The organism is Chryseobacterium sp. L12, from assembly GCF_056133985.1.
This window is the reverse complement of the sequence record NZ_JBVYOF010000034.1, coordinates 1-57671: the sequence shown is the minus strand read 5'-3', so window position 1 is coordinate 57671 and position 57671 is coordinate 1. Positions and strand designations below refer to the sequence as shown.

The window sequence follows — 57671 nt, the reverse complement described above, 5'->3', positions numbered from 1 at the left end:
ATCAGAAAAAATGGCAGCAGGTTATTGATCACTGTGATCAGGTAACAGGATATTCATTAACTCCTAATTTTCAGGATATTTATAAAGTTTCAGGAGAAAACAATGCAGAATCTATTTTTGAAATTCAAGGAAAAGGAGGTCCGGGTCAGCCGGGTATTCAGCAATATTCACAGGTCCAAGGTGCAAGAGGTGCCGGTGGATGGGGATGGGGTTTCAATACTCCTTCTCAAAGTCTTATGGATGCGTTTAATGCTGAAGGTGATACCGAAAGAAGAGATGCTACAATTATTGCAAAGCCTACAACGCTTTATGATGGAAGAGTAGTTCCTGCAACTGTAGAAAATAATTATTACAATTATAAAGCATATTCTTCTGCTTTTACTGGGGACGCTGATACTGATGCAAACATTCGATATTTGAGATATTCAGAGGTTTTGTTGATGAAGGCTGAAGCTTTGAATGAGCTTGGACAGACTGCAACAGCAGCAGGTTTTTTAAATCAAGTAAGAAACAGAGCTGGATTAGCAAATACAACTGCAGTGTCACAATTAGATATGAGAATGGCAATCTATAAAGAAAGAAGATTGGAATTGGCTATGGAACATGATAGATGGTTTGATTTAGTAAGAACTGGTCAGGCTCAGTCTGCAATGGCAGCAAATGGTAAAACATTTAAAGTGGGTACTCATGAGGTATTCCCAATTCCAAATAAGTTTATTCTTGAAGCGAAAGGTTTGGCTAGTCAAAACCCTGGTTACTAATAAAATATATAAAAAATGAAAACAAATAAATTAAAATACTTTGGTTCTCTGATAGCTGTTTGTGCTTTTCTATCAGGCTGTGAAGACAGTATTGATAAAGATAACCCAGCCGTACCTTATGTAGAGATTGGAGGTTATACAAATTCAGATGAGATTGCTTCAGGAAATCTTGTTGCGAAATTGAGTTTCGAAAATAATCTTACTGATTCTAAAAATAATATTACAGGTGCAGTTCCTACTAATGTTGCATTTGCTGCCGGAGTAAAAGGTAATGCCTACAATGGCTCAAATTCACAAATGAGATATGCTGTTGCCAATGCAACAAGTGCAATAACCAATCTTAATAATTTCACAATCAGTTTTTGGATGAAGAGTGCCAATACGGTTGATCCGGCAACACCCGGACAAGGTAAAGGGGCGCAAGGAATTTTTACGATAGTTAGACCTACAGAATTTTGGGGTGGTATCAATTTATTTATTGAAAATCCAGATTCTACAAAACCAGATAGGATCAGACTAAAATTGGGTGTTGAGAACAGCAGACCTGGAGTTTCTTGGAAAGGACAGGGTGTTATTATGAATATTGATAACCAGAAGAATAAATGGTTTCACGTAACAGTTTCTTACAATTCATCTACAAGTAAAGTTAGTTGTTTTATTAATGGAGAGCCGGCTGCAAATTTAACAGGTTTTGCTTACGCTCCCGCTACTGGTTTAGCAGGATCAGCACCTTGGTACGCAAGCGATCCAGGGGATATTAACAATTCTGCTGGTGCAGCACAAGGATATGGTCAGTTTGTGATGTCAGGTACTAATGGTAAAGTGGTTTTTGGATCCCATCAATTTGAAACAGTACCTCCGCAAAATAATGGTTCTCAACAAGACTGGGCAACTAGTTATGCCGGTCAGCTTGATGAGTTTAGAATTTATAATACGGCATTATCAAGTGGAGATGTTGTAGCTCTTTATAAATTAGAAAAGGATAACAGATAATATAGAGCCCTTAATTGGGCTCTTTTTTTAATACTTGCAATTATGAAAAAAATAATGACATCAATATTTTTAGGATTGGCTTTGTTTTCATGCTCTTCTGATGATAATCTTCCAAGTACAGGAACACCGATTGGCGGCGGTGGCGGGAATACTGAAACTCCTACCCAATACACCGACACCCAGCTCATCGAAATGGTGCAGAAAGATGCATTAAAATATTTTTGGGATTATGCGGAAAGTAACTCCAAACTGGCCAGAGAAAGATACCATACCGATAATCCGGGACAAGATGCTAACGTCGTTTCGGCAGGAGGATCTGGTTTTGGATTAATGACAATTCTGGTAGGTATCAAAAATGGCTATGTTACGAAGGCTGAAGCAGTTTCAAGATTATCAATTGCATTGAATTTTCTTCAGAATGCTGACCGTTTTCACGGCGCATGGCCTCATTGGATGAACGGAAATACGGGTCAGGTAATTCCATTTGGTCCAAAAGACAATGGTGGAGATTTAGTAGAAACAGCTTTCTTAACTCAGGGCTTAATCTGTGTAAGAGAATATTTCAAAAACTCTACAGATCCTTCGGAGATTGCATTATCACAAAAAGCCGACACACTTTTCAAAGGAATCGAATGGAGTTGGTATACGAAAGGTGAGAACACATTATATTGGCATTGGTCTCCAAATTATAATTTTGAAATGAATATGCAGTTGAAAGGTTTTGACGAAACTTTAATTACATATGTAATGGCAGCAGCTTCTCCGACTCATACAATTACCAAACCGGTTTATCAGCAAGGTTGGGCGAGAGGTGGTGCTATTGTCAATGGAACTTCCCAATATGGTCTCCCATTAGTAGTCAGTCATAATACAGCACCCGCAAATGTAGGTCCTATGTTTTGGTCACATTATTCATTTATGGGATTAGATCCTAGAGGATTATCGGATGAATATGTGAATTACGGTAATGCCACTACAAATCATGCGAAAATCATGTATCAGTATTGTGTTACCAATCCGAAAGGCTGGCTGGGTTACAATTCAAAAAGTTGGGGACTTACAGCAAGTTATTCCCGAAATCCTCTCACAGGAGGAGATGATTATGCTGCGCATCAGCCAAGCAATGATTTGGGAATCATTACTCCCACTGCGGCACTCTCAAATATGCCATATACACCAGTTGAAAGTATGAATATGCTCAGATTTCTTTACAATGAAAATTACAGTAAGTACATAGGAGTTGCAGGACCGTATGATGCATATTCAGTACATTATAATTGGGTAACGCCAAGATATTTAGCAATAGACCAGGGAACCATTGCACCTATGATAGAGAACCATAAAACTCAGTTTTTATGGCAATTATTTATGAATGCGCCGGATGTTAAACAAGGTTTAATCAAGCTTGGTTTTCATTCTACGCAATATGGATTTTAATAAAATCAAAATTTGCTTAGCTGAAGTTTAAAATCTTCAGTTAAGTTTTAACCATAAAATTTAAAAATGAAAAAGATACTACTGACAGGAGGTTTAGCATTAGTCGTAATTTCCTGCAAAAACAGCCAGATCAATCAGAATATTTCAGACACAGCTGCCGTCAAATCCAACACAGCTGACGAGCAGTTGCTGGACAAAGTTCAAAAAGATGCACTCAAATACTTCTGGGATTACGCAGAGCCCAATTCTATGTTGGGGAGGGAACGTTATCATGAAGACGATATTTATCCGGACAAAGATAAACACGTTATTACAACTGGAGGTTCAGGATTTGGCTTGGCAACAATATTAGTTGGTGTAGAAAGAGGCTTTGTTCCAAGAAAGGAGGCTGTGAAAAGGCTCACCACCATGATGGATTTCTTGGCGAAAGCCGACCGTCACAAAGGAGCTTGGTCACACTGGATCAACGGTGAAACAGGAAAAACCGTTCCTTTCGGAAAAAAAGATAACGGTGGAGATTTGGTGGAAACAGCATTTCTAACTTCCGGTATTTTGATGGTTCGCGAATATTTCAAAAACGGAAATGCCGAAGAAAAAGCTTTAGCCAAAAAATGTGACGACCTTTGGAAAGGAATTCAGTGGAACTGGTACACCAAAGGCGGAGAAAAAGTTTTGTATTGGCATTGGTCGCCGGAATATCAATGGGATATGAATTTTCCTTTGCAAGGATACAATGAGTGTTTGATTACCTACATTCTTGCTGCTTCGTCACCTACGTATTCTATCGATGCGGAAACTTATTATAAAGGCTGGACAAGAAACGGAACTTACATTTCAAATAAAGAAAAATACGGACTTCCGATGTTTGTAAAACACAACGGAGCCGAAGAATATGGCGGACCTTTATTTTGGGCGCATTATTCATATATTGGGTTAGATCCTACGAATTTATCAGACAAGCTTATCAAAAATTACTTCGATTTAAATAAAAATCAGGTACTTATTGATTATAAATACTGCTTAGAAAATCCAAAGCAATGGAAAGGTTACGGACCCAATTATTGGGGATTGACGGCAAGTTACACACGCAATAAAAACGGTGGAACAGGCTACAATGCACATTTTCCGCAGAATGATCACGGAGTAATTACTCCTACAGCAGCGTTGAGCAGTTTCCCGTATACTCCCAAAGAATCAATGGATTTTCTGAAGTTTTTATACAATCACAAACCCGAATTTATAGGAACTGCAGGTCCTTACGACGCAACTTCCATTCATTATGATAATTGGTTTACGCCAAGATATTTAGCAATAGATCAGGGAACAATAGCGCCGATGATCGAAAATTACCGAACCGGATTTCTTTGGAAATTATTCATGAACGCGCCAGAAATTCAACAAGGATTAAAGAAGTTAAGTTTCAAATCAGAAAAGTATAACATCAAATAATTTTTTTAGGAGCTATTTCCCGCTATCCGCTGTATCTTTTTTGTTACAGTCTCCGCTCCGCTCCGCCTGCAACAAAAAAGGATGCCGCTTCTATCGGGGCTAATAACAAAGAACTTCAAAAAATCCTTGTCAAGGTTTCAAACCTTGACAAGGATTACAAAAATAATCTCGGTTAATTATTAAAATCTCCATAGGATCGACTTATTAATTAAAATATCAATTTTAAAATATTAAATGAAATTAAACATAAAATTACTTCCTGTTTTATTCTTCGGGCTTACCACACTTACAACGGCTCAGGAAATAAAAACAGAACTCAATAAAGAAATCAAAAGACAGGAAAAAATTTCCTACATTTTAGATTATCCTCAAAATGCAAAAGGAAATGTTCCATTGATCGTGTTTTTACATGGTTCCGGAGAAAGAGGAAACGACCTGGAAAAAGTAAAAGCGCACAGTCCGTTTACATACAAAAGCCTGATCAAAGAGCCAGTTGCAATTCTCGCTCCTCAATGTCCTGAAAATACGTGGTGGGATACGGTAACCGTATATCATTTAATCAAAGAAATTCAGGCAAAGCATAAAATTGATGACTCAAGAATTTATCTAACAGGTTTATCAATGGGAGGATGGGGAACATTGAAATTAGCAATGGAACATCCTGAAATGTTTGCGGCGGTAGTTTCAGTTTGTGCGCCTACTGACAGAGTAATGTATGCCAATATTCATCAGTACAAAAATTTAAACATGAAAATCTTTCACGGCGGAATGGATGATGTGGTTTTACCGGAAAATGCCTTTAATTTTTACCAAAAACTGCATCCCATCAATCCAACGGCAGAATTAACGATATTCCCAAATGACAATCACAATTCATGGGATTCCACCTATTCAAATCCTAAGTTATACGAATGGATGTTATCAAAAAGAAAAAGCATCAGCGTAATTAAATGATAAAAAACTTTGAGAAATTAACTATTTAGTTTTTCTTTGCTTTAAAAAGAATCATTGAGTATTAAACGAAAGAAATAGTATTAAGGTATAGGAATTATGAGATCTGAGATTCACAAGTTCCTCAAAAAATGAAGAAGTTATGAGTAAAAATTTAATTGTAATAGCAGCATTAGCTCTTGCGCCTATGTTTTCAGCGCAGGAGATCGTCACGAAACCGGTTCAGTCTTTTCAGACCGCACAATATCAGGCTAAAAAGAAAGCTTTCGTAGAAAGCCTTTTGGCAAAAATGACTTTAGACGAGAAAATCGGACAGCTCAATTTGCCAAGTTCAGGAGATTTTACTACAGGTTTGGCTAAAAGTTCAGACATCGGAAAAAAAGTGGAGCAAGGTTTAGTCGGAGGACTTTTCAATATAAAAGGTGCGGATAAAATTCGTGCCGTACAGAAAGTTGCTGTTGAAAACAGTCGTCTGAAAATCCCTTTGATCTTCGGAATGGATGTTATTCACGGTTACGAAACTACTTTTCCTATTCCTTTGGGACTTGCAGCTTCGTGGGATATGGATCTCATTCAGCAGTCAGCGAGAGTGGCAGCTAAAGAAGCTTCCGTAGACGGAATCAACTGGACGTTTTCTCCAATGACCGATATTTCCCGCGAACCAAGATGGGGAAGAGTTTCTGAAGGTTCTGGTGAAGATCCTTATTTGGGAAGCGAAATTGCAAAGCACATGGTGTATGGTTATCAGGGGAAAGATTTATCTCTTAGCAATACTATTTTAGCTTGTGTAAAGCATTTTGCACTGTACGGAGCAGGTGAAGCGGGACGAGATTACAATACGGTAGACATGAGTCATGTAAGAATGTTTAATGAGTATTTTCCGCCTTATAAAGCTGCAGTAGATGCAGGGGTAGCTTCTGTGATGGCTTCTTTCAATGAAGTAGATGGAGTTCCGGCAACGGGAAGCAGATGGTTGCAGACAGAAGTTTTAAGAAATAAATGGAATTTCAAAGGTTTTGTAGTAACCGATTATACAGGAATCAACGAAATGGTAGACCACGGAATGGGTGATCTTCAGCAGGTTTCGGCTTTAGCTTTAAAAGCGGGAGTGGATATGGATATGGTAGGCGAAGGATTTTTAACAACACTTAAAAAATCTTTGCAGGAAGGGAAAGTTACTCAGGCTGAAATTGATATGGCAGCCAAAAGAATTCTGGAAGCAAAATATGATTTGGGATTATTTGATGATCCTTACCGTTACGGAGATGCAAAATTAGCAGCAAAAGAAGTTTACAATTTAGAAAACCGAACGATTGCAAGAAATGCAGCAGCGCAATCTATGGTTTTAATGAAGAATGACAATCAGGTTCTTCCTTTGAAAAAGTCGGGAACTGTCGCCGTTATAGGACCATTGGTCAACAACTCAATGAATATGGCAGGAACTTGGAGTGTAGCAGCAAAACATGCTAATGCAGTCAATTTAATGCAAGGTTTGCAGGCAAACTACGGGAAAGACGTAAAGTTTATTTCTGCTAAAGGTGCCAATATTGATTACGATGCAAAATTGGAAGACATTTATGCAGCACACGGAAAAAAAACCGACAGAGATAACCGTTCCAAAGAAGTTTTACTAAAAGAGGCAGTAGATGTTGCCAATAAAGCAGATGTTATTGTTTTAGCCATCGGCGAATCTGCAGAGATGAGCGGTGAGTCTTCTTCAAGAACTGAAATTACAATTCCACAGTCTCAGATTGATTTGTTAAATGAATTGAAGAAAACAGGAAAACCAATTGCGGTGGTCCTTTTCACGGGGCGTCCTTTAGCTTTAACGAATATGAAAGATACTCCGGATGCGATCTTAAATGTTTGGTTTGCAGGTTCAGAAGCAGGAAATGCGATTTCTGATGTTCTTTTCGGAAAAGTTAACCCTTCAGGAAAACTACCAATGACTTTCCCAAGAAGTTTGGGACAAGTTCCTATCTACTACAATTCAAAAAATACAGGGCGTCCTTTAGCTCAGGATAAAGTAGATAAATGTCAGTATGAAAGATTCCGTTCCAATTATATGGATGAGTGTAATACGCCTTTATATCCGTTTGGTTTTGGTTTAAGCTACACAAAATTCAATTATTCTGATATTACGGTGTCGAATGCAAATCCAAAAGGAAATCAGACAATTCAGGCTTCAGTTACGGTTACAAATTCAGGAAATTATGACGGAGCTGAAGTTGTACAGTTGTACATCAGAGATATGGTGGGAAGTATTACAAGACCTGTAAAAGAGCTGAAAGGCTTCCAGAAAGTTATGCTTAAAAAAGGAGAATCTAAGAAAATCACTTTCGATATTTCCCCAGAACAGCTTAAATTTTACAATGGAGAACTAAATTACGATTGGGAACCGGGTGAGTTTGACATCATGATCGGAACCAATTCTGAAGAAGTGCAACATTCAAAAATCAACTGGACAAAATAAATTTTAAAGCCGTCTCTATTCGCAGACGGCTTTTTCATTGGGTAAATAACCTGACTACGGGATAGAGATTTATAATTTAATTGGTTTCATCAAGCTTAAAAATTGTTCATCACAGATATAGCTGAATGTAAAAAGACTTGTACATTATCATAGATTCAGAATTTGTTTATCAATTTTCTCAATCATCATCATTAATATCCCACATTCCACTTTCTAATCCGTAAATTTGTAAGATTTCTGAATAATCAGAATTCATCTTTTTTGTTATGATGCATAAGAAATATACTGAACAGACACAATTTGATAAAAATAATTATGAATACATTACAGTAGAGCATGATGAAAATAAGGTAAGAATATACACCTTAGAAAACGGGCTTAAAATTTTCCTTGCCCAGAATTTTGATGCTCCCAGAATCCAGACTTTTATTCCGGTAAAAACAGGAAGCAATAATGATCCTTCAGATAATACAGGTCTTGCCCATTATCTGGAACATATGATGTTTAAGGGAACTTCAAAGCTAGGAACAAAAGACTGGGAAAAAGAAAAGGTTTTGCTTGATGAAATAGCAGATTTGTTTGAAAAACATAAAGCTGAATCAGACCCCGAAAAAAAGAAAGAAATTTATAAAAAAATAGACGAACTTTCTCTGGAAGCAAGTCAGTATGCTATTCCAAACGAATATGATAAAGCGATTTCGTCTTTGGGAGCAACTGGAACCAATGCACACACCTGGTTTGATGAGACGGTTTACAAAAATAATATTCCTAAAAATGAGCTTGAAAAGTGGCTCAAAATTGAGAAAGAAAGATTCTCTGAAATGGTCTTAAGGCTTTTTCATACGGAGCTGGAATCTGTTTATGAAGAGTTCAACCGCGCTCAGGATAATGATTCAAGATTGGTGAATTATGAGTTGATGGATGCCTTGTTTCCTACCCATCCCAACGGACAGCAAACGACACTGGGAGATCCGGATCATCTGAAAAATCCTTCAATGAAGGCAATTCACAAATATTTTGATGAATATTATGTGCCTAATAATTACGGTATTGTTTTGGTAGGAGATCTTGATTTTGAAGAAACGGTTTTATTGGCTGAGCAATATTTTGGTGCCATTCCTTATAAAGAATTACCGCAGAAAGACCTTATTATCGAAAAACCATTGACTGAAATTGTTGAGAGAACAGTAAAAAGTCCGACAACACCAAGAGTTCAGTTAGCCTGGAGAACCGACAGTTATGGCAGCAGGGAAGCAATGCTTGCTGATATTACCGCCAATATTTTAAGCAATAGAGGAGAGGCAGGATTGCTGGATCTGAATATCAATCAGACTCAGAAAATGCTTTGGGCGCAGGCATTTTCTTTAGGTTTAAAACAATACGGGTATTTCTCTGTTGTAGCCGTTCCTAAAGAAAATCAGACCTTAGATGAGGCAAAAGCAATGATTCTTGAACAAATTGAATTAGTAAAACAGGGAACTTTTCCTGACTGGATGCTGCCTGCAATTATTAATGATTTTAAAATACAACGTCAGAAAGCACTGGAAACTGCTGAAGGTTTGGCAACCAATCTTTATGATACTTACATTAAAGGAAGATCTTGGGCCGAAGAGCTGAACGAGATGAATGTTTACGCTTCGTTTACCAAAGATGATGTAATACATTTTGCGAATGATTTTTTCAGAGACAATTATGTAGTAATCAATAAAGAAAAAGGGATTAATGATAAACTTCTGAGAGTTGAAAATCCGGGAATCACTCCTGTAAAGATTAATCGTGATGCACAGTCTAACTTTTTACTGGAAATTTTAAATGATAAAAAAGAAGATATTCAACCGGAATATATTGATTATCAAAAAGAAATTTCTACGGATGTTATCAAAGATAAAAAACTGAGCTTTGTGGAAAATAAGTATAACGATATTGCTCAGCTGCATTTTATTTTTCCGATGGGAAGTGATCATGACCGGAAACTGGGCATTTCAACTCAGCTAATTCAGTATTTGGGAACTGAAAAGTTTTCACCGGATGATTTAAAAAAAGAGTTTTTCAAGATTGGGATTACCCACGATTTTAAAACTACTTCAGATCAGCTTACAATTTCTTTGAGCGGGCTTGAGTCTAATATCGAAAAAGGTTTAGAACTGTTGCTTCACTGGCTTTCTGATGTAAAACCGGATGAGAAAATCTATCAGCAGTTTGTGGCAACTGTCCTTGAAAGCCGTGAAGCAGGAAAAAAAGATAAAAATCGTATTATGACTGCTCTTACAACATATACGAAACTCGGAAAGACCTCCAGATTTCTGGATGTAATTTCTAAAGATGAGCTTCAAAATACAGAAGTAAAAGATTTTACTGACAGAATGAAGAAGCTTTTCAGCTATCCGTTTCAGGTTTTCTTCTACGGTAAAAATTTTGACGGTTTTAAAAATTATATTCCTAAATATATTGCAGATGAAACCCTTAAGGTTTCTGCACCTAAACAGTATCCCGAACCTGAAACTTCCGGAATGGTTTATTTTACCAACTATGATATGGTGCAGATGGAAATGAGTAAAATTGGAAAAGGAAATTTTGTAAATCCTGAAAACTTTGGGAAAATCAATGTTTTTAACGAATATTTCGGTCGTGGTTTGTCTTCAATTGTGTTTCAGGAAATAAGAGAGAGTAAAAGTCTCGCGTATTCTGCCTATGTTTCTTATTCTCCTAATTCGGAACTGAATCATTCTGATTACATCAGTACCTATATCGGAACACAGCCGGATAAACTTCAGCTTGCGGTAGAAACGATGGTAAGCCTGATGTCTGAACTTCCTGAATTTCCTATTCAGTTTGAAAATGCCAAAAAATCTGCTTTAAAGCAAATTGCATCAACAAGAATTACACGAACGAATGTATTCTTTAACACTTTACGGCTCCAGAAACTAGGAATTAGGCATGATTTCAGAAAAGACATTTACCATCAGATTGAAAACCTGAGATTTGAGGATTTAAGATATTTTTATAATCAGGAAATAAAATCTATACAGTTCAATACTGCCATTATTGGAAAAAAAGAAAACCTGAATATGGATGCAGTCCATAAGATGGGAAGTTTTCAGGAACTTGATCTGGAGGAGATTTTTGGGTATTAAAGATAAAAATCTTATTAAAGAGTTGGCTGCAAAATAATTTTCAATAAAAGCTAAGTTTAATGCTAACAATAAAAAAGGTCGGAAGAAAACTCTTCCGACCTTTATTGATAATTGAAATTTGCTACACTATTTTTTAATAGCTTTCAATGTCTGTTTTGTACCGTCGTTCATATGAAGAACGATCATATACATTCCTGCATTTAATTCTCTTAATTGAAGCGTAGAAGCAGGTTTGTCGAAAGTTTTAACCAATCTGCCTGCAATATCCATAACAGAAATTGATTTCACATTCTTGATGTCCGAAATATTCAATACATCAGAGAATGGATTAGGATAAACCTTAATGTTGTTTTTCGTAAGATCAGTTTCTGATGTTCCAAGACAAACCGAAGAATCTGCTGTAGCGGTAACCTGTTGTCTTGCTGATTCACATCCTGTTACAACTTTCCAGTCATAGAAATAATAATAGCTGGTTGATGTAGTGTTCCCTGAACAGCAATTTCCATTAGTAATAGATAATACGCCCGGTACTGTAAGTGGATAAGATCCCCAAGTTGTTCCGGATTCTCTTATTAATCCTGTAACAAGACCTGTTCTTGTCATCATCATTAATTTGTAATTAGTACCCACAGGAACCGTAAAGTTAAGAGGGACATAAGTTTTAACCGGTGTTGCGTTACCTGTTAAATTTACCGTAATAGATTCGATAGTCGTTGCCGGAGAGACACTTCCATCCTGTAAAGCAATAGTTACAGTTCCGGCACCGGTTCCGGTAGGATAAACATATACTCCTTCTAATGTAAAACTAGTTATTGCATTGAAAAATAAACCTGCTTCCAAAGTATAACCGCTCGTCGAAATAGCGTTCGTTAGACCAGCTGAATTGGTAGATCCTGTTGAGGCAGTTGCCCAGTAACTTGTAGTCGAATTTATTGATGGAGTAGTGAAAGAATTACCTGTTGCTATCGCAGTACCACCATTTGCAGAACTATACCAGTTTATTGTTGCTCCCGTATCTGCAGTAGCAGAAAGGGTTGCTGTGTTCCCGGGACATACGGTAGCTCCTGTTGTTGATAGAAGTGCTGGTGGTTGACATAAAGTTCTGAAAGAGCTCATTGCAGTCCAAACGCTTCTGTCTGTACCGATACACACAGATCTTACCCAAACATAATAAGTCGTACTATTAAGCAGATTTCCAATCGTAACAGATGTTGTAGTGGATGTTAGAGAATTGGTTGCATCTAATACAGTGCTAGATGTAGGTGCTGTATTGGAGGTGCTGTAGTAAACTTCATATCCATTTGCAGGAGTCGTTGAAGGAGCTGTCCAAGATGCAGTAGCACTGTTTGCTGTTATTGTAGCGCTATTAACCGTTAAAGCGGTTGGGACAAAGCATGTTGGTAGTGTGGTAAATGATGCTGAAGATGTCCAATTACTCTTGTCTGAAGAAGAACAAGCTGATCTTACCCATACATAATACATTGTAGAAGGAGTCAGACCGTTTATTGTAGCAGAGTTTGTAGCAGAGGTAACAGAGTTTGTAGCATCAAGTACTGTACTCATTGTAGGAGCAGTATTTGAGGTACTGTAATAAACTTCATATCCATTAGTTGGATTAGATTGTGAAGCTGTCCATGTAACTTGTGCCTCATTAGCTGTGATTGAAGAACTTGTAATCGTTGGAGCAGTCGGAGATTTGCAGGTAGAGGGTGTCCACATAAATGTTAATCCTGAAGCAGGAAAGTTGGTATTGTCTCTGGATACGTTAGAACTGTTAGAGGTTCCCGGAGACGTACTGTCCCATGGATTTCCTACAGCACCGATTCTGTTATTAAAATCCGTATTAGTAGCACCTCTCAAACCGATCTGATTTGTTCTTGAAGTAGTATTAACGTTGTAGTACGGCCCGTAGACGGTAGAAATTACATTAGTGGTTTCTGATAACCTTAATTGGAAGTTAAGGTAATTACTTCCTGAAACAGAAGCATTAAAGTCATTATATCCTATCCATTCAATAACAAATACTCTATTGGGTGCTGTACCTTCAACAGAAGTTAAAACTTTACCGGATCCATATCTCACAACAGCAGCAGAAGAACTGGAAGTAGCAGGTGCAGACATAGTTATAGTTCCCGCAGTTTCATCGAAAGCTGTAATAGTTGCATTTAGAGGTATTCCATTAACGTTGTTAAGTGTTTTACCAATTTCGATTCCTTTAAAAGAACCCACATTGGTGATAATATCTGACCCACTTGTAGTAACTCCTGATGTAATAAATACTCCCCATAAATCTCGGTTCATAACACCAACAGCACCAGAATATCCTGTAGATGAAGATATTACAGTAGCAGCGTTACTCGTAGTTGAACCAAATACAGCACCTCCGTTGGAGTTTACATAAATTGAAGTGTAATCTGTGCCGTTGAAATTAAAATTGAAAGGAATTGTTACAGTCCACCCTGTGGTGTCATTGGTAGTGGAAGTTGTAGCTTCACTTCCGGTAACGATTGTGCCTGTAGATGCAATACTGCTAAAGGTTCCGTTGCTTTGTGAAAAAATGTAATCACTTACTTGTGCATTTAAACCCTGGATTGCTCCAAATAATGCAAGAACCGAAATCCCTGCTTTTTTTAAACCGTTACTGCTCCACAGTGACGGACATTTGTAGTGTTTTCTCATATTCAGTTTGATTTATATAACTTTTGCAAAAGTAGACAATCTATAAATATAAATGATATATAATATTGTACTTTTATTAATTTTTTAATTTTAACTGAATTATGTTATTTATTTATAAAATTATTAATTGTTTTTAAAATTGCTTTATTTTAACAGTTGTGGTATTATTATGTGAAAATTATAAATTGAACAGTCGATATAAATAATAATTTCAGACAATATATTTTGCATAAAAAAAGTCCTGAAATATTTTCAGGACATTTATAATATAGATTAAGTCTTTACTTTACAATCTTCATTTCATCAATCAGCCATTTGGAATCGGCAAATTTATCAATAATGAAGAGAATATATTTCGTATCAACCATAATGTTTCTGCTGAAACGCGGATCATAATTGATGTCACTCATGGTTCCTTCCCACTGTCTGTCAAAGTTCAATCCAATTAAGTTTCCTTTTGCGTCAAGAGCAGGACTTCCGGAATTTCCTCCTGTTGTATGATTGGTTGCAGTAAATCCGACAGGGACGTCACCGGTTTTATCTTTGTAAATACCGTAATCTTTTTTGTTGTAAAGATCAATCAGTTTTTTGGGTACATCAAACTCATAATCTCCAGGAACATACTTTTCTATTACTCCGGCTAAATGCGTTTGATAATCGTAGGAAACAGCATCTCTCGGAGTAGAACCTTTTACCTGTCCGTATGTTACACGAAGGGTAGAATTGGCATCCGGGAAAAATTTTCTGTCTTTATCAGTTTCCATTTGCTGTGCCATATATTTTTTCTGCAAAGCATCAATCTGGGTCTGTAAAGAGGTAAACTGAGGATCTGCAGATTTCATATAAGTATTTCTTATATTCATGAAAAGCTCATAAACAGGATCTTTTTTGATGGTTTTAATTAAATTATCCTGATTAGAAAACGCTTTATCAATATTTTCGCTTAATGAAGCTCCGTTTACGTTTGATCTTCCTGTGATCACAGAATTCTTTGAAAGTTTTTCAATACTGATGATATTTTGATTTTCATCTTTAAATTCTGCAAAACCGGCAGGTAAAAACTGTGGAGCAGTCTTATTGGCATATAATGCTAAAAGTTTTGCTGTTACTTTAGCATCAAGTTCTGCATTATAATCTTTGTAGAAAGAAGTAAGTCTTTTTTTGAATGATGCAACCCCTTTCTCATCCAATTTTCCTGCTTCTGCAGAAGCAATAAAACCAGAAAACATATTCGCAAGCATTAATGTCTCTGCGTTTCTTACCACTTCACTGTAATAGGCATTGTTGAGTGCAAAAGGAGCCTGATCTGCATACAGTTTGTTGATCTGGTCAATCGTTGTTTTTATTGCAGGATTTTTGGCAGCAAGAGAGTTTTCGTAATTCTTTTTCTTCTGTACTGCGTTAGATTTTTTCAGACCTTCTACCTCACCGATCCATTTTTTCCAATAGTTCGCTACAGAAGCATATTTAGATGCATACTGTATTCTTGTGGCATCGTCGGTTCGCATTTTTTCGTCCAGAGTTTTCAGAGCAACATCGCGCACTGCAATTCTTGCAGGATCTATTTCAGTCATGATTTTTTCTACGGCGATGGCAGGAAGATATTCTGTTGTTCTTCCCGGAAATCCGAAAACAAAAGTGAAATCATTTTCATTTTTATCTTTGATGGAAACCGGTAAATAATGTTTCGGAACGTAAGGAACGTTGTCTTTAGAATATTCTGCAGGCTTGTTGTTTTTATCAGCGTAAATTCTGAACATAGAAAAATCTCCCGTGTGTCTTGGCCAAACCCAGTTGTCTGTATCACTTCCAAATTTCCCGATGCTTTGCGGCGGAGCGCCTACCAATCGTACATCTTTATAGGTTTCAATCACATAGGCATAAAATTTATTGCCGTAGTACATCGACTTTACAGAAATTGATTGATAATCTTCAGTTTTTTGAGATTTTTTGTAAGTGTCAATATTGGCTGCGATTTTTTTTGATAGTTCAGGTTCCTGAAGATTTTCTGTTCCCTGAAGAATCTGTGTTGTTACTTCCTTTATATCAACAATAAAATCTACGGTAACTCCCGGATTTGGCAGTTCGGAATTCATGTTTTTAGCCCAGAAACCATTAGAAAGAAGGTCATTCTGTACTGTTGAATGTGACTGAATCTGCCCATAACCACAGTGGTGATTGGTAAGTAATAATCCTTTCGGAGAAATAATTTCTGCTGTACAACCGCCATTGAACTGTACTACTGCATCTTTAATACTCGGTTTTTGGGTATTGAAAATATCTTTTGCAGAAATTTTCATTCCGAGATTTTTCATTTCCTTTTCATTAAGTTCGGTCGGAATCCACATTCCACCATACTGCTGCGCAATTCCCAAAGAAAAACTGAAAAATGCAGAAGCAATAAGAATATTACGTTTTATCATTATAAAAAATTTTGTCTAAAATAAGCATTTTAGTTTTTTTATTAAAGTAAAACTCAGGTTTTAGATTTATGTTTTGAAAATTAACGGAAATATGATCTTTTTTTAATTTAAAATAAAAAAAAATTATAGCTTATCCATATTGTATTTTTATAATTGTTTTTTAGGAAACTTAGATTCTTAAATGAACTTAAACAAATTCTTATTATCATTTAAAACTCATAAGAAAAAATGTTTTCGTCTTTCATAAGGTGTTGCATCAGAGATTCGTGGTCTTTATTTTTTCCGGTAACGATCCAGGATGTAACCAAAGTTCCCTGATTGTATTTTTGTTTTGCAACTTTAAATCTGAGATGATAAGTTTTAAATAAAACTTCGCAGTGTGCCACCGACTTAAAATCGGTTACTGCAATGGTGTATTCTCTGATTTTGTGATGGTTGTCAATAAATTTTTCAAAAAAATTAAGCGAACTTAAAACCATCAGAATGAGAAATGTTCCCAAGATAGATAAATATACATAACCCGAGCCAACTGCCATCCCGACAGAAGACGTTGCCCAGATTGTTGTGGCGGTTGTAATTCCGTCTATTTTTGTGTCTCCTTTAAAAATTACACCGGCTCCCAAAAACCCAATCCCGGTAATGATATTGGCAGCAATTCTGTCCGGATCGTCAACTCCTATTTTGATGGATAAAATAGTAAAAAGACAAGACCCGAAACAAACCAGAATAAAGGTACGTAAACCCGCAGATTTGTTTCTGTATTCACGCTCTGCTCCGATCAGAATTCCGAGTAAAACGGAAATAAATATCAACAAAAGCTCGTTCTGAATAGAGTGATCTTTAAGGAAGTCCATAAACTAAATTTTGTTAAATGACAACAAAAAGACTGCCTAAAAAGGCAGTCTTTAGTTTAATTAAAGATAAACCTAGTTATTTCTCTATCAAATCCAGAAACTGCTGCTCATCAAGAATCTCAATCGTCCCAATATCCTGTGCTTTTTTCAGTTTGCTTCCTGCTTTTTCGCCGACAACAAGATAATTCAGGTTTTTAGAAACTGCAGAAATGTTCTTTCCGCCGTGTTTTTCTACCATTTCCTCGGCAGATTCTCTGGTGAAAAGAGAGAGTTTTCCTGTGAAGAGAAACGTTTTTCCTTCCAGAGTATCAGATAAAACTTCGTTGGTGTTTTCTCCTTTTTCCAATTGTACTCCATAAGATTTTAGTCTTTCGAGCATCAGAATGTTTTCAGGATTATTAAAGAAATCTACGATGCTCACAGCGATTTTCATCCCGATATCTTCCACCTGACAAAGCTCTTCGGCGGTGGCGTTCTTCAAATCATCAATGGTGTTGAAATTTTTCACCAATTTTTTGGCAACGGTTTCTCCAACGTGTTTTATTCCGATCCCGAACAATACTTTTTCGAAAGCAATTTCTTTAGATTTTTCAATACCGTCAATAATATTCTGAGCAGATTTTTCTGCCATTCTTTCGAGAGGAAGAAGCTGCTCTTTTGTTAAGGTATAAAAATCTGCCGGATTTTCTACCATCTTTTCTCTGTAGAGTTGCTCTATTGTTTCACTTCCCAGATTATCAATATTTAAAGCTTTTCTGGAAACATAATGAATCATTCTTCCGACAACCTGTGGCGGACAATGCAGATCATTCGGACAAAAATGAATCGCCTGATCTTCAATTTTTACCAATTCTGTTCCGCATTCCGGGCAGTTTTTGATATATTCGATTTCTCTGCTTTCGGAAGTTCTTTTCTCTTTGTTGACATCTACAATTTTCGGGATGATTTCACCACCTTTTTCCACGTACACAAAATCATGTTCATGCAAACCGAGTTTTTTAATAATATCTTCGTTGTGAAGAGATGCACGTTTTACTACGGTTCCTGCCAATAAAACAGGTTTTAGATTAGCAACAGGAGTGATTGCTCCGGTTCTTCCGACTTGGTAAGAAACACTTTGCAATTGGGTTTCCACTTTTTCAGCTTTAAATTTATACGCCATTGCCCAACGAGGAGATTTTGCAGTATAACCAAGTTGTCTTTGTTGTTTTAATGAGTTTACTTTCAGTACAATACCATCAATTTCAAAAGGCAGATTGTGCCTTTCTGTATCCCAGAAATTAATAAATTCTTTTATTTCATCTAAATTTTTGCAGAGTTTTACCTGTTCAGAAATGGTGAAACCCCAATTGTGAGTTTTATGAAGCAGCTCCCAATGGCTTTCTGCATCGGTTTCCTGAGCAACAAACTGGTAAAGAACAGATGAAAGTCTGCGTTTTCTTACTTCTCCGCTGTCCTGCATTTTCAGACTTCCGCTTGCGGTATTTCTTGGATTCATGAAGGGATCAAGACCTTCTTCTTCACGCAGTTTATTGATTTTGTCGAAATTTTTTCTCGTCAGATAAATTTCTCCACGCATGAAAAAGCGTTCCGGAAAGTCTCCTTTTAAAGTAATAGGAATATCAGAAATTGTTTTCACATTAGAAGTGATTTCATCACCCTGAAAACCGTCTCCGCGTGTTACTGCCTGTACCAGTTTTCCGTTTTCGTACAAAATAGAGATGGAGGCACCGTCATATTTTAATTCGGCAACAAATTCTACAGGCTCGTCAATGGTTTTAATGATGCGTTTTTCCCAATCTGCCAAATCATCAAAATCATAGGAATTATCCAGAGAATACATTCTGAACTGATGCTGAATGGTAGGGAATATTTTTGTAATTCCGCCACCTACACGTACTGTTGGTGAATTATCATCATGAAATTCCGGATATTGGGCTTCCAGATCCTGAAGTTCTTTTAATAACAGATCAAATTCAAGATCAGAAATGCTTGGCTCATCCAGAAGATAATAGTTTTCATTATGCTGATTGAGTTCTGTGCGGAGTTGTTGTATCTTTTGCTGAATGTTTTCGGACATTGCGGTTGTTTCTTTTCACAAAAATAATAAGTATTAAGGAGATTTTGAGATTAAAATTAATATTCCATTAAACTAATATTCATTCTTTTTAACAGCTGATAAAAAATGTCTTTTTACCTTTGCCTGATTATATATTTCTTTTTAAGATACAAGGAAGAAATTTAGTTAATAAGTTATTTATTATGAAAAAAGTAATTTTAGGGCTGGCTATAGCAGGTACGGTTTTTATGAACGCTCAAACAAAGATTATTGCACACAGAGGGTATTGGCAGACACAACCCGCAACAACAGAAAATTCCATTAAAGCTTTGGAAAATGCTCAGAACCTAAAGATTTATGGTTCTGAATTTGACGTTAGAATGACAAAAGATGGTGTTTTGGTGGTGAATCATGATGAACATCATGACAAGATGGAAATTTCAGAAACAGATTTTAAAGAGCTGAAAAAGGTAAAACTTTCAAATGGTGAAAGCTTTCCGACTTTGAAAGATTATTTAAAACAAGGCAAAAAAGACAGATCTCTGAAGCTTATTGTTGAAATCAAGCCGGATAAAACCAAAGCAAAAGAAGATGAAATGACTGCTAAAACAATCAGGATGATAAAAGAAATGAAATTAGAGGATCAATGCGAGTTTATTTCTTTCAGCCTGAATATCTGTAAGCAGATCAAGAAAATCGCTCCCGATTTTAAAGTTCAATATCTGAATGGTGAATTGTCTCCGCAGCAGATAAAAGAAGAAGGTCTTGATGGAATGGATTATCATTACAGCGTGTTCCAGAAAAACCCGACCTGGATTTCCGAAGCCAATGATTTAGGATTAATCACCAATTCATGGACTGTAAATGACAAAAAAATTGCTGATGAACTGAAGGCACAGAACATCGCTTTTATCACAACCAATATTCCGGATCAGCTTAAGGATTAACAATTGTTTTAAGTTTTAAATAGAATCTGCTTCTTATCAGGAGCAGATTTTTTTTATTTAATAAAAGAACTTTTTGAGAGAAAACCTTCAAAATTACCTTAAATAAAGGGGAAATATGCATTAATAATGCTTAATTTCTTTAAAGCTCTGTTAAGCAAAAGATTATGCCGATGTGTTAAAGATAGCTTAATATGATGTTCAAAAATACTTTAAGAAATGTTAAAATCGTATTAAAACCTTCGTCATAATGCCTTTATAATTTTGCGCAAACAAAAACGAAATGCGTAGAGAGACTCAAAAAGTACTTCTGTTATCTGTTTTAGGATTGATAAGCCTCAATTTAACGGCGCAGCAGAAGGTAAAGAAAGATTCCATCAAAGAAATTGATGAGGTAGTGGTAACCGCTTTAGGAATTAAAAGGCAGGATAAGTCTTTAGGTTATGTGGCAGAAAAAGTAAATTCTGAAGTTTTTGAAAATATTCAGAACAATAACTGGGTTCAGGGTCTGGAAGGTCGTGTTTCCGGACTGAAGGTTCAGACAGCAGGAGCGGGACCTTTAGGTTCGGCAAGAATTACTCTGAGAGGTGAAAAATCTTTTTCATTGGATAATAATTATGCTCTTATTGTGGTAGATGGTGTTCCGCTGAGTAATTCAACGACAGGAACAGGAACAGCAGCGTATGGAGCTGGAACAGGTGGAGATTTACCAATCGATTTGGGAAATGGTTTAAACAGTATCAATCCGGATGATATTGAATCGGTTACGGTACTTAAAGGTGCGTCTGCAGCTGCCTTGTACGGTTCAAGAGCTGCCAACGGAGCTTTGATGATCACCACAAAATCCGGAAAAAGCAAAAATGGGAGACTCAGAGTTTCATTTAATTCTTCATTAAGTTTTGATTCTGTTTTAAAATGGCCGGATTATCAATACGAGTATGGACAGGGAACATTGGCGAAAAACTCGGCAGGAGAATTTTTCTATTCCTACGGAGCTTCTGCAGACGGTGTAAGTACAGGTGGAACCAGCAGCGCTTTCGGACCGAAATTTAACGGGCAGTATTACTTCCAGTATGATCCTACAGTTTTAGGACAGAGTAAAGAAAGGCAGCTTTGGAGACCATATCGTGATAATGTAAAAGGATTTTGGGAAACCGGAGTTACCTCATCCAACAATGTTTCTTTGGAAAGCAGCAATGATAAATCAAGCTTCAGAGCTTCATTAACGTATCTGGATAATAAATGGATGATGCCCAATACTGGTTTTGACCGTTTTAATGCTGCATTTTCATTCGATCATAAACTTACAGATAAGTTTAAAATTTCAACAAAATTCAATTACGCCAATACAAAGAGTGATAATCTCCCGGCAACAGGGTACAACAATCAGTCGATTTCATATTTTATGATTTTTCAGAATCCCAATGTAGATCTGGCTTGGTACAGACCTATCTGGAAGCCGGGACAAGAAGAAATAGATCAGATTCACCCATTCAGTTCGTTTATAGATAATCCTTACCTGATTGCTTATCATATGCTGAACGGAGTCGAGAAGAAAATGATCACAGGAAACATTACGGCTACTTACGATTTCAATAAAAATTTCAGTATGATGTTGAGATCAGGTATTGAGATACTGAATGAAGAGAGAACGACGAAAAGACCATACAGTTCAGCCAATTATCTAAAAGGGTTTTACAGGGAACAGTACATAAAAAATAATGAATTTAATAATGATGTGCTTTTCACGTACAAGCAAGATTTTGGTAAGTTTCATCTGAATGCCAATGCGGGAGGAAGTATTCGTTACAATGAATACGTGATGAATGACTATCGTGCAGAAGGTCTTAAAGTTGCGGGTGATTACAGTTTAAATAATGCCATTTCATTGATTACTAAAGTTCCGAGACCGAGTGACCAGCAGACCAACTCAGTTTACGGATTATTGAGTGCACATTATGATAATCTTATATTTTTGGACGTTACCGGACGAAATGACTGGAGCAGTACGCTTCCTGTACAATACAGATCTTTCTTTTACCCTTCGGTAAGTACCAGTTTTATTCTTTCTGATATTTTCAAATTATCATCTCCAAGTTTCAATTACTGGAAGTTAAGAGCTTCATGGGCGAAGGTTGGGGTGGCTGGACTTCCTTATCAGCTTGATAAATACTATACACCAAGTGATTTTGTGGGTTCTGTTCTCACACCGGGAACGTATCCCAATCCTCTGTTAAAGCCTGAAGATAATACCAATATTGAAGCCGGAATGGATTTTTCAGCATTGAAAAACAGATTAGGTTATAATATCACATTTTATCAGAACGATACCGAAAACCAGATTATTACTGTACCTACATTATGGGAATCAGGATATTCGAGTAGAATTATCAATGCCGGAAAAGTAAGAAACAGAGGTATCGAAATGAGCCTGAACGGACTTCCATTCAAATCTCAAAACTTTACATGGAATATTTCCGCAAACTGGTCGATGAACAGAAACAAGATTCTCACTTTACCACCAGAATTTGCAGGAGAAAGTTTCTATACTATTTCTACCGTTGCCGGAGTTTTGTATTACAATGCTGTTGTTGGCGGTTCTTTGGGAGATTTGTACGGATTCAAACTGGTAAGAAATCCAAATGGGGAAGTAGTTTATGATCCTGCAACAGGACTTCCTGCAAGACCTGACCGTGTAGAGAAAGTAGGAAATGCATTCCCGAAATGGAGAGCAGGTCTTCAGAATGATTTTAAAATTAAAAACTGGCAGATCAGCTTTTCGTTTGACGGTCAGTACGGCGGTGTAGCGTATTCTCAGACGCACCATAAAATGTCTGAACAGGGAAAGCTGCAGCATACTTTGGTTGGAAGGGATAACCCAGGCGGAACCATCGTAGGACAGGGAGTAATCCTGAATCCGGACGGAACTTACAGTCCAAATACAAAAGCGGTTGGTCTGTCTGCTTATTATGGCGATTATTACCGAAGAGCCAATGTGGAAACCAATACTTTTGATACATCATTTATCAAGTTGAGAGACGCAAGAATCGCTTATTCTTTTTCAAAAGATGTTATTGCTCCTTTAAAACTTACAGAACTTACTTTAGCCGTTTTCGGAAAAAATCTCTGGATGTGGACGAAGTTCCCGATGTTTGATCCTGAAGTTGCTGCTCTCAACGATTCTACCATTACTCCCGGCGCCGAAATCGGACAGCTTCCAACAGCAAGAACGGTTGGTTTTCAAGTTAATCTAAAATTTTAAGTATTATGAAAAAAATATTTTTATCTACCGCAATCGCATTATCTGTTTTGAGTTTAAACTCATGTGAGAGAAGTTTTGAGGAAATTAATACCGATACAAGCCGTATAAAAAGTCCATCGGTAGGAAGTTTTTTGATTCCTATTCAGTATGAAATGGGTTCTTACGGATACAACCGTGCTGATGATTTTACATTTGATATCATGCAGGTTGCTTTAGATTTTCCTAACGAAGGAAACACAATCAGCAGGTATTATCTTACCGAAAGCACAGGAAACGGATTCTGGAATACAAGCTACAAATGGCTCAAACAAGTCAAAGAATTGAATGAAGCCGCTAAAAAGGAAGACAATAAGAATTATCTTGCTATTTCTAAAGTTTTGAATGCGTGGATTATGGCTAATCTTACCGATGCGTTTGGTGATGTTCCCATGACGGAAGCATTAAAGCTGGAAGAAAATATCATGCGTCCGAAATATGACAGGCAGAAAGATATTTATTTGTTTTTGCTGAATGATCTTAAGGAAGCCAATGCACTTTTTGATACGACAAAAACATTATCGGAAGGCGATTTGTTTTTCCAGGCGCATTTAAATACGGCAGGAATCGTAAAATGGAAAAAATTCTGCAATTCACTTTCATTAAGACTTTTAACAAGGATTTTAAACCGAAACGGGGAGGTGAATGTTCATCAGAGAATAGCTGAAATAGTTAATGATCCTGTAAATTATCCAATATTTCAGAATAATGCTGATGGAGCAGTTCTGGATATTTCAGGAGTTGCGCCGCTGCTTCCGCCCATCGCAAGACCGCAGGATTTTACGGCATACAGGGCTTCGGGAGGATTTTTTACCCAGACTTTGGTAGATAACAACGATCCCAGATTGGGTATGTTTTTCACTCAGGCAAAATCAATTCCTGGGAATGCAAATATTGGTTACAAAGGTGCTCCTTCAGGTTATGCTTTGGGAACGACTTTTAATTATCAACCTTCAAATCTTAATCAGAATCTGGCGAAAGCTCCGCTGAAAATTCTGATCATGCCGTATGCTGAGCTTCAGTTTATTTTATCAGAATTAGCTTTTAAAGGAATTATTCCGGGAAGCGCACAGACTTTCTATGAAAACGGTGTAAAAGCAACGCTGGAACAATGGGGAACTACAATGCCTGCTAATTATTTTGCGAATCCGAAAGTGGCGTACAACGGAACTTTAGAAAGAATAATGCTTCAGAAATATGTGGGATTATTTTTTGTAGATCATCAGCAATGGTACGAACAACGAAGAACGGGTTTCCCTGTTTTGCCAAACAATGGCGGACTTTTCAATAATGGGAAAATGCCGCAGAGAATGATGTATCCTACGGTCACGAAGGTTCAGAATTACGATAATTACGTGATCGCATCCCAAAATATGGGCGGAGACAACATCAACACTAAAATGTGGTGGAACCAATAACTCCAATAATCAATTAAATCTAAAATGAAGATAAAATTATTAATGCCATGCATGTTCATTGCAGCAATGGCGTTTTCACAGACTTCTGTGTCAGGATATGTGTTTGAAGATTCAAATAAAAATCAGAAGAAGGAAAACCGCGAAAAAGGAATAGAAGGTGTTGCCGTTTCTAATGGAGTTCAGGTTGTTCTGACCGATAAAAATGGTCAATACAGCTTGCCAATTCAGGAAAATCAGACCATTTTTGTGATTAAGCCTTCCGGATTTATGACACCGGTGAACCAAAACAATCTTCCGCAATATTATTATCAGTATAAACCAAAAGGTTCGCCTGCTGATTTCAAATATAAAGGAACAGCTCCGACCGGAACGCTGCCGAAAGAACTCAATTTTGCTTTGTACAAGCAGAACGAAAATAAGAATTTTGACATTCTGGTATTCGGAGATCCGCAGCCGTATACAGAAAAACAGCTTGATTACTTTAAAAGGTCTATCGTAAATGAAGTGAAAAACACCAAAAAAAATGCTGTTCTGGGAATCAGTTTGGGAGATTTGGTGGGTGATGATCTTAGCCTGCAAAAACCGTATGCAGAAGTGATGCGCGAAATTGGTTTGCCTTGGTATAATGTAATGGGAAATCATGACATGAACTATGATGCGAAAGAAGATCAGTTCTCAGACGAAACTTTTGAAGCTAATTTTGGTCCTGCCAATTATTCTTTCAATTACGGAAATGTTCATTTTATTATCTTGGATGATATTCTTTATCCGGATCCGAGAGACGGAAAAGGATATTGGGGCGGATTTCGTGAAGATCAGCTGAAATTTATTGAAAACGATCTGAAGCTGGTTGATAAGAATAAATTGATCGTGGTTTCGCTTCACATTCCTTTGGAGCATAAAAGTGAAGATAATTTCAGAAATTCTGACCGTCAGAAATTGTTTGATTATCTGGCTCCGTTTCAGAATGCATTGATTTTATCGGCTCATACCCACATTCAGCAGCAGATTTTTTATGGTAAACAAGCCGGCTGGAAAGGCTCTAAAGATTTGCATGAATATAATGTAGGAACTACCTGTGGTGACTGGTATTCGGGAACTGCCGATGAAGACGGTTTACCGACTTCTACCATGAGAGATGGTACGGCAAAAGGGTATTCTTTTATCAGTTTCAGCGATAATCAGTATAAAGTAAAATACAAAACAGCAGGAAAACCGGAAGATTATCAGATTCAGCTCTACGTTCCGAAAGTGATTCCTCATCCGTCTAAAACTTCTGCAAAAATTCTGGCTAATTTCTTCATGGGAAGCAAAAAAGACAAGGTAGAATACAGGATTGACGGCGGAAAATGGGAAGAAATGGATTATAATGAAACCATTGATCCCAACTTTGCATTATCTGTTTTCAAATGGGACACTGCTCCTGCTATCCTTACAGGACGAAGACCTTCCAATCCTGAAGCTTCAAAACATATCTGGATGGCAGATTTTCCGAAAAAACTTTCTTTGGGGAAACACAAAGTGGAGGTAAAAGCAGTCGATATGTACGGAAACGAATCTTCTGCATCAGCAGATTTTGAAGTACAAAACGCAGTCCTTATCCCTTAAATTTCAATTTTTTACTATACTTTCAACGAAACCGGTTCTGTATGAGAATCGGTTTTATTTTTCCTCCTTTTCTAAATTAACCTGAGTTCGGGATAACATTATATAAAACGTAAAGCTAAACAAAAGTATTAATCACATGATTTTAAAGATTTAAGATATACAAAGGCGTATAACTTATCGAAGTAATACAAAATTCTTGTATTACTTTGATAAACGAAGTGGCATTGTTTAGCTTGAAAGCATTTCAAAAAAGTAATATTTCTTTGTTTTTCCTTGCGATAAAATAATTTTATTTTGAAAATCAGTCAATTAAAATACCGCTTATCCCGAGTTCACGTTAAATTATTAATTTTAACGCAGATAAGGCTAAAAGTAAACAAATAATCATCTAAAAATAAGTTGAAATTTTATCCAGAACAAGTTCATCATAATCAGATACCACAACATCTGCCAAATCATAGGTTTGATTCACAGAATGCAGGCTCCTATAAGCGGCACAAAAAATCTCTGCTCGTTTTGCTGCCAAAATTCCGTTGGTGGAATCTTCAATCACCATACAGTTTTCTATAGGTTGATTCGCCATTTCAGCAGCTTTTAGGAAAATTTCAGGATGAGGTTTAGATTCCTGCAAATCTGCACCGCTTATTTTTCCACTGAAATATTTTTCAAGACCGAATTTTTCAAAAACCATATTGATGGTCGTCATTGTTGCCGAAGAAGCTAAAATTAATGTGATTCCGTTTTGATGATAATGTTCGATCAGTTTTCTTACACCGGGAATCAGATCAAATTCTTTATCGTTATAAAAATAATCTTTAAAATGACTTCTTTTCATTGCCGCAATATCTTCATGCGAATGAGAAAGATTAAATTCACCGATTAAAGTTTCGCAAACTCTCTTGGTAGAAGCTCCTGTGAAAGAGGTATAAAGTTTTTCAGAAACATTGACTTCCAATTGATCAAATGTCTTGAAATACGCTTTTCTGTGCAGTGGTTCTGTATCTACAATAACGCCATCCATATCGAACAGCACAGCTTTTAATGACATAAAAATTTATTTGTGCAAAAATAATGTTTTATAATTTAAGGATTGGTGATTTTTGAAAACGGAATTTTTCTACTGATTTGTGTGAAGTTAAAAGTTACGATTAAGATATTTGGATTTGTAGTTCTTTAAATTCGGTTTTCTAACGTTTTGCAGCTTGACGAATGTGGGGATTTTTGGCACTGAACTTCAATAGAAATACCAAAGTTCAAATATAGTAAAAAGTACAATATAATTACTTCAGCCCTGCTTTTGGCAAACCCTTATTAGCTGTTGCCCTTTTGTTTTCACGCTGTTTCTTCGATTATATTCATCATCATATTGTAATGTCCTTCGTGTTTGGTCAATATAAATATATCTTTAAAAACCTTTTTGTAAGTTTCTACTGTTCTGTCTTGAAGTTCAACAAATAAATCGTCATTTATGCTATGGGAACCGTCATTAATCCACGAAATTAGAGAACGACAAATTTCTTGTTCTTCTTTTGTTGAAAATTTAAGAATTAAATCATCATCTCCATATTTACCAAGTAGCTTAAAATAATTTTCAATTATTCTTCGCATTATGTTTTGGACTGTCAGTGTTGATTTTACATTTTCATTTTTCAATTCTTGCCATAAGAGTTCGTATGATGATTGAATTGGATTGTCCATTTTGAAACTCTGCAAAGTTGTAATCTTGTCGTTTTTCCTTAAAATCCAAAAGTTTGTATTGTTACAAGTTTTTGTCCGCCCGTCAATGAAAGAAACTTCTTTGTGAAAATATACGTTGTGCGTTAAGAGAATTAGCTGTTTTACATTTCCAATATCTGCTTTTACGTTTTTAACAATGTCTTTGATAAGCGTACTGACAACAAATAAAACGTTACTGTCTAAACTAGAAATTGGGTCATCAATTACTAAAATTCTTTCACTGCTTACTTCTTCTTCCGAAATGCCACCTTTTGTCAATTGTAAATAATACAAAAAGGTGATAAATGTAATTTCTCCTTCACTCAGAGTTGTTTCTGCAATAGAACCATCTTCCCGTTGAATTTGATAAAATCCATCTTCTTGTGTAGGAACTATTTCAAAATTCAAAAATCCGTAGGATTTTAGTATTCTGTTTATTTCATCAATAGTAGGTTGAATACTCGTGACATTCTTATTTAGATTTTTTATTTCACTATCTAATTTCCGGTATTCGTCTTGTTTTGCTCTGTGTTGAGTTTCTAAATTGGTAATACCTTTCTCTAAACCATCTTTTTTGTTACTGAATGATGTTGTGTCGGTTCTGTGTTCTTCAACTAAGAACTTCCAAATCGACTTTATTAGATTGCTTTTTTCAGTTGGATAGTTAGTTACAATGCTATTATGCTTTTTTATTTCAGTATTTGCTTCCTTAACTAGTTCAGCGAGTAAATCTGTTTGTTCTTTTATTGAGATTAATTCAATGCTTCTACTTGGCTCTTTAATTTTATTGTTTAGATACTCGTTATTTGTAGTGTTTTGACTTATCAATGTTTTCAAGTAAGCCGAAAATTTGTCAATGTCAAGTTTTGTATTGCCGAAAGCTTTTTGATTAACTTCAATACCATTCAAAACATTTATGATGTTGGAAGTTAAAGTATTATATTCTTGTTTTAATTCTTTGAGTAGTTTGATGTCATTCAAATACGTTTCGTCAAAAAAACTTTCTATTTTCTTTTTAAAATCATCAGTAATTGTTTCTTGCTGACAAAAAGGACAGGTTGTATCTTCAATATATTCCCTACCTTGGTTGACCCAATCATTGATATTTAGTTTTTGAATTAATTTGGCAATATCAACATCGGCTTTGCCGACTATGATTTTTTTCCAAATTTCTTTCTGTTCAATTTCTATTACTCTTTCAAATGAAATTTCGCTTATTTCATCTATTCTTTGTGGTTGTTCGCCAAATATTGTTTCTGCTTTAGCGGTTAAACTTTTAAGCGTTTCTAATTGAGCATTATTGCTAGTAAATTCTTGAAGAAGTTTATTTTTGAAAGGTTCTTTTTGATGTGAACCATAAGCTTCTTTGAAAATGTTTTCATACTTCTTGTACACTTTTGTCCAAGTTGTTTCTTTAAAATCATTTTCTAATTTTTCTTTATCTCTTTTTTGTTTGTCTAACGTTTCACGTTTTTGTATTCCGTCAGCTTTAATTGTTTTAAGGTTTTCAGATTTAATTTCAATTTCTTTGATTTGGTCGGCAGTTGCTTCTCCAAGTGTAAAAACTCCATTTAGTTTTCCCTTTCCGAAGTTTCTCTTTCTAAATTCCTTGTTGTAAACCAAAACATTTAATGGCAAAGCATTTTGCCAAGTCAATGTGCAATTATAAAATTTAGGGTCTGATTTGTCGTGTACTAAATTTGAAATTGTAGTTTTCCCACAGCCATTTGCTCCATATATAAAATTTATCTTTTTTAAGTCGTCAAATTGCACACCTATGTTGTCATAAGTGGCTACATTTTTTATGTTAATCGATTTTATCATTTCTGCAATTGTTTTGGCTTCGGAGTTTGGTTTATTTAGGATGACAGCTAACATTTTGATTGACGCACTACACCAATCCAAATTATAATTTCAAATATAAAAAAACAAATCCAACAACAATTACGGTTTCCCATAATCGAATTTTTATTTACAAACTATCATCCCAATAAGGTTTGAATTCTCCGGCACTGCTAAGTCTTACCACCAGAAAATCTGTTCCTCCGGCAACAGGTCTTGCAATTTCTCTGTTTGCGGAGTTTGAAAATCCTGTGACAATATAATCTCCATTGGCCTCCTGAATAATTGAATTGCATTGATCGTTACCGTTTCCTCCAATGTTTTTATTCCACTGTATAACACCGGTGTTGTTAACTTTAACGATCCAGAAATCCATAAGACTGTGATTGCTTACTACATCGCCGTCATTGGATGTACTGCTGCCTCCGATAGCGTATCCTCCGTCTGATGTCTGGATTACAGAATATGCACGATCATCTCCCGTTCCGCCGTATGTTTTTTGCCATTGTATATTTCCGGATTCGTCTATTTTTAATAACCAGAAATCGTATGAACCATGATTGGAGGTGATGTTGCCATCGTTAGAATCAGTGTATCCTGCTGCTACATAGCCTCCATCAGAAGAAGAGATTATTTGCGTACAAATTTCAGTGTTGCTTCCGCCGTAGGTTCTCTGCCATTCCACAGTTCCCGAAGCGCTGAGTTTTGTAATAAAAAAATCTGGAAATCCGTTGGGTGGATAAGTGTAGCCGGAAATAATGAATCCGTTAGTAGAAGAATTGATGATAGAAAGGGAACTTTCCGTGCTGGAAGTACCAACAGATTTTTCCCAAAGTATATTTCCGGTATTGTCGAGTTTCACGATCCAGAAATCATGTCCGCCCAGATTTCCTGTTACGTTTCCGTTGTTTGAGCTGGATTGTCCTGTAACAGCGTATGTTCCGTCTGGGCTCTGAATGATAGAATATGCCATATCATTTCCGGAACCTCCGTATGTCTTTTGCCATTGTAAATTTCCTGACGCATCAATTTTTACTACCCAGTAATCATAATCTCCCTGATTTAAAGAAATGTTTCCATCATTGGAAGACGTATTCCCGGTTATGGCATATCCTCCGTCTGAGGTTGTAATGATGCTTCTTGCCTGGTCGTCTCCGCTTCCTCCAAAAGTTTTCTGCCATTGCAGATTTCCTTTTTTGTCAAATTTTGTCACCCAAAAATCCTGATTTCCCTGATGACCTGTCACATCGCCGTTCGATGAGGTGGTGCTTCCTGCTGCTATATGTCCTCCGTCCGCTGTTTTTACTGCTGAATAGGCGAGTTCCGTGGCGGTTCCGCCAAACATATTTCTCAATTCTTTTAAAGGAAATATGGGAGTTCCGGACATTTGTGCATTGAAAAGGCAAAATTGACCAAACAAAACCACCAGAGCAATAAGCTTATTTTTATTTTTCATGATTTTGCTTCTGTTTATAGTCCTCTTACACAATACACATAAACAATATCTCCTATCACTAAGAAGGTATAAAGTGTATGGGTATTCGCTATCGTTGTGTTATTGTTTACTGATTTAAATGTAAAACCGGAAGATGTAAAATTTGAATTTCCGCTGATCGTACCTCTCACACTCAGTGTATAAGTACCGCCGTCTTTGATATTGTTTAATGTAAACGCTCCTGCGCTGGCTGATGTATAGGCAAGATTACTCTTTGAAAAATCTATGATATTGCTGCTGCCTGCATTGTATGCAGATTTATTGGTTGATGAGCCGTCAACTTCCAGTTTAGATGTTGGAGAAATGGTTCCAAGTCCTACTTTGCCGTCATTGGTGATGATAAAATCATTGGTTTGTTGAGCGGCATTGGGTATTCCTGCAGAAGGATTGTCTTTTGCTGCATCCACATGGAATATTCCCGAAGGAGACTGAGTGTTGATCCCTACTTGAGAATATAGGAAAATGCCTGAGAAACTAAATAAGAGAGTACAGATTTTAATCATAAGATTTTGAATTATTTTTTTTGCGTATGTTGTTATTTGTTTTTATGAATTCGGCTTTTCTTCAGAGATATAAATTATTTATTAGCATGAAACTCTTTGTAAAATTGCTGCAAAGAGATGGTGAGAAACAGTCTTTTAAAAATTTGTGTAAACAAATAGTGATTTTTTATTGTAAATTTTTTTGAAAAAAATGATCATATACAATTATGATGCTAATCATATTTAATAATAATGCTTTTTTTGCAAATTTATAGTTTTTTCTAATTATTAATTGAAGTTCTTTCCTAATATGTTGGTTTTATAAGTTGCTAAAACATGATCAGCTTAAATCAAAAGATGAAAAAAGCAAAAAATCATTCTGAATAAGGAAATATTCTAAGTTTCAATTTTATAAATAAACTCTCCGAAGTTCCGCAGTCAGCCAATCTCCCAACTTCTTTGTATCTTTGGCGAAATCTTTTAATATTTAAATCATTTAATTTTTTAATTATAAATTATGAAAACATACGCAGGAATTCCTGAAGAGAATGCTTCGTTGGAAAATTCAAAAGTAGTTTTGGTAACCGTTCCTTACGACGGAACTTCAACCTGGGGAAAAGGCGCAGACAAAGGTCCGGAATTGTTTCTGGATGCTTCTGAAAACATGGAACTGTACGACATTGAAACAGGAACAGAACCTTATCTTGAAGGAGTTTACATGGCGGGAGAAGTTTCTGAAAACTCAAGTCCTGAAGCCATGACTGAAGCGGTTTATCAAAAAACAAAAGAACTTTTGGCAACCGATAAATTGTTTACACTTTTTGGTGGAGAACATTCTGTTTCTATCGGTTCGATTCGTGCAGTTGGAGAGAAATTTGAAAATCTTACGGTTTTACAGTTAGATGCGCATACAGATCTTCGTCCGGAATTCCATGGTTCTACTTCTAATCACGCTTGTGCGGTTTTTGAAGCAAACCAGAAGCATAATCTGGTACAGGTGGGAATTCGCTCGATGGATGTTGAAGAAACTGAATATTTACCGGAAGGAAGAGTGTTTTTTGCTCACGAAATTGCCAATAACGAAAACTGGGTAAATGATGTATTAGAAAAAGTTTCGGGTAACGTTTATATTACCATCGATTTAGATGCTTTTGATCCTTCCATTGCACCATCTACAGGAACTCCGGAACCAGGTGGTTTACAATGGTATCCGACTTTGGAATTGTTAAGAAAAGTTTTTGAAAAATGCAATGTTGTTGCCTTTGATATTGTTGAATTGATGGATTCTGCGTATTCTAAACCAAGTGCTTTCTTAGCTGCAAAGTTATATTATAAAATGTTGGCATATTACCACATCAACAGAGATTAAAATTCCGCAGGAAACGGATTTTTTCTTCGGATTTTTATTTGGAAATTTGTGATGTAAAACAAATGAAAATGTCTGTACAAGATCAAATAGATTACCTGAGAATTGCGAAAGCGATAGACTATATCCAGAGCAACTTTAAACTTCAGCCTAATCTGGATGAGGTGGCGGAGAAAGTAAATCTGAGTCCGGCTCATTTTCAGAAAATATTTACAGATTGGGCAGGAACAAGTCCGAAAAAATTTTTGCAGTTCATCAGTCTGGAACATGCAAAAAGTTTATTGAAAGAAGAAAAAGCGACTCTGTTTGATGCTGCATTAGAAACCGGACTTTCAAGTACAAGCAGATTACATGATTTGTTTGTGAATATTGAAGGAATGTCTCCTGCAGAATATAAAAACGGCGGCAAAAACCTGAAAATCAATTACAGTTTTTCCGAAAGTCCTTTTGGTGAAATCATTACCGCTTCTACCGAAAAAGGAGTCTGTTTCATGGCTTTCACCGAAAATAAAGAAAATGCATTGAGAGATTTAGTCAATAAATTTCCCAATGCATCTTTTTTTGAAAAACAGGATGAGTTTCAGCAAAATGCTTTATCTATTTTTACAAAAGACTGGTCAGAACTTAGAGCAATAAAACTTCATCTTAAAGGAACAGATTTTCAACTCAAAGTCTGGGAAAGTTTATTAACGATTCCTATGGGAAAACTGTCGACTTACGGAAATTTAGCCAGAGAAATCGGAAGTCCGAAAGCATCAAGAGCAGTGGGAACAGCAATTGGCAGTAATCCTGTTGCTTTTTTGATCCCTTGTCACAGAGTGATTCAGTCAACCGGAAAAATAGGAGGGTATATGTGGGGAAGCGACAGAAAACGAATGATGATTGGCTGGGAAAGTGCGAAAATTTATTCTGATAAGTTGATTTAGAAAAATTTGCAGTTTTTTTGTCATTCTGTAAGAATCTAAGTAATATCCTACACAAAAATTGGTGCTATTGCCAAATGAAAAATCTTTAACAGGTAATTAGTTTTAATATGAATAATCTATTCGACGACACACAAGATTTTCCCATCAATATTCTCCCGAAAGACGGAGTAACAGAATACTATGGAAAGATTTTTTCTGACGAAGAATGCGAAAAATATTACCAATATTTATTCAACCAAATTCCGTGGGAAAATGATGAAGCCGTGATTTTCGGAAAGCTTATTTATACCAAAAGAAAAGTGGCATGGTTTGGTGAAAAAGAATTTGAATATACGTATTCTAACCGCACGAAATATGCAAAACTATGGACTCCGGAATTACTGGAACTAAAACAAAAATGCGAAAAAGTTTCGGGTGAAAAATACAACTCATGCCTTCTCAATTTATATCATGACGGTAGCGAAGGAATGGCTTATCACAGTGATGCCGAAAAAGATCTGAAAAAACACGGAGCAATTGCTTCTCTTACTTTCGGAGCTGCAAGAAAATTCTCCTTTAAACACAAAGTATCAAAAGAAAGAATCGATATTCTGTTAGAAAACGGAAGTTTACTGGTCATGAAAGGGACAACTCAGGAAAACTGGCTTCATCGATTGCCACCCACAACAAAAGTGAAAACGCCAAGAGTTAATCTGACTTTCAGAACAATTGAAGAATAAGCCATATTTGGTTTGAATAAATCCAAAAGGTTTGGGAACTTATGCGCATAATCTGAAAATCGCTAATTTTACCTGATGAAAAAGATTTTTTTCCTTTTTGCGATAATAATTTCGGGTAGTGTATTCTCTCAACAGTCAACAATTTTCAAAATCAAAAAGTACAGAGTTGCTGAATTAAACGAAAAGATTCAGGAAACTTCAGGATTAAATATTTTCGACACAAAATTATACACTTTCAACGACAGCGGAAATACTCCAGAAATCTTTGAATTGGATCCCAAAACCGGTGAAATGGTCAGCAGTTTTAAAATCAATGCTGAAAATAAAGACTGGGAAGCTCTTACCAATGATGGAAAAAACTTCTACATTGGAGATTTTGGCAACAACGCAGGAACAAGAAAAGATCTGAAAATTTATCAGGTATCTTTTTCGGATAATGCTGTTCAGGACGATTCTATTAAGATTATTGCCTTTGAATATCCCGAACAAAACGATTTTTCCTCCAAAAATGGCTCAACTGATTTTGATGCGGAAGCCATGATTTATCTTAATGGTAAAATTCACCTCTTTACCAAAGAATGGTCTTCAAAAGCAACTTCTCATTATGTCATTGATCCCGAAACTTCAGGCAAGCAAAAAGCCATAAAACTTGAAGCTTTCAAAACCAATTTTTTGGTAACGGATGCTTCTTATTTCGATAAAAAGTTATATTTAATCGGCTATACAAAGAAAACCGAAGTTTTTCTGGAAATTTTTAATGAAACGAAGCAAGGAGTTTTTTTTAATGAAAATCCTAAGCGATATTTTCTAGGCAGTGCTTTGTCAATTGGTCAGATTGAAGGAGTTGCCGTGGACGAAAACGGAATCTATATTTCCGGAGAAAAATTCCGTTCCCCGCTCGGTGGCGAAAAGCAAAGTCTGTATTTTATTCCGAAAAATAAACTGAAATAGTGATTGATGAGTATGAAGCTCCGTAGGAGCGAACTGTTAATTAAATTTTTGCCACACTAATTTTGAGCATTAAACCGGACTTTCAAATTAATTTATGTTAAAATTGCCCGAAAACGATTATCTTTGTGGGAATTAATCAACAATCACCCATCATTCTTACTTCGTGGCAAACATTGTAGAAGAAATCAAACGACCCATCAATGAGGAAATGAAACTTTTCGAGGAGAAGTTTTACGAATCTATGCAGAGCAAAGTAGCTTTACTGGATAAAGTGACCCGTTTTATCGTTACGACAAAAGGGAAGCAGATGCGCCCGATGTTTGTGTTTCTATGTGCTAAACTCATTGGTGATGTTAATGAGAAAACCTATCGCGGAGCTTCGATGATTGAGCTGATTCACACGGCAACCTTGGTGCATGACGATGTGGTTGACGAAAGTTTTAAAAGGCGAAATTTCTTTTCTATCAATGCATTATGGAAAAATAAAATAGCCGTTTTAGTAGGTGATTTTCTGCTTTCAAAAGCGGTTTTACTGTCTACAGATCATAAAGATTACGATTTGCTTTCCGTGATTTCCAGAACAATCAGAGAAATGTCCGAAGGTGAGCTGCTTCAGTTGGAAAAAGCCAGAAAACTGGATATTACGGAAGAGGTTTATTACGAAATTATCCGACAGAAAACAGCTACTTTAATTGCTGCATGCTGCGAAATAGGAGCATTATCAAACGGAGCAGATGAAAGTCTGGCAAAAAAAATGATGGATTTCGGGACTTTTACCGGAATGGCATTCCAGATCAAAGATGATCTTTTTGATTATCTGAGTTCAAATGTTATCGGAAAACCTGTCGGAATTGACATCAAAGAACAGAAAATGACTTTGCCATTGATTCATACTTTGAAAACTGCCAATGAAACCGACCGGAAATATTATTTTAATACGATAAAACGTTACAACAACGATCAGAAAAGAGTAAAAGAGCTGATTGCTTTTGTGAAAAGTTCCGGAGGTCTGGATTATGCTATTAAAGTAATGAAAGATTTTCAGCAGAAAGCAAAAAATATTCTCGACGAATTTCCTGATTCCGAACCTAAAAAATCACTGAATCTGATGTTGGATTATGTGATCGAAAGGAAATTTTAGATTAAATAATTTTCATTGTCACGATAATAACTGCTAAAACTATGCAAAATAAAGCAGTTAAAAATAAATAATCCGCAATAGTTTCAAATCTGTTTCTGAGCTTGTCTTTAGCCGCGCGTATAGACAGAAAAGAGAAAAAGCAGCTGAATGCAAAAAGTAAGCATGCAATTCCTGCAAATTCATCCAGATGAGTACTGTAGCTGACTTTTGATATTTTGAGTGACGTGATAATCACCAGAGAAAATCCTAAAAGATTGCTGGATGCATTCAGAATATGACCCGATTTCTTTTCCATGTTACAATTTTATTCTAAGATAATCACAAAAATTTTTATTATCAAATTTTTAAAAAATATTATTGAAAATTAAAATTAATTTAAAAAGTGTATATTAGCAAAATACTTCAAAATAAAAAATATTTAATATTTGGCTATGCAGACAACCTATATTGAAACTCAGCAAATTTCCTTTCAGGACTTTAAAAATCAGATACTTGAAGATTATAAATTAGGAAGGATTTCTCGTGAAATGTCCTATTTGGGAAGAAGAGAAGTGCTTACCGGAAAGGCTAAATTTGGTATTTTCGGGGATGGTAAAGAGCTTCCGCAGCTTGCGATGGCAAAAGTTTTCAGAGATGGAGACTTCCGTTCGGGATATTACAGAGATCAGACTTTTGCATTGGCTGTAAATGCGTTATCTGTTGAAAGTTTCTTTGCGCAGCTGTATGCAGATACAAGTGTGGAAAGAGAACCTGCTTCAGCAGGAAGACAGATGAACGGTCACTTTGCCACAAGAAGTTTAAATGAGGACGGAAGCTGGAAAGATCTAACGGCTCAAAAGAATATTTCATCAGATATTTCTCCTACTGCAGGGCAAATGCCAAGATTGTTAGGTTTAGCTCAGGCGTCAAAAATATATAAAACCGTAAAATTTGACGGTTCCGAGAAGTTTTCAAAAGACGGTAATGAGATTGCTTTCGGAACCATTGGTGATGCTTCTACCGCAGAAGGTCATTTCTGGGAAACACTCAATGCGGCATGTGCGCTTCAGGTTCCGATGATTGTTTCTATCTGGGATGATGGTTACGGAATTTCGGTTCCGACAATGAAGCAGAGAGCGAAAGCAGATATTTCTGAAATGTTAATTGGTTTCCAGAGAAAAGAAGGTGAATTTCAGGGATGTGAAATTATTCAGGTAAAAGCTTGGGATTATCCGTCTTTATTGGATGCTTATGCAAAGGCAGAGCAGTTTGCAAGAGTAGAAAGTGTTCCGGTAGTAGTACACGTAATTGAAGTGACACAGCCTCAGGGTCACTCTACATCCGGTTCTCACGAAAGATATAAAAACGAAGAGCGATTAGCTTGGGAATCTCAGTTTGACGGATTATTGAAATTTAAAGAATGGATATTAAATTATTCCATCGAAATTGACGGCAAAGAAGAGGTTTTAGCAACTGCCGACGAATTGGATGCGATTGATGAGGAAGCTAAAAGAACAGTGAAAGCCGGGCAAAAGCAGGCTTGGGAAAGCTACCAGAAAACAATTACTGACTTAATGAGTTCAGTTTTGCCTTTAGTTGAAAATCTTAAAGGTCAGAATACTGAGATTGAAAATTATATCAATCAGTTTAATAAGTTGGTTTCAAAAGCTAAAAAAGACGTTTTCCATTTGGTGAGAACATCTTTACTGGCAACAAGAGGAACAAATTCTGCGGAAAGAAACCAACTGATGCAGAAGTACAACGAGATTTTTGAAGTTGAAAAAGATAATTATTCTTCTCATTTATATTCTCAATCTCAGTGGAAAGCTGAAAATGTGAAAGAAATAAAACCTGTTTTCTCAGATAATTCTGAAACAGTGGATGGTAGAGTAGTTATCAGAAATAATTTTGATAAAATTTTCGAGAAATATCCAGAAACTTTGGTATTTGGTGAAGATGCCGGAAATATCGGTGATGTAAACCAGGGACTGGAAGGAATGCAGGAAAAATATGGTGAAATCCGTGTTACAGATACAGGAATTCGTGAAGCGACCATTCTAGGACAGGGAATCGGAATGGCAATGAGAGGTTTAAGACCAATCGCTGAAATCCAGTATCTTGATTATATTTTATATTGTTTACAGGGAATGAGCGATGATTTGGCAACCGTTCAGTACAGAACAAAAGGTGGTCAGAAAGCTCCTGTAATCATCAGAACAAGAGGACACAGATTAGAAGGTGTTTGGCATTCTGGTTCGCCAATGGCGGGAATTCTGAATCTTTCTAAAGGGATCTTGGTATTAGTTCCGAGAAACTTAACCAAAGCTGCCGGATTCTATAATACAATGCTTCAAAGTGATGATCCGGCTGTAATTGTAGAATGTCTGAATGGGTATAGATTAAAGGAAAAGCAGCCTGATAACTTGGGTGAATTCACTGTTCCGGTTGGAAAAATAGAAGTGACAAAAGAAGGAAATGATGTTACGTTGGTAACTTATGGTTCAACCTGGAGAATTGTGATGGAAGCAGCTGAACAATTACAGAATTTGGGTATTTCTGCGGAAGTGATTGATGTTCAGTCATTAATTCCATTTGATTTAACGCATGAAATTGCTGAATCTGTAAAGAAAACCAACAGACTGGTTGTCATTGATGAAGATGTGGAAGGCGGAACTTCAGCGTTTATTCTTCAGCAGATTTTAGAAAAACAAAAAGCTTTCAGATTCTTAGATTCTGATCCGTTAACGATTTCTGCAAACGACCACAGACCAGCTTATGCAAGTGACGGAGACTATTTCTCTAAACCTTCTGCAGATGATATGGTTGAGAAAATCTATGCGATGTTTAACGAAACAAATCCTCAAAAATATCCTGCGATATTTTAAGAAGAATTTAAAATAAATTTAGAAACCGCTTTCTATTGGAAGCGGTTTTTATATTTTTGTTAAGCTTTAATCAAATGAAAAATAAGTTTTTAATTTTAATAATTCTATTGTTAGTAAGTTGTCAGGATAAGAAAGAAATCTTTTCAGCTGACCGAGAAGCTCCATTAGGCTGGATATATTTGAAAATTTACAATGATGAAAGTTTTGAATTCATATCAAGAGGAATGATGGGAGAAAGTGACGTATATTCGGGAAAGTATAAAATGATGAATGACACAATTGATTTTAAATACGAAAATAAAATTCCTGCAGCGGGATCGAAAGCTGTTATAAGAGATGGGTTTTTATATTATTTAAACGGAGAATATCCGGAAACACTTAACATTAAATTAAACCAGCTAAAAACAAAAAATGATGAACAGTAAAATTCGTTCTGTTTTATTTGCCTGTCTCGGATTACTTTTCGGGATGTCTGTGATGTTTGTCTACAATAATTTCTTTGCAGAAAAAGACATCAAAAACAATAAAACAAATAAAATACAACATGATAAGCCATTTGAAAATAAGCAAACTAAAAGCTCGGGCGGTTCTAACCATAATATTGATGCTCTAACTGAAGAAAACACAGTTATTTCTTACGTAAAACAAAACCATCATCTTCCCGATTATTACATTGCCAAATCAAAAGCTAAACAACAGGGCTGGATTCCTTCTCAGGGAAATTTGTGCGAAGTTTTACCAGGGAAAGCGATTGGCGGAGATTATTTTGGAAATCGTGAAGGAAAACTTCCTAAAGGAGAAAAATATTTCGAGGCGGATGTAAACTACAACTGTGGAAACCGAAATGCAGACCGTATTGTTTTCACTGTAAACGGCGATGTTTATTTAACGAAAGATCATTACAGGAGTTTTGAAAAGAAATAGTAATAAATAGGGCATAAACGCTTAATTTTGCAAAAATAATTTGATTAATGAATACAGTATATATCGACTTTACAGAAATAGGAGATGATGAAGATTTTTATACTCAGCTTAAAGAGAAAATAAAACTTCCTGATCATTTCGGAGATAATTTGGATGCGCTTGCTGATGTGATTACTGGTGAACTGGAAATGCCACTGCATCTTGAATTCGTTAATATGAGCGTAGATCAGTTGGAAAATTTTGATGATTTTCTCACAACCCTGGAAGATCTGGAAGATGAAACGGAAGGCTTTTCTTTTTCGTATTATCTTGAGCAGTATGAAGATAAAGATGAAGATGAAGATGAAGATGAAGATGAAGATGAAACCGAATAAAAAATCCCGCAAAATTTTGCGGGATTAATTGTATATACATTCTCACTATTTTCCTAAAACTTCCATTAAAGGCTGTCCTACATTTCCGCTTGGATTTTCAATTCTTAAAAACTGAGCAAGAGTAGGAGCAATATCTGTCATATAATGAGGCGCATTGCTTTCGCCATATGAAATATTCCAACCCATAAAAATAAGCGGAATATGAGCGTCGTAGGAGTTCCAGACACTATGTGTAGTTCCTTTTTTGGCATAATTCGGAAGCATTCCGTCATGTGAAATAATCTGAATGTCACCGCTTCTCTGCCAATTGTAGCCGTTGATCACTCTTGATTTAATCGGTTCAGGAATTGGTGCAGAACCCACTTCTTTCAAATCTACCGCATACAAAACACGGGGATCCTTATTTAGATTTTCAATGATGCTTTTTTTGATGGCAGCTTCGTCAAGCTTTTTTTCTTTGATAAGTTCATGATTCAGATAAATCTGGTAATTATCAATTCCTAAAATCAGTTTGCTTGCTGCATATTTAGCTTCCAGCTCTGTTCCGAGGTTTTTTTCCAGCCCGTCATCAAAAAAGCCTGTCATCATTTTATTTTCTTTCATATAACCTTCAGCGTGAGCTCCACCATGATCAGCAGAAAGGAAAATGAGGTAATTTCCTTCTCCTACTTTTTTGTCGAGCAGTTTAAAGAAATTTGCCAGCTCAATATCAAGACGAAGATAAGTATCTTCCACTTCAATTGCATTAGGTCCAAACGAGTGTCCTACATAATCTGTAGAAGCAATATTAATGGCAAGAAAATCGGTTATTGAATCTTCTCCAAGCTGATAACCGTCAATGGCGGCTTCCGCAAATCTTAACGTGTAGGAATTTCCAAAAGGAGTCGTCCTTAAAACGCCTTTATTTTCAGCATAATCTTTTGCCAGATTAGAATAGGGAAAAACAGGTTTTTCTGCCTTTCCAACAGGTCTTTCCCAAGGGACATCATCTCTTGTACTTTCTGTATATTGGTCAATGGGAAGAAGGGTATTCCATCCGTTGGCAACAAGTTTTTCTGCTATTTTTTTGTCATTAAATTTGTTTACCCAATCCGGAAGACTGTTCATATAATACGAACTTGTCACAAAATTTCCGGTATTTTCATCAAACCAGAAAGCTCCTGTAGGATTGTGTCCTGCCGGTAAAATTGAAGCTCGGTCTTTCAGGGAAACGCCTACTACTTTAGACTGGAAATTGCTTGCTATTCTCAATTGATCGGTAATGGTAGTGCTCCAGAGATTTTTTGGAGAATGTCCGCCAACCTTCTGGCTGTTGGTTCCCACTCCTTTTACATCAGCATCTTCGGTACAGTAGATATTTTTGCCTGTTTGTTTGTCCGTCCAGTCATTTCCCGCAATTCCATGGATTGAAGGTACAGAACCTGTATAGATAGAAGTGTGGCCAATTGCTGTAACCGTCGGAACGTAAGGAATCATTACATTGTTGAAGGAAAAACCTTTATTAAGAAGCCTTTTGAAGCCGTCATTTCCGTATTTATCATAATATCTGTACAAATAGTCCCATCGCATTTGGTCGATAACGAGACCCACAACCAATCTCGGTCTTTCTACCTGTGGTTTTTTATTTTTCTGAGCACTGACATTCGCTGCCGATAAAAATATTACCGCAGCAATGGTAATTTTCCTTAACATTAAAATAACTTTTGAGACCACAAATGTAAAGGTTTTGAAATTTTTATGGGTGAAATTTTGGTTAAATTAAATTCATATACACAAGAAAATAGTTTTAATGGTGAGATTGAATATATTTGCATTCCAATATAATTCAAAAAAATGTTTTCAAAAATAGTTGTACACAGAGTAGGAAATAAAATTAACGGAGAGTCTCTTATTCTTTCGCAGGAAGAGCTTCAGCTGGATGAAGGAACGACAGAAATGCTTGAGAATTATTTTTTAGGTTCATTCAAAACAGAAGAAACGTATCAGTTTTACAGCGATACCTATCTGGTTAATAATCCTGTTTTCAGTTCGGTTTCTGAAATTTTTGAAGATAAGTCTAAGTTTTTGTGGGAATCTGAGAACATCGCCAAACATCTTTTTGATGCCGCAGAAAATCCAAGAGTTCAGGGTGGTGAGCTGTTTATCGTTTTTTTTGAAGATGAAAGGGAAGGAACCGAAAAAGTAGACAAAATAGGAATCTTTAAAACTGAAAAAAGAGAATCTTTCCTGAAAATCTTTCCTCAGAACGAATCTTTTGAAATCGAAAAAGATCAGGGGATCAGTCTTTCTAAAATTGATAAAGCAGCCTTAATTTACAACAACAATAAAGAAAGCGGCTATGTACTTTCGGTAGTTGATAATCATAAAAACGGTGATATGTATTACTGGTTTGAAGATTTTCTAAAGGTAAAACAACGTGACGACGAATATTTTCATACACAGGAAGCCTTGATGGTGTATAAAGATTATATTACCAAACAGCTTCCGCAGGAATTTGAGGTTTCTAAAGCGGATCAGGCAGACTTTCTGAATAAATCTATTCAATTCTTTAAGGAAAAAGAAGAATTTAAGCTGGATGATTTTACAAGTGAAGTTTTGGGTGACGAGCATGTCATCGAAAGTTTTAACAATTTTAAAACAGATTACGAACAGGATATGCAGATCAATATTGCCGAAGAATTTCCGATCAGCGAAGCTGCTGTAAAAAAAACACAGAGACACTTTAAAAGTATTATTAAATTAGATAAAAATTTTCATATTTACATTCACGGCGACCGAAAGATGATCGAACAGGGACAGGATGAAAAAGGAAAGTATTATATGCTTTATTTTGAGAAGGAGGTTTAAAGCCACGTATTATATACGATATAAAAAGAAACAGGACTCATTTAAGTCCTGTCTTTTTTTCTAATTCAGCAATTTTATTTTTCAGATCTTCGTTTTCTTTCTTGAGAATATTTATATACTCTTGTTGGTTTTCTAACAAAAACTCAGGTACGTTACAGTAAATATTGTTACTACCAATATAACTATTTTTTATATCTGTAACATTTTCAAAGCTTTGACTGATACCATTATCTTTCTCAGATTCTTTAATGTCTTCTATTTCCATGTCTAATAATTTTGCCATTCGTTCCCATTCATCATCTCTGATTCCTATTTCTCCCTTTTCCTTACGAAGGTAATGAGATTGACTAATATTCAAATGCTTTGCCATATCTTGTTGGGAGAATTTTTTATCTTTTCTAGCTTTTATTAATTTTTCTTTTACCATTCCGTGAATTTTTACAAATATAATATAAATTAAAAATTATCCAAAATTATTCTGAATTATGTGAATAAATTTGGATAATTTTTATTTGTAGAATTATATTTAGAACTATAGTTTTGTAACAAGTTTTTCGAAAAACACAAAAATATAAAATTAAATTTAAACAAATGAAAAAAATCATTTTATTGGCAGCCTTTGGAGTTGCTGGATTAGTAAGTGCTAAAAGTAATGAAAAAAAAGAGACAAAAAATGCTAAAGTAAAGACTATCTTTGTAGAAAGTAAGTGTAATAAAAAGCAACATATTTTAAAATATTATAATCCAATAAGATTAGAATCGTCGTGCGGATATGTTGAGTTTATTACTCTAACTCCAGAAGATCATCCTTCTTGTTTATTAGTGGAATTAGCTCACATGGAAGAATTTTGTTATGCATCTGTAGATGGAGAGTGGTTAGTTTAAAAAAAGCAAAAATGAAAATAGTTAATATCTTTTTACTGTTTATCCCAATCGTATTTTTTTGTCAATCTCAAAAAAATCCATCAGATTTGATAGTCAAATATAGTTATGAATCTGTAAAAGATACAACACAAATCGATAATAAAAATAGCGAAATTATGGTTTTGGCTATGAATAGAACTTCTTCTATTTATTATAGTGATAAGTATCAACAAGCTTTGGATTTAATGAAGAAAAAAATGGAGATGGCTCTAAGCTCAAATACAACTGTTGAGGTAAATGGAAAAGATTTTTCTATGCCTAAAGTTAAACATTCTGTTTTTCGATTAAATAGCGATATTTTTGTTTCTACTCAATTGGGAAGAGATCTGTTTACATTTAAATCAAATTTTCTAAAGTGGAATGTTGATTTTATTGAATCAATAGATATTTTGGGATATAAATGTAACAAGGCTATTATAATTTTTAATGGTAGACTATATACAGCTTGGTATACTAAAGAAATTCCTTTTTTTGAAGGACCTTATAGATTTAAAGGATTACCTGGTTTGATTTTACATATAGAAGATGAAAAAGGCTTTGACAAATTTAAAGCTGTTTCAATCGAAAAGAGCCAAATCGAAATAGCTCAATTACAAAAAGGTATACCTGTTTCAAGGGAAGAGTATATTAAGAAAAGAGAAGAATATAAACAAAATCCTTTTCCAGAAAAAAATCTTACTCCTCAACAGCGAAATCAAATAATTGAAAATCAAAAAAAAGTTAATAATACTTTAGAAAGATAACCATTATAAGTTTAAGTAACCAGAATAGTAATATTCTGGTTTTTTATATTTTATTAACTTTAAACTTTTTGCAAATTCTATCTTAATAAGTAAATTTGAAAAAAATCAATTTGAAACCAACCATTTCCATTATCGTCGCTATATTCAACAGAAAAGATGAACTTTTTGAGCTGCTGAATTCTCTAATCTCACAAACGGACAAAGATTTTGAAATCATTATCGTGGATGATGGCTCATTGGTTGATCTGAAACCTATAATTAAAAATTTTGAAGAGTTTTTAAACATTAAATATTTCAGAAAAGATAACTCAGGACCCGGTTTATCAAGAAATTACGGTGCTAAAAGAGCTTCCAGCGAATGGCTTGTGTTTGTAGACAGTGACGTGATTGTAGAGAAAGACTATATTGAAAATATTAAAAAAAATATAGAAAATATTCCATGTGATGCTTTTGGAGGAGCAGATAAAGCACATAAAGGTTTTAATCTGATGCAGAAAGCTATTTCATATTCTATGACTTCGGTTTTTACCACAGGAGGGATTAGGGGAAGTAAAAAATCTGTATCCAGATTTCAGCCAAGAAGCTTTAATATGGGGGTTAAAAAAGAAGTTTTTGAAAAAGTAGGAGGTTTCTCAGAAATGAGAATAGGCGAGGATCCCGATCTGTCAATGACACTTTGGGAAAATGGCTTTACTACTGCATTTTTTGATGATATTGCAGTATACCATAAAAGAAGAGTAGATTTTGGAAGATTTTCAAAGCAGGTATATCAGTTTGGCTGTGCAAGACCCATTCTTAACCAGCGTCATCCGGATTATGTGAAGATTTCTTTTGCTTTTCCAAGTCTTTTTCTGTTAGGATACATTTTAGGATTTATTGAATATTTTGTTTTAAAAAAAGGAATCATACTGGCATTTTATGGTTTTTATACTTTCGTGATCTGCATTCATGCTATGATGGTTACCAGGAATATTGCCATCGGAGCAATGGCAGTAATGTCTACTTATGTTCAGATGTTTTCTTACGGATATGGATTTTTAAAATCCTGGATTTTATTGAATATTTTCAGAAAGAAACCCGAAGACGCTTTTCCTACACATTTTCATAAGGATTAGATAGATTTGTCATTGAACTAAAATAAAAAGCTCATTCTAAAAAAACAATAAAAGCTGCCTTTAAGACAGCTTTTATCAATAAATAATTAGAATATGGATGATGTTTCATGTTTGAGAACGCCTGTTTTCAGCATGCATTCTTTCATTTTTTCATAAGTGCGGTGTATGTCGTGATCCAAACCTATAGAGAATCGGATGAGTCCGTCAGAGATTCCCATCGCCTCTCTTTCTTCTTCAGGAATTTCAGAAGAAGTAGAACTTCCGGAACAGGAGAATAATGTTTTATAAAATCCTAAGCTTACCGCCAGATACCCCAGGTTTTCTTTCTGCATCAGCTCCATCAGCTCATTGGCTTTATCGGTGGTTCCTGCATCCAAAGTTAAAAGTCCTCCAAAACCGTATTCTTCATGCATCATACTTTTCATCAGGTCATGGTTTTTATGGGATTTTAATCCCGGATATGAAACCTTCAGACCATCTTCTTCAAATTTTTGAGCAAGATATAAAGCATTATGGCTGTGCTGCTTCATTCTAATATGAAGTGTTCTCAGGTTTTTAAGAATACTTGCCGAGCGAAAGCTGTCCATGGTTGGTCCCAAAAGCATACAGGCTCCGTTGTTTACATTTTTTGTGTCGTCTATAAACTGCTGGCTTCCACAATAAACACCGCCTACAGTATCGCTGCTTCCGTTGATGAATTTCGTTAAAGAATGAATAACAATATCTGCTCCCAAAAGAGTAGGAGAAATAGAAAGCGGTGAAAAAGTATTGTCAACAATCAGTTTAAGATTATGCTTTTTACAGATTTCCGAAAGCTTTCTAAGGTCTGCCACTTCAAGAAGCGGGTTGCTTACACTTTCGCAGTAGATTATTTTGGTATTAGGCTGAATTGCATTTTCGATAGACTCAAAATTCCCGATGTCAACAAAGCTGGTTTCTATCTGGAAAGGAGGAAGAAAATTTTTCATAAAAGCATATGTTCCTCCGTAAATCGTTCTGCTGGAAATAATATGATCTCTGCTTTTGCAGATCTGCATGAGTACAGAAGTAATGGCTCCCATTCCCGAAGCAGTAACATTGGCTGCTTCCGTATTTTCCATTTTTGCCAAAGCTTGTGCAAGATAAAGATTCATCGGGGATGAATGGCGGGAATAAAGGTAGCATCCTTCTGCATTACCTTCAAATGTATCAAACATGGTTTTTGCTGAAAGAAAAGTATAAGTAGAGCTGTCTGAAATAGACGGATTTACTCCTCCAAATTCACCAAAATACTGAAGATCCTGAATTTCGTTGGCTGCATTAAATTGATCCATATTTTTTTGTTTAAAAATGGCTCATTTCAATCTTTTAAACAATCATTTTTAAAATATTCAGAAAATAAATCTGATAATTTTGTTTTTGGTAGAAATAAAGTTTATTATATTTGAATAATTATTCAACACATAAAATTTTTTTCTATGAATTTTGATGAAACTGATAAAAAATTGCTTCAGTTTTTGCAAAAAGATGGTAAACAGACTACTAAAGAACTCTCCCATAAGCTTAATCTTTCGGTGACAGCGGTTTATGAACGCATCAAAAAACTGGAAAATTCCGGTGTGATTTCTAAATATGTTGCTTTGGTAGACAAGACTAAAATTGACCGCAAATTTCTGGTTCTTTGTCATGTAAGGCTTACTCAGCATAAAAAAGATTTTGTAATGCAGTTTGAGCGTGAAATAATGGATCTTCCTGAAGTTACTGAATGTTTTCATGTAAGCGGAGATTATGATTACATTCTTAAAATCTGTGTAAAAGATATGGAAGATTACCGCAATTTTATGCTTACAAAACTGACTGCATTGCAGCATATTGCCAGTACACACAGTGCATTCACAATTTCTGAGGTGAAAAATACGACTGAGATTGTGGTGTAATCATAACATGTTTTTTTATTAAAACGCAATCAGATATTTTCCGATTAGGAAGAAAAAAGAGAAAGTCAAAATTTAGAATCATTAAGAAATTCAATTTAAAACAATAAAAAACTCCCAGAAATTCTGAGAGTTATATTGATAGAGTTTTAGTAGATTACTTTCCGAACATTCCGCCCATTCCCGGCATATTTGGCATTTTGCTCATCATCTGCATCATCTGTTTGCCTTGCGGTCCCTGCATCATTTTCATCATTTTCCCCATTTGGTCAAACTGTTTCATGAGCTGATTTACATCTTCAATTTTTCTTCCTGCACCTTTGGCAATCCTGTTTTTTCTTTGAGTATTGATAATAGAAGGTTTTCTTCTTTCTTCAGGAGTCATAGAATAGATGATCGCTTCAATATGCTTAAACGCATCATCGCTGATCTCAACATCTTTGATGGCTTTTCCAACTCCAGGAATCATTCCCATCAAATCTTTCATATTACCCATTTTCTTGATCTGATTGATCTGTTTTAAGAAATCATCAAAACCAAACTCGTTTTTAGCAATTTTTTTGTGAAGTTTTTTGGCTTCCTCTTCATCGAACTGTTCCTGAGCTCTTTCTACTAAGGAAACAACGTCTCCCATTCCCAAAATTCTGTCTGCCATCCTTTCCGGATAGAAAAGATCTAAGGCTTCCATTTTTTCCCCTGTGGAAATGAATTTGATAGGCTTTTCAACTACAGAGCGAATCGTTAAAGCAGCTCCACCACGTGTATCACCGTCTAATTTAGTTAAAACAACTCCGTCAAAATTCAAAGTATCGTTGAATGCTTTTGCAGTATTCACCGCATCCTGACCCGTCATTGAATCAACAACAAACAAAGTTTCGTTAGGAGTAATCGTTGAATGAACAGTTTTGATTTCCTTCATCATCTGCTCATCAATTGCCAAACGACCTGCTGTATCGACGATTACAATATCGTGACCATTAGATTTAGCAAAATTAATTGCGTTTTGCGAAATTACTGAAGGATCCATATTGCCTTCTTCAGTGTAAACAGGAACTCCCGTCTGTCCACCCAAAACTTTCAGCTGATCAATTGCTGCAGGACGGTATACATCACACGCAACCAATAAAGGTTTTTTATTTCTTTTCGTTTTAAGATAATTGGCAAGCTTTCCTGAAAACGTAGTTTTACCCGAACCCTGAAGACCAGCAATAAGAATTACAGACGGTTTTCCTGAAAGATTAATTCCTTCCTGAGAACCTCCCATTAAATCTACCAACTCGTCATGAACGATTTTTGTCATCAGCTGTCCCGGAGTAAGCGAAGTGAGAACGTTTTGTCCTAAAGCTTTATCCTGAACTCTTTTGGTAAGATCTTTTGCTACTTTATAATTAACATCGGCATCTACCAATGCTCTGCGGATTTCTTTTACGGTTTCCGCCACGTTGATTTCCGTAATCTTTCCTCGTCCGGAAATATTATGAAGCGCCTTGTCTAATTTATCCTGTAAACTATTAAACATATTAATTGTAAATTATAGTTGGCAAAAATAAGGAATTTTTAATTAAATGAATAGGATATACCCACACATTTCTTTTGATTACCGATTATAATTTTATTTTTGCAGAATGAATTTTTCGGCGGCTTTTATTATAATATTCCTAATTGTAGTACTGAATATCCTTATATATATGGTATTTAAAAAATTTCTGTACAAAAAATCTGACGCGGCAATGAGATTTTTAGTGATCAATATTGCAAAAGATATTTTATGGCTGGGATTTTCATTGTTTATCATTGATAAAACGAAAGCGAATTTTCTGTTTCTTGTGATTTGTTTTCTGGTAAGTTCTTTCTATATATATTACCTGGTAATAAGGGCTATTAACAAATCCTGATTTTTTTGATGATAAAAATCAATTTTTAATATTGGTAAAGTTTAATAAAAACGATATATTTGCACACGATTAAAAAAGAGATATGAACAGAAAAATTTCTTCCCTATTTTTCGCATTTTTATTTGTGTTTTTCAGTGGTTTTGCTGCTGCTCAGCACGAATCTGAGGGCGAAAAACTAGCTGAAAAGGTAGAGCATGCAGAAGGAGACAAGCCTTTCAATGCTACAAAAATGATCATGGAACACATCGGTGATTCAAACGAATGGCATTTATGGACTACTAAAGATGATAACGGTGTAGAGCATCACGTTTCTGTTCCTCTTCCTATCATTATTAAAGATAACGCAGGGTGGCACACTTTTCTTTCTAGAGATATTGCTCATGGTCAGGAAAAGGATGGTTATACGATGCACCACGGGAAAGTAACTTCTACCAAAGGAATTCAGGAAGCAAGACTTTTTGGTTTAATTGGAGGGAAGCAAAATGCAGCAGATTCTTATTTTGATCTTTCAATTACTAAAAACACAGCTTCAATGCTTCTTTCGGTAATTTTCATGGCAGTGATTTTTATTGGGATGGCAAGAAACTATAAAAAATCTCAGTTACCTAAAGGTGCAGGTAAATTGATGGAGCCTGTAATTGTATTTATCAGAGATGAAGTGGCTATTCCAAACATCGGATCAGTGAAATATAAAAGATATATGCCTTATTTATTGACTGCATTTTTCTTTATCTGGTTCAACAACCTTTTCGGATTGATTCCTTTCTTTCCTTTCGGAGCAAACTTAACCGGAAATATTGCTATTACAGCAGTTTTGGCAATCATTACATTATTAATTACAGTTTTTAGTGCCAATAAAGATTACTGGAAACATATTTTTATGCCACCGGTGCCTTTGTTATTATATCCGATTATGATTCCCATCGAAATCATCGGGATCTTCACAAAACCTTTTGCATTAATGATGCGACTTTTTGCCAACGTAACGGCGGGGCACATCATGATTTTAGCAATTATCTCATTGATTTTCATCTTTAAATCCCCATTGTTAGGATTTGCATCTGTACCTTTGGCGCTATTCGTTTCAGTATTGGAATTGTTGGTTGCTGCTTTACAAGCTTATATTTTTACAGTACTTTCTGCGTTATTTATCGGAATTGCTGTGGCAGAGCACGCTCATGAAGAACATGCTCATTAATTAGAAAAAAAGAAATAATTTTAACTAAATAATTTATTTATTATGGACATTTCAACAGGAACAGGATTAGTTTACGTAGGTATTGGTTTAGCAGTACTTGGAGTAGGTATGGGTATCGGTAAAATCGGTGGACACGCTATGGACGCAATCGCTAGACAGCCAGAACAAGCTGGTAAGATTCAAGGGGCAATGCTTATTGCTGCAGGTCTTATCGAAGGTGCTGGTCTTATCGCAATTATCTTTGGTGCTTTTATCAAGTAATCTATCCTTAAAAAATATTCTCAGCAGTCATGCGGTTGGCATCTGCTGAGAATTTTAAAATGATCCATTAAATAACATTTAAAAAGAACTTACAGATATGGGAATTATAGAACCTGGAATTGGACTTTTGTTTTGGATGACGCTTACCTTTGTTATCCTGTTGTTTCTTTTGGCTAAATTTGCATGGAAGCCAATTGTAAATGCAGTAAATGACAGAGAAACTTCTATCGTTGATGCATTGAATCAGGCTAAACTGGCTAAAAAAGAAATGGAAGATCTTAAGTCTGACAATGAAAGAATCATGCGTGAGGCTAAGATCGAAAGAGATGCTATCCTTAAAGAGGCAAGAGAAATTAAAGACAAAATTGTAGGAGAAGCTAAAGATATCGCAAAAGTAGAGGCTGATAAATTAATTGAAGCTGCAAAACAAACTATTGAAGCAGAGAAAAATGCTGCAATGGCAGATATCAAAACTCAAATTGGTGCTTTGTCTGTAAATATAGCAGAATCTATTTTGAAGCAAAAGCTTGAAAATAATGAAGCTCAAAATGAATTAGTTCAAAATTATTTAAACAAATCAAACCTTAACTAATAATGCTTACATCTAAAGTAGCTAAAAGATACGCACAAGGTTTACTTGATTTCACCAACGAATCAGGTCAAACGGCTACTGTATTTTCTGATATGAAAGATGTAGTAAAGTTGATGAACGAATCTCCGGATTTGAACAAATTCTTTCTTACACCTTACATAGATTCTAAGAAAAAAGTAGAAGTAGCAAAAGAAATTTTCAAAAGTCTTTCAGTTTCTTCACAAAACCTGATTACTTTGGTAATCAGACAGGGACGTGAAAGCCATCTGAAAAATATTGCACAGCAGTTTATCAACAAAGTTGAGGATATCAACGGAGTGCAGAGAGTAACACTTACTACTGCAACAGAATTATCTCAATCAAATATTGAACAGATTTTGAGATCTACCAATCTTGTGAATACAAGTGCTAATTTTGACCTTAATGTAATTGTAAAACCTGAAATTTTAGGGGGCTATATATTAAGAGTAGGAGATCAGCAGGTAGATGCATCTGTAAAATCAAAATTGAACAAGATTAAAAAAGACTTTCAGTTAAATTAAGAAAAAAACCATACAATGGCAGAAATAAATCCGGCAGAAGTATCTGCGATCTTAAAACAGCAATTGGCCAATTTCGATACTCAATCAAATGTTGAGGAAGTAGGTACAGTTCTTACCATCGGTGATGGTATTGCTCGTGTTTACGGGTTAGAACACGTACAATACGGAGAATTGGTAAAATTTTCAAGTGATGTAGAAGGTATCGTACTAAACCTTGAAGAAGACAACGTAGGTGTTGCTCTTTTAGGAGAAAGTAAATCTGTAAAAGAAGGTGATACCGTAAGAAGAACAAACAGAATTTCTTCTATCAAAGTAGGAGAAGGGATGTTGGGTAGAGTAGTAGATACTCTTGGTAACCCTATCGACGGTAAAGGTCCTATCACCGGAGAATTATATGAAATGCCATTGGAAAGAAAAGCTCCCGGAGTTATTTACAGACAGCCGGTAACAGAGCCTTTACAGTCAGGTATCGTAGCAATTGATTCTATGATTCCTGTAGGAAGAGGGCAAAGAGAGCTTATCATTGGTGACAGACAGACTGGTAAAACTACGGTTGCTATTGATACGATCATTAACCAGAAAGAATTTTATGACGCTGGTCAGCCAGTATATTGTATCTATGTAGCAATCGGTCAGAAAGCTTCTACAGTTGCACAGATTGTAAAAACTTTATCTGATAAAGGTGCTTTAGCATATACTGTAATCGTTGCAGCAAACGCTTCAGATCCAGTTCCAATGCAGGTATATTCTGCAATGGCAGGAGCATCTATCGGAGAATATTTCAGAGATACCGGAAGACCTGCTCTAATTGTTTATGATGATTTATCTAAACAGGCAGTTGCTTACCGTGAGCTTTCTTTACTTTTAAGAAGACCACCAGGTCGTGAGGCTTATCCTGGGGACGTTTTCTATCTTCACTCAAGATTGTTGGAAAGAGCTGCGAAAGTAATTGCTGATGATAATATTGCAAGACAGATGAACGATTTACCTGAGTCTTTAAGACCAATCGTAAAAGGTGGTGGTTCATTAACGGCACTTCCTATTATCGAAACCCAAGCTGGTGACGTTTCTGCGTATATTCCAACTAACGTAATCTCTATTACAGACGGACAGATCTTCTTGGAGTCTGATCTATTCAACTCAGGGGTGCGTCCTGCAATCAACGTAGGTATCTCTGTATCAAGGGTAGGAGGTAATGCTCAGATCAAATCAATGAAAAAGGTTTCTGGTACGCTTAAATTAGATCAGGCTCAATATAAGGAATTAGAAGCATTTGCTAAATTCGGTTCAGATCTTGACGCCTCTACTTTAGCAGTAATTTCTAAAGGTGAAAGAAACGTGGAATTACTTAAACAGCCAGTAAACTCTCCGCTTCCTGTAGACAGCCAGGTAGCAATGATTTACGCAGGAACAGAAAACTTAATGAGAAATGTTCCTATCAGAAAAGTAAAAGAATTCCAACACGAATACATTGAATTCTTAAGATCTAAGCATCCGGACACTATGGCTGCTATCAAAGCAGGTAAAATAGACAACGATATTACTGGTGTCCTTAAACAGGCTGCTCAGGATATAGCATCTAAATATAACTAAAAATTAGTTGATGGTTTTTGGTTGGTAGTTGACAGGATTTTCTAAAACTAGCAACCAACAACCAACAACCAACAGCTACCCAAATATGGCAAACTTAAAAGAAATACGAGGAAGAATCAGCTCAATTTCATCTACGATGCAAATTACCCGTGCTATGAAAATGGTTTCTGCTGCGAAACTTAAAAAAGCTCAGGATGCTATCGTAATGTTGAGACCTTATTCTGAAAAACTTCAGGAGATTATCCAGAATGTAAATTCTAGTTCAGATCCGGATCAGGTTTCTGTTTATGCTCAGAAAAGAGAAGTAAAAAGGGTGCTTTTTATTGCTGTAACTTCAAACAGAGGTTTGGCAGGTGCTTTCAACTCATCTGTTGTAAAAGAGCTAAATAATCAGTTTCAGAATAATTCTCAGTATGATGTTGAAATTCTTACAATTGGTAAAAAAGTTTACGATGCGGTAAGAAAGAGCCGTTCTGTTTTTTCCAATGAAAGTTCTGTTTTTGATAATTTAAGTTTTGATAGAGTTTCTAACATTACAGAAGGGGTAATGTCTAGCTTTAGAGAAGGAAAGTTTGATGAAGTTTATTTAATTTATAATAAATTCATCAATGCTGCTACTCAGGAAGTAATTACAGAACAGCTTCTTCCAATTTCTATGGCTGAAACAGAAGAAAATCATGTTGAAACAGATTATATCTTTGAACCAAACAGAAATGAAATTCTTGATAACCTCATTCCGAAATCTATTAAAACTCAGGTTTTCAAGGCAGTACTTGATTCAGTAGCATCTGAGCATGGGGCGAGAATGACAGCAATGCATAAAGCAACAGATAATGCACAGGCTCTGAAAAATGACCTGGTAATTTTCTATAATAAAGCAAGACAGGCAGCAATTACTAACGAAATTTTAGAAATCGTTTCAGGGGCAGAAGCACTGAAAAATTCTTAATAAAATTTTCACAAAATAAAAAGCACCGATGTTTTCGGTGCTTTTTTTGCTATTATTATTTTGTATATCTTTGTAAATAAATTATAATTTTCTAAATGGATTCGGACATAGTCAGGCTTTTGCTAGCCTTGTTTCTTGTATTACTTAATGGCTTTTTTGTGGCCGCAGAATTCTCAATTGTTAAAGTTCGTTACTCACAGATTCAGCTGAAAGCAGCAGAAGGTAATTCTATGGCTAAGCAGGCCGAATTTATCATCAAACGTCTTGACGAATATCTGTCTGCAACCCAGCTCGGAATTACGTTAGCTTCTCTTGCATTGGGTTGGGTAGGTGAAAGTGCAATGCACCATATGATTGATAATTTGCTCCATTCAATGGATGTCAGTTTTTCCGAATCTACTGTTACGACAATATCGTTGGTTATCAGCTTCTTGATTATTACGGTTATGCATATTGTTTTTGGTGAATTGATTCCCAAATCCATTGCAATCAGAAAGGCAGAAGCTACAACTATGGCAACAGCTGTTCCTCTAAGAGTTTTTTATACGATTTTTAAACCATTTATATGGTTGATGAATCTCATGTCAAACGGAGTTTTAAGGCTGATGAAAATTCACCCGGCTTCAGAACAGGAAATTCACTCTACAGAAGAATTGCAGCTTTTGGTAAAACAAAGTGCCGATTCCGGTGAAATAGAAGAGGAAAACTATGAAATTATCAAAAATGCTTTTGATTTTACAGATCATTCAGCTAAACAAATCATGGTTCCACGGCAGAATATTACTTCAATCAACTTCTCAGATGATCTTAATGATATCATTAATAAAATCATGGAGAGCGGTTACTCCCGAATTCCGGTATACGAAAATTCAATTGATAATGTAATTGGAGTTTTTTATACCAAAGAAATTATCAGAGAATTCGTTAAAAGAAAAGGGAATCTTAGCCATGATGATTTAAGAGAATTAATGCGTGAATCTTTCTTTGTGGTAGGAAGCAAGAAAATTTCAGACTTGCTCAAAATTTTCCAGCAAAAAAAACAGCATTTAGCAATCGTAATTGATGAGTTTGGAGGAACTGAAGGAATTATCACACTGGAAGATATTTTAGAAGAACTGGTGGGTGAAATTCAGGACGAAGAAGATGATGAAGAAAAACTGGTAGATAAAATTGGTGAAAATCTTTATTGGGTAAAAGCTACACAGCCTTTAGATGAGATCAACGAGTCTTTACCTAAAAAACTTCCGATTGCGGAAGAGTATAATACTTTGGCAGGATTTATTTTACATAAACTGGAAGAAATTCCTGAAGAAAACCAGGAGTTTGATCTGGAAGGTTACCATTTTAAAATACTTAAGATGAATAATAAAAGTGTTGAAATGGTTGAGCTTGAATATATTGAGCCGAGTGTTTTAGATGAATTAATTGACAAAATAGAAGTTTAATAAAAATTTAAAATGTTTTTTAATAATTCAGTAAAAAATTATGAAAGTCCAAAACGGCAGTATGAAGAAGAAGTGTTGGTTTTGGATGAGACAGATGAAGTATACAAATTAGTGCTTCATAATGATGATATTCATACGTTTGACGAAGTTATTGAGGCTCTTATTCAGATTTGCAAACATGAGCCGATGCAGGCTGAGCAATGTACAATGCTGGTTCATTACAAAGGCAAATGTACAGTAAAAACCGGCTCTATAGATTTATTAAAGCCAATGCATGATAAACTCATTTCCCGAAGTTTAACAAGCGAAATAGTATAAGACCTGCAAAATTGCCGGTTTTTTTGATATTTACTTTAAACCCAAATCACGCAGT

46 protein-coding genes (1 of these 46 running past the window's edge) are annotated in these 57671 nt (G+C 35.7%); 33 read left to right on the top strand and 13 right to left on the bottom strand.

The features are described 5' to 3' along the window. From AC0NBN_RS16345 to AC0NBN_RS16315, 7 genes are all read left to right on the top strand, one after another. Positions 1-761: the 3' portion of a RagB/SusD family nutrient uptake outer membrane protein gene (locus AC0NBN_RS16345; RefSeq protein ID WP_160812952.1), read on the top strand. 703 nt of this gene lie to the left of the window's left edge; the window shows 761 of its 1464 coding nt (coding positions 704-1464); its start codon lies beyond the left edge, outside the window; it ends in the stop codon at positions 759-761. A 15-nt stretch (positions 762-776) separates the two neighbouring features. Further along, positions 777-1754, top strand: a complete 978-nt coding sequence (locus tag AC0NBN_RS16340) for a LamG-like jellyroll fold domain-containing protein (protein WP_160812951.1) — start codon at positions 777-779, stop codon at positions 1752-1754. A 42-nt stretch (positions 1755-1796) separates the two neighbouring features. Beyond that, the gene (locus AC0NBN_RS16335; RefSeq protein WP_160812950.1) at positions 1797-3191 is read left to right on the top strand and encodes a glucoamylase family protein; all 1395 of its coding nucleotides are present in this window, start codon (positions 1797-1799) and stop codon (positions 3189-3191) included. Positions 3192-3257: 66 nt separating this feature from the next. After that, a complete protein-coding gene (locus AC0NBN_RS16330) occupies positions 3258-4640 on the top strand; it encodes a glucoamylase family protein (RefSeq protein ID WP_160812949.1) in 1383 nt (460 codons plus the stop codon). 234 nt (positions 4641-4874) lie between these two features. Next, positions 4875-5594, top strand: coding sequence for a prolyl oligopeptidase family serine peptidase (locus AC0NBN_RS16325; protein ID WP_160812948.1), 720 nt, complete (start codon positions 4875-4877; stop codon positions 5592-5594). Between the two features lie 139 nt (positions 5595-5733). Continuing rightward, positions 5734-8064, top strand: a complete 2331-nt coding sequence (gene bglX, locus AC0NBN_RS16320; RefSeq protein WP_160812947.1) for a beta-glucosidase BglX — start codon at positions 5734-5736, stop codon at positions 8062-8064. 266 nt (positions 8065-8330) lie between these two features. After that, positions 8331-11198 carry a M16 family metallopeptidase gene (locus AC0NBN_RS16315; protein ID WP_474468833.1) on the top strand — a complete coding sequence of 956 codons (2868 nt, stop codon included), beginning with the start codon at positions 8331-8333 and terminating at the stop codon, positions 11196-11198. A 126-nt stretch (positions 11199-11324) separates the two neighbouring features. Here the strand turns inward: AC0NBN_RS16315 and AC0NBN_RS16310 are convergent, their stop codons facing one another. The 4 genes from AC0NBN_RS16310 to ligA form a co-directional block, all read right to left on the bottom strand. After that, positions 11325-13877 carry a T9SS type A sorting domain-containing protein gene (locus tag AC0NBN_RS16310; RefSeq protein WP_160812946.1) on the bottom strand — a complete coding sequence of 851 codons (2553 nt, stop codon included), beginning with the start codon at positions 13875-13877 and terminating at the stop codon, positions 11325-11327. Positions 13878-14158: 281 nt separating this feature from the next. Beyond that, positions 14159-16300, bottom strand: coding sequence for a S46 family peptidase (locus AC0NBN_RS16305; RefSeq protein ID WP_160812945.1), 2142 nt, complete (start codon positions 16298-16300; stop codon positions 14159-14161). 209 nt (positions 16301-16509) lie between these two features. After that, on the bottom strand, positions 16510-17154 hold the full coding sequence (locus AC0NBN_RS16300; RefSeq protein ID WP_160812944.1) for an MgtC/SapB family protein: 645 nt from the start codon (positions 17152-17154) through the stop codon (positions 16510-16512). A 76-nt stretch (positions 17155-17230) separates the two neighbouring features. Further along, entirely contained in the window at positions 17231-19234 is a 2004-nt protein-coding gene (gene ligA / locus AC0NBN_RS16295) for an NAD-dependent DNA ligase LigA (protein ID WP_160812943.1), read from the bottom strand. Between the two features lie 182 nt (positions 19235-19416). On the opposite strand from ligA, the gene AC0NBN_RS16290 reads away from it, so the two are divergent. The 4 genes from AC0NBN_RS16290 to AC0NBN_RS16275 all read left to right on the top strand — a co-directional run bounded on the left by AC0NBN_RS16290 (position 19417) and on the right by AC0NBN_RS16275 (position 26481). Further along, complete coding sequence (locus tag AC0NBN_RS16290) at positions 19417-20160, top strand: glycerophosphodiester phosphodiesterase family protein (protein ID WP_160812942.1); 744 nt, start codon at positions 19417-19419, stop codon at positions 20158-20160. Positions 20161-20440: 280 nt separating this feature from the next. Next, complete coding sequence (locus AC0NBN_RS16285; protein ID WP_160812941.1) at positions 20441-23419, top strand: SusC/RagA family TonB-linked outer membrane protein; 2979 nt, start codon at positions 20441-20443, stop codon at positions 23417-23419. 5 nt (positions 23420-23424) lie between these two features. Then, entirely contained in the window at positions 23425-24873 is a 1449-nt protein-coding gene (locus tag AC0NBN_RS16280; protein ID WP_160812940.1) for a SusD/RagB family nutrient-binding outer membrane lipoprotein, read from the top strand. 24 nt (positions 24874-24897) lie between these two features. Continuing rightward, positions 24898-26481, top strand: a complete 1584-nt coding sequence (locus tag AC0NBN_RS16275; RefSeq protein ID WP_160812939.1) for a calcineurin-like phosphoesterase C-terminal domain-containing protein — start codon at positions 24898-24900, stop codon at positions 26479-26481. A gap of 388 nt (positions 26482-26869) precedes the next feature. Here the strand turns inward: AC0NBN_RS16275 and AC0NBN_RS16270 are convergent, their stop codons facing one another. The 4 genes from AC0NBN_RS16270 to AC0NBN_RS16255 form a co-directional block, all read right to left on the bottom strand. Then, a complete protein-coding gene (locus AC0NBN_RS16270) occupies positions 26870-27529 on the bottom strand; it encodes an HAD family hydrolase (RefSeq protein WP_160812938.1) in 660 nt (219 codons plus the stop codon). A 284-nt stretch (positions 27530-27813) separates the two neighbouring features. Next, positions 27814-30075, bottom strand: a complete 2262-nt coding sequence (locus AC0NBN_RS16265; RefSeq protein WP_160812937.1) for an ATP-binding protein — start codon at positions 30073-30075, stop codon at positions 27814-27816. Positions 30076-30169: 94 nt separating this feature from the next. Then, entirely contained in the window at positions 30170-31495 is a 1326-nt protein-coding gene (locus AC0NBN_RS16260) for a T9SS C-terminal target domain-containing protein (RefSeq protein ID WP_160812936.1), read from the bottom strand. A 14-nt stretch (positions 31496-31509) separates the two neighbouring features. Continuing rightward, positions 31510-32037: a hypothetical protein gene (locus tag AC0NBN_RS16255; RefSeq protein ID WP_160812935.1), complete on the bottom strand. Its 528-nt coding sequence runs from the start codon at positions 32035-32037 to the stop codon at positions 31510-31512. 496 nt (positions 32038-32533) lie between these two features. Here AC0NBN_RS16255 and speB point away from each other — a divergent pair, with 496 nt between their 5' ends. From speB to AC0NBN_RS16230, 5 genes are all read left to right on the top strand, one after another. Continuing rightward, complete coding sequence (speB, locus tag AC0NBN_RS16250; RefSeq protein ID WP_160812934.1) at positions 32534-33385, top strand: agmatinase; 852 nt, start codon at positions 32534-32536, stop codon at positions 33383-33385. 68 nt (positions 33386-33453) lie between these two features. Then, entirely contained in the window at positions 33454-34308 is an 855-nt protein-coding gene (locus tag AC0NBN_RS16245; protein WP_160812933.1) for a bifunctional helix-turn-helix domain-containing protein/methylated-DNA--[protein]-cysteine S-methyltransferase, read from the top strand. Between the two features lie 107 nt (positions 34309-34415). After that, complete coding sequence (locus AC0NBN_RS16240; protein ID WP_160812932.1) at positions 34416-35027, top strand: alpha-ketoglutarate-dependent dioxygenase AlkB; 612 nt, start codon at positions 34416-34418, stop codon at positions 35025-35027. Between the two features lie 75 nt (positions 35028-35102). Next, positions 35103-35978: a hypothetical protein gene (locus AC0NBN_RS16235; protein ID WP_160812931.1), complete on the top strand. Its 876-nt coding sequence runs from the start codon at positions 35103-35105 to the stop codon at positions 35976-35978. Positions 35979-36141: 163 nt separating this feature from the next. Beyond that, positions 36142-37119: a polyprenyl synthetase family protein gene (locus AC0NBN_RS16230; RefSeq protein WP_143884356.1), complete on the top strand. Its 978-nt coding sequence runs from the start codon at positions 36142-36144 to the stop codon at positions 37117-37119. Position 37120: 1 nt separating this feature from the next. On the opposite strand, the gene AC0NBN_RS16225 is transcribed toward AC0NBN_RS16230, so the two are convergent. Next, entirely contained in the window at positions 37121-37414 is a 294-nt protein-coding gene (locus AC0NBN_RS16225) for a hypothetical protein (RefSeq protein WP_160812930.1), read from the bottom strand. 136 nt (positions 37415-37550) lie between these two features. On the opposite strand from AC0NBN_RS16225, the gene AC0NBN_RS16220 reads away from it, so the two are divergent. The 4 genes from AC0NBN_RS16220 to AC0NBN_RS16205 all read left to right on the top strand — a co-directional run bounded on the left by AC0NBN_RS16220 (position 37551) and on the right by AC0NBN_RS16205 (position 41281). Continuing rightward, entirely contained in the window at positions 37551-39983 is a 2433-nt protein-coding gene (locus AC0NBN_RS16220) for a transketolase C-terminal domain-containing protein (protein WP_160812929.1), read from the top strand. A 74-nt stretch (positions 39984-40057) separates the two neighbouring features. Beyond that, a complete protein-coding gene (locus tag AC0NBN_RS16215; protein ID WP_160812928.1) occupies positions 40058-40408 on the top strand; it encodes a hypothetical protein in 351 nt (116 codons plus the stop codon). Next, positions 40398-40907 carry a ribonuclease domain-containing protein gene (locus AC0NBN_RS16210; RefSeq protein WP_160812962.1) on the top strand — a complete coding sequence of 170 codons (510 nt, stop codon included), beginning with the start codon at positions 40398-40400 and terminating at the stop codon, positions 40905-40907. The genes AC0NBN_RS16215 and AC0NBN_RS16210 overlap by 11 nt, the downstream gene beginning before the upstream one ends. 47 nt (positions 40908-40954) lie before the next feature. Further along, on the top strand, positions 40955-41281 hold the full coding sequence (locus tag AC0NBN_RS16205) for a barstar family protein (protein WP_160812927.1): 327 nt from the start codon (positions 40955-40957) through the stop codon (positions 41279-41281). 45 nt (positions 41282-41326) lie between these two features. Here the strand turns inward: AC0NBN_RS16205 and pafA are convergent, their stop codons facing one another. After that, positions 41327-42973 carry an alkaline phosphatase PafA gene (pafA, locus tag AC0NBN_RS16200; protein WP_160812926.1) on the bottom strand — a complete coding sequence of 549 codons (1647 nt, stop codon included), beginning with the start codon at positions 42971-42973 and terminating at the stop codon, positions 41327-41329. Between the two features lie 141 nt (positions 42974-43114). Between pafA and AC0NBN_RS16195 the strand changes: the two genes are divergently transcribed. Beyond that, positions 43115-44128: a nucleoid-associated protein gene (locus AC0NBN_RS16195; RefSeq protein WP_130913590.1), complete on the top strand. Its 1014-nt coding sequence runs from the start codon at positions 43115-43117 to the stop codon at positions 44126-44128. Positions 44129-44165: 37 nt separating this feature from the next. Here the strand turns inward: AC0NBN_RS16195 and AC0NBN_RS16190 are convergent, their stop codons facing one another. Further along, positions 44166-44555 carry a helix-turn-helix transcriptional regulator gene (locus AC0NBN_RS16190; protein ID WP_089744327.1) on the bottom strand — a complete coding sequence of 130 codons (390 nt, stop codon included), beginning with the start codon at positions 44553-44555 and terminating at the stop codon, positions 44166-44168. 164 nt (positions 44556-44719) lie between these two features. On the opposite strand from AC0NBN_RS16190, the gene AC0NBN_RS16185 reads away from it, so the two are divergent. The 3 genes from AC0NBN_RS16185 (at position 44720) to AC0NBN_RS16175 (ending at position 46910) form a co-directional block, all read left to right on the top strand. Next, positions 44720-45013: a hypothetical protein gene (locus tag AC0NBN_RS16185; protein WP_089744329.1), complete on the top strand. Its 294-nt coding sequence runs from the start codon at positions 44720-44722 to the stop codon at positions 45011-45013. Positions 45014-45024: 11 nt separating this feature from the next. Further along, positions 45025-45795, top strand: coding sequence for a GLPGLI family protein (locus AC0NBN_RS16180; protein ID WP_130913589.1), 771 nt, complete (start codon positions 45025-45027; stop codon positions 45793-45795). Positions 45796-45905: 110 nt separating this feature from the next. Then, positions 45906-46910 carry a glycosyltransferase gene (locus tag AC0NBN_RS16175; RefSeq protein ID WP_160812925.1) on the top strand — a complete coding sequence of 335 codons (1005 nt, stop codon included), beginning with the start codon at positions 45906-45908 and terminating at the stop codon, positions 46908-46910. A gap of 86 nt (positions 46911-46996) precedes the next feature. Here the strand turns inward: AC0NBN_RS16175 and AC0NBN_RS16170 are convergent, their stop codons facing one another. Beyond that, positions 46997-48223: an aminotransferase class I/II-fold pyridoxal phosphate-dependent enzyme gene (locus tag AC0NBN_RS16170; RefSeq protein ID WP_160812924.1), complete on the bottom strand. Its 1227-nt coding sequence runs from the start codon at positions 48221-48223 to the stop codon at positions 46997-46999. Between the two features lie 144 nt (positions 48224-48367). Here AC0NBN_RS16170 and AC0NBN_RS16165 point away from each other — a divergent pair, with 144 nt between their 5' ends. Continuing rightward, positions 48368-48826, top strand: a complete 459-nt coding sequence (locus AC0NBN_RS16165) for an Lrp/AsnC family transcriptional regulator (RefSeq protein WP_089744335.1) — start codon at positions 48368-48370, stop codon at positions 48824-48826. A 154-nt stretch (positions 48827-48980) separates the two neighbouring features. Here the strand turns inward: AC0NBN_RS16165 and ffh are convergent, their stop codons facing one another. Continuing rightward, complete coding sequence (ffh, locus tag AC0NBN_RS16160; RefSeq protein ID WP_160812923.1) at positions 48981-50342, bottom strand: signal recognition particle protein; 1362 nt, start codon at positions 50340-50342, stop codon at positions 48981-48983. Positions 50343-50800: 458 nt separating this feature from the next. On the opposite strand from ffh, the gene atpB reads away from it, so the two are divergent. The 8 genes from atpB to AC0NBN_RS16120 all read left to right on the top strand — a co-directional run bounded on the left by atpB (position 50801) and on the right by AC0NBN_RS16120 (position 57616). Continuing rightward, entirely contained in the window at positions 50801-51916 is a 1116-nt protein-coding gene (gene atpB / locus AC0NBN_RS16155) for a F0F1 ATP synthase subunit A (protein WP_160812922.1), read from the top strand. A gap of 42 nt (positions 51917-51958) precedes the next feature. Further along, positions 51959-52177, top strand: coding sequence for an ATP synthase F0 subunit C (locus tag AC0NBN_RS16150; protein WP_130913585.1), 219 nt, complete (start codon positions 51959-51961; stop codon positions 52175-52177). Positions 52178-52274: 97 nt separating this feature from the next. After that, complete coding sequence (locus AC0NBN_RS16145) at positions 52275-52769, top strand: F0F1 ATP synthase subunit B (RefSeq protein ID WP_160812921.1); 495 nt, start codon at positions 52275-52277, stop codon at positions 52767-52769. Positions 52770-52771: 2 nt separating this feature from the next. Beyond that, entirely contained in the window at positions 52772-53311 is a 540-nt protein-coding gene (gene atpH, locus AC0NBN_RS16140) for an ATP synthase F1 subunit delta (RefSeq protein WP_130913584.1), read from the top strand. Between the two features lie 15 nt (positions 53312-53326). Beyond that, on the top strand, positions 53327-54904 hold the full coding sequence (atpA, locus tag AC0NBN_RS16135; protein WP_130913583.1) for a F0F1 ATP synthase subunit alpha: 1578 nt from the start codon (positions 53327-53329) through the stop codon (positions 54902-54904). 85 nt (positions 54905-54989) lie between these two features. Further along, positions 54990-55853, top strand: coding sequence for an ATP synthase F1 subunit gamma (gene atpG / locus AC0NBN_RS16130; RefSeq protein ID WP_160812920.1), 864 nt, complete (start codon positions 54990-54992; stop codon positions 55851-55853). Between the two features lie 95 nt (positions 55854-55948). Further along, a complete protein-coding gene (locus tag AC0NBN_RS16125) occupies positions 55949-57298 on the top strand; it encodes a hemolysin family protein (RefSeq protein WP_160812919.1) in 1350 nt (449 codons plus the stop codon). A gap of 12 nt (positions 57299-57310) precedes the next feature. Next, complete coding sequence (locus tag AC0NBN_RS16120) at positions 57311-57616, top strand: ATP-dependent Clp protease adaptor ClpS (RefSeq protein WP_130913580.1); 306 nt, start codon at positions 57311-57313, stop codon at positions 57614-57616. The last annotated feature ends 55 nt before the right edge of the window (positions 57617-57671 follow it).

Bases quoted from the DNA above. Each gene is read 5' to 3' on its own strand.
- AC0NBN_RS16340 (WP_160812951.1), top strand. From the start codon at position 777: ATGAAAACAAATAAATTAAAATACTTTGGTTCTCTGATAGCTGTTTGT.
- AC0NBN_RS16335 (WP_160812950.1), top strand. From the start codon at position 1,797: ATGAAAAAAATAATGACATCAATATTTTTAGGATTGGCTTTGTTTTCA.
- AC0NBN_RS16330 (WP_160812949.1), top strand. From the start codon at position 3,258: ATGAAAAAGATACTACTGACAGGAGGTTTAGCATTAGTCGTAATTTCC.
- AC0NBN_RS16325 (WP_160812948.1), top strand. From the start codon at position 4,875: ATGAAATTAAACATAAAATTACTTCCTGTTTTATTCTTCGGGCTTACC.
- bglX (WP_160812947.1), top strand. From the start codon at position 5,734: ATGAGTAAAAATTTAATTGTAATAGCAGCATTAGCTCTTGCGCCTATG.
- AC0NBN_RS16315 (WP_474468833.1), top strand. From the start codon at position 8,331: ATGATGCATAAGAAATATACTGAACAGACACAATTTGATAAAAATAAT.
- AC0NBN_RS16310 (WP_160812946.1), bottom strand. From the start codon at position 13,877: ATGAGAAAACACTACAAATGTCCGTCACTGTGGAGCAGTAACGGTTTA.
- AC0NBN_RS16305 (WP_160812945.1), bottom strand. From the start codon at position 16,300: ATGATAAAACGTAATATTCTTATTGCTTCTGCATTTTTCAGTTTTTCT.
- AC0NBN_RS16300 (WP_160812944.1), bottom strand. From the start codon at position 17,154: ATGGACTTCCTTAAAGATCACTCTATTCAGAACGAGCTTTTGTTGATA.
- ligA (WP_160812943.1), bottom strand. From the start codon at position 19,234: ATGTCCGAAAACATTCAGCAAAAGATACAACAACTCCGCACAGAACTC.
- AC0NBN_RS16290 (WP_160812942.1), top strand. From the start codon at position 19,417: ATGAAAAAAGTAATTTTAGGGCTGGCTATAGCAGGTACGGTTTTTATG.
- AC0NBN_RS16285 (WP_160812941.1), top strand. From the start codon at position 20,441: ATGCGTAGAGAGACTCAAAAAGTACTTCTGTTATCTGTTTTAGGATTG.
- AC0NBN_RS16280 (WP_160812940.1), top strand. From the start codon at position 23,425: ATGAAAAAAATATTTTTATCTACCGCAATCGCATTATCTGTTTTGAGT.
- AC0NBN_RS16275 (WP_160812939.1), top strand. From the start codon at position 24,898: ATGAAGATAAAATTATTAATGCCATGCATGTTCATTGCAGCAATGGCG.
- AC0NBN_RS16270 (WP_160812938.1), bottom strand. From the start codon at position 27,529: ATGTCATTAAAAGCTGTGCTGTTCGATATGGATGGCGTTATTGTAGAT.
- AC0NBN_RS16265 (WP_160812937.1), bottom strand. From the start codon at position 30,075: ATGTTAGCTGTCATCCTAAATAAACCAAACTCCGAAGCCAAAACAATT.
- AC0NBN_RS16260 (WP_160812936.1), bottom strand. From the start codon at position 31,495: ATGAAAAATAAAAATAAGCTTATTGCTCTGGTGGTTTTGTTTGGTCAA.
- AC0NBN_RS16255 (WP_160812935.1), bottom strand. From the start codon at position 32,037: ATGATTAAAATCTGTACTCTCTTATTTAGTTTCTCAGGCATTTTCCTA.
- speB (WP_160812934.1), top strand. From the start codon at position 32,534: ATGAAAACATACGCAGGAATTCCTGAAGAGAATGCTTCGTTGGAAAAT.
- AC0NBN_RS16245 (WP_160812933.1), top strand. From the start codon at position 33,454: ATGTCTGTACAAGATCAAATAGATTACCTGAGAATTGCGAAAGCGATA.
- AC0NBN_RS16240 (WP_160812932.1), top strand. From the start codon at position 34,416: ATGAATAATCTATTCGACGACACACAAGATTTTCCCATCAATATTCTC.
- AC0NBN_RS16235 (WP_160812931.1), top strand. From the start codon at position 35,103: ATGAAAAAGATTTTTTTCCTTTTTGCGATAATAATTTCGGGTAGTGTA.
- AC0NBN_RS16225 (WP_160812930.1), bottom strand. From the start codon at position 37,414: ATGGAAAAGAAATCGGGTCATATTCTGAATGCATCCAGCAATCTTTTA.
- AC0NBN_RS16220 (WP_160812929.1), top strand. From the start codon at position 37,551: ATGCAGACAACCTATATTGAAACTCAGCAAATTTCCTTTCAGGACTTT.
- AC0NBN_RS16215 (WP_160812928.1), top strand. From the start codon at position 40,058: ATGAAAAATAAGTTTTTAATTTTAATAATTCTATTGTTAGTAAGTTGT.
- AC0NBN_RS16210 (WP_160812962.1), top strand. From the start codon at position 40,398: ATGAACAGTAAAATTCGTTCTGTTTTATTTGCCTGTCTCGGATTACTT.
- AC0NBN_RS16205 (WP_160812927.1), top strand. From the start codon at position 40,955: ATGAATACAGTATATATCGACTTTACAGAAATAGGAGATGATGAAGAT.
- pafA (WP_160812926.1), bottom strand. From the start codon at position 42,973: ATGTTAAGGAAAATTACCATTGCTGCGGTAATATTTTTATCGGCAGCG.
- AC0NBN_RS16195 (WP_130913590.1), top strand. From the start codon at position 43,115: ATGTTTTCAAAAATAGTTGTACACAGAGTAGGAAATAAAATTAACGGA.
- AC0NBN_RS16190 (WP_089744327.1), bottom strand. From the start codon at position 44,555: ATGGTAAAAGAAAAATTAATAAAAGCTAGAAAAGATAAAAAATTCTCC.
- AC0NBN_RS16185 (WP_089744329.1), top strand. From the start codon at position 44,720: ATGAAAAAAATCATTTTATTGGCAGCCTTTGGAGTTGCTGGATTAGTA.
- AC0NBN_RS16180 (WP_130913589.1), top strand. From the start codon at position 45,025: ATGAAAATAGTTAATATCTTTTTACTGTTTATCCCAATCGTATTTTTT.
- AC0NBN_RS16170 (WP_160812924.1), bottom strand. From the start codon at position 48,223: ATGGATCAATTTAATGCAGCCAACGAAATTCAGGATCTTCAGTATTTT.
- AC0NBN_RS16165 (WP_089744335.1), top strand. From the start codon at position 48,368: ATGAATTTTGATGAAACTGATAAAAAATTGCTTCAGTTTTTGCAAAAA.
- ffh (WP_160812923.1), bottom strand. From the start codon at position 50,342: ATGTTTAATAGTTTACAGGATAAATTAGACAAGGCGCTTCATAATATT.
- atpB (WP_160812922.1), top strand. From the start codon at position 50,801: ATGAACAGAAAAATTTCTTCCCTATTTTTCGCATTTTTATTTGTGTTT.
- AC0NBN_RS16150 (WP_130913585.1), top strand. From the start codon at position 51,959: ATGGACATTTCAACAGGAACAGGATTAGTTTACGTAGGTATTGGTTTA.
- AC0NBN_RS16145 (WP_160812921.1), top strand. From the start codon at position 52,275: ATGGGAATTATAGAACCTGGAATTGGACTTTTGTTTTGGATGACGCTT.
- atpH (WP_130913584.1), top strand. From the start codon at position 52,772: ATGCTTACATCTAAAGTAGCTAAAAGATACGCACAAGGTTTACTTGAT.
- atpA (WP_130913583.1), top strand. From the start codon at position 53,327: ATGGCAGAAATAAATCCGGCAGAAGTATCTGCGATCTTAAAACAGCAA.
- atpG (WP_160812920.1), top strand. From the start codon at position 54,990: ATGGCAAACTTAAAAGAAATACGAGGAAGAATCAGCTCAATTTCATCT.
- AC0NBN_RS16125 (WP_160812919.1), top strand. From the start codon at position 55,949: ATGGATTCGGACATAGTCAGGCTTTTGCTAGCCTTGTTTCTTGTATTA.
- AC0NBN_RS16120 (WP_130913580.1), top strand. From the start codon at position 57,311: ATGTTTTTTAATAATTCAGTAAAAAATTATGAAAGTCCAAAACGGCAG.